The sequence below is a fragment of the Nitrosovibrio sp. Nv17 genome, from assembly GCF_900119085.1.
Lineage (GTDB): Bacteria > Pseudomonadota > Gammaproteobacteria > Burkholderiales > Nitrosomonadaceae > Nitrosospira.
In genome coordinates, this window is record NZ_FPIQ01000007.1 from 56,093 (window position 1) to 113,763 (window position 57,671).

At 61.2% G+C, this 57,671-nt stretch carries 48 protein-coding genes and 3 pseudogenes (2 of these 51 running past the window's edge); 20 read left to right on the plus strand and 31 right to left on the minus strand.

The window, feature by feature from the left end; genetic code table 11:
- Positions 1–145: pseudogene (gene istA / locus BT108_RS05875) on the minus strand (IS21 family transposase); it reaches 792 nt to the left of the window's first position.
- A gap of 110 nt (positions 146–255) precedes the next feature.
- Between istA and BT108_RS14130 the strand changes: the two are divergent.
- Positions 256–849, plus strand: a pseudogene (locus BT108_RS14130) (tyrosine-type recombinase/integrase).
- Between the two features lie 180 nt (positions 850–1,029).
- Here BT108_RS14130 and brxL read toward each other — a convergent pair.
- The 14 genes and pseudogenes from brxL to BT108_RS05950 form a co-directional block, all read right to left on the minus strand.
- A complete protein-coding gene (gene brxL / locus BT108_RS05885) occupies positions 1,030–3,126 on the minus strand; it encodes a BREX system Lon protease-like protein BrxL (protein ID WP_072293616.1) in 2,097 nt (698 codons plus the stop codon).
- 4 nt (positions 3,127–3,130) lie between these two features.
- Complete coding sequence (locus tag BT108_RS05890; RefSeq protein WP_072293617.1) at positions 3,131–5,656, minus strand: PglZ domain-containing protein; 2,526 nt, start codon at positions 5,654–5,656, stop codon at positions 3,131–3,133.
- Positions 5,653–7,461: a DUF262 domain-containing protein gene (locus BT108_RS05895; protein WP_072293618.1), complete on the minus strand. Its 1,809-nt coding sequence runs from the start codon at positions 7,459–7,461 to the stop codon at positions 5,653–5,655. The genes BT108_RS05890 and BT108_RS05895 overlap by 4 nt, the downstream gene beginning before the upstream one ends.
- Positions 7,458–11,336: a BREX-1 system adenine-specific DNA-methyltransferase PglX gene (pglX, locus tag BT108_RS13520; RefSeq protein WP_143142413.1), complete on the minus strand. Its 3,879-nt coding sequence runs from the start codon at positions 11,334–11,336 to the stop codon at positions 7,458–7,460. Before pglX ends, BT108_RS05895 begins: the two co-directional genes overlap by 4 nt.
- Positions 11,337–11,346: 10 nt before the next feature.
- Positions 11,347–14,061, minus strand: coding sequence for an ATP-binding domain-containing protein (locus BT108_RS05910; RefSeq protein WP_072293619.1), 2,715 nt, complete (start codon positions 14,059–14,061; stop codon positions 11,347–11,349).
- A 2-nt stretch (positions 14,062–14,063) separates the two neighbouring features.
- Positions 14,064–17,768, minus strand: a complete 3,705-nt coding sequence (gene brxC, locus BT108_RS05915) for a BREX system P-loop protein BrxC (protein WP_218184829.1) — start codon at positions 17,766–17,768, stop codon at positions 14,064–14,066.
- On the minus strand, positions 17,734–18,309 hold the full coding sequence (locus tag BT108_RS05920) for a BREX protein BrxB domain-containing protein (protein ID WP_072293621.1): 576 nt from the start codon (positions 18,307–18,309) through the stop codon (positions 17,734–17,736). The genes brxC and BT108_RS05920 overlap by 35 nt, the downstream gene beginning before the upstream one ends.
- Positions 18,290–19,078: a BrxA family protein gene (locus BT108_RS05925; protein ID WP_072293672.1), complete on the minus strand. Its 789-nt coding sequence runs from the start codon at positions 19,076–19,078 to the stop codon at positions 18,290–18,292. The genes BT108_RS05920 and BT108_RS05925 overlap by 20 nt, the downstream gene beginning before the upstream one ends.
- A gap of 2 nt (positions 19,079–19,080) precedes the next feature.
- Positions 19,081–19,581, minus strand: coding sequence for a BrxE family protein (locus BT108_RS05930; RefSeq protein WP_072293622.1), 501 nt, complete (start codon positions 19,579–19,581; stop codon positions 19,081–19,083).
- Between the two features lie 33 nt (positions 19,582–19,614).
- A pseudogene (locus tag BT108_RS05935) lies at positions 19,615–19,785 on the minus strand (helix-turn-helix domain-containing protein); the annotation flags it as partial.
- On the minus strand, positions 19,773–19,883 hold the full coding sequence (locus tag BT108_RS14300) for a transposase (protein WP_369816950.1): 111 nt from the start codon (positions 19,881–19,883) through the stop codon (positions 19,773–19,775). The pseudogene BT108_RS05935 and the gene BT108_RS14300, both read right to left, overlap by 13 nt.
- 282 nt (positions 19,884–20,165) lie before the next feature.
- Positions 20,166–20,966: a glutamate racemase gene (gene murI / locus BT108_RS05940; protein WP_072293624.1), complete on the minus strand. Its 801-nt coding sequence runs from the start codon at positions 20,964–20,966 to the stop codon at positions 20,166–20,168.
- A 75-nt stretch (positions 20,967–21,041) separates the two neighbouring features.
- Complete coding sequence (gene trbK / locus BT108_RS05945) at positions 21,042–21,233, minus strand: entry exclusion lipoprotein TrbK (RefSeq protein ID WP_072293625.1); 192 nt, start codon at positions 21,231–21,233, stop codon at positions 21,042–21,044.
- A gap of 540 nt (positions 21,234–21,773) precedes the next feature.
- Positions 21,774–22,235, minus strand: coding sequence for a glycine zipper 2TM domain-containing protein (locus BT108_RS05950; RefSeq protein WP_072293626.1), 462 nt, complete (start codon positions 22,233–22,235; stop codon positions 21,774–21,776).
- 142 nt (positions 22,236–22,377) lie between these two features.
- Between BT108_RS05950 and BT108_RS13805 the strand changes: the two genes are divergently transcribed.
- On the plus strand, positions 22,378–22,554 hold the full coding sequence (locus tag BT108_RS13805) for a hypothetical protein (protein ID WP_255369634.1): 177 nt from the start codon (positions 22,378–22,380) through the stop codon (positions 22,552–22,554).
- A 27-nt stretch (positions 22,555–22,581) separates the two neighbouring features.
- Here the strand turns inward: BT108_RS13805 and BT108_RS05960 are convergent, their stop codons facing one another.
- Together BT108_RS05960 and BT108_RS05965 are read right to left on the minus strand one after the other, a co-directional pair.
- On the minus strand, positions 22,582–24,033 hold the full coding sequence (locus tag BT108_RS05960) for an SEL1-like repeat protein (protein ID WP_304528465.1): 1,452 nt from the start codon (positions 24,031–24,033) through the stop codon (positions 22,582–22,584).
- Between the two features lie 8 nt (positions 24,034–24,041).
- Complete coding sequence (locus BT108_RS05965) at positions 24,042–24,536, minus strand: hypothetical protein (protein ID WP_143142414.1); 495 nt, start codon at positions 24,534–24,536, stop codon at positions 24,042–24,044.
- Positions 24,537–24,625: 89 nt separating this feature from the next.
- Here BT108_RS05965 and BT108_RS05970 point away from each other — a divergent pair, with 89 nt between their 5' ends.
- Together BT108_RS05970 and BT108_RS05975 are read left to right on the plus strand one after the other, a co-directional pair.
- Entirely contained in the window at positions 24,626–25,387 is a 762-nt protein-coding gene (locus tag BT108_RS05970) for a polyamine aminopropyltransferase (RefSeq protein ID WP_072293628.1), read from the plus strand.
- 141 nt (positions 25,388–25,528) lie between these two features.
- Positions 25,529–25,717, plus strand: a complete 189-nt coding sequence (locus BT108_RS05975; RefSeq protein ID WP_072293675.1) for a DUF3460 family protein — start codon at positions 25,529–25,531, stop codon at positions 25,715–25,717.
- Positions 25,718–25,745: 28 nt separating this feature from the next.
- Here the strand turns inward: BT108_RS05975 and BT108_RS05980 are convergent, their stop codons facing one another.
- The 7 genes from BT108_RS05980 to miaA all read right to left on the minus strand — a co-directional run bounded on the left by BT108_RS05980 (position 25,746) and on the right by miaA (position 35,514).
- Positions 25,746–26,945 (minus strand): acetyl-CoA C-acyltransferase, encoded by a 1,200-nt coding sequence (locus BT108_RS05980; RefSeq protein WP_072293629.1) that lies wholly within the window; start codon positions 26,943–26,945, stop codon positions 25,746–25,748.
- A 9-nt stretch (positions 26,946–26,954) separates the two neighbouring features.
- On the minus strand, positions 26,955–29,522 hold the full coding sequence (locus BT108_RS05985) for a 3-hydroxyacyl-CoA dehydrogenase/enoyl-CoA hydratase family protein (RefSeq protein ID WP_072293630.1): 2,568 nt from the start codon (positions 29,520–29,522) through the stop codon (positions 26,955–26,957).
- Positions 29,519–29,935, minus strand: coding sequence for an acyl-CoA thioesterase (locus BT108_RS05990; protein WP_072293631.1), 417 nt, complete (start codon positions 29,933–29,935; stop codon positions 29,519–29,521). The genes BT108_RS05985 and BT108_RS05990 overlap by 4 nt, the downstream gene beginning before the upstream one ends.
- The gene (locus BT108_RS05995) at positions 29,932–31,752 is read right to left on the minus strand and encodes an AMP-dependent synthetase/ligase (RefSeq protein ID WP_072293632.1); all 1,821 of its coding nucleotides are present in this window, start codon (positions 31,750–31,752) and stop codon (positions 29,932–29,934) included. Before BT108_RS05995 ends, BT108_RS05990 begins: the two co-directional genes overlap by 4 nt.
- A 45-nt stretch (positions 31,753–31,797) precedes the next feature.
- Positions 31,798–34,140: an acyl-CoA dehydrogenase gene (locus BT108_RS06000; RefSeq protein WP_072293676.1), complete on the minus strand. Its 2,343-nt coding sequence runs from the start codon at positions 34,138–34,140 to the stop codon at positions 31,798–31,800.
- A gap of 65 nt (positions 34,141–34,205) precedes the next feature.
- A complete protein-coding gene (locus BT108_RS06005; RefSeq protein WP_072293633.1) occupies positions 34,206–34,571 on the minus strand; it encodes a BON domain-containing protein in 366 nt (121 codons plus the stop codon).
- A complete protein-coding gene (gene miaA / locus BT108_RS06010) occupies positions 34,555–35,514 on the minus strand; it encodes a tRNA (adenosine(37)-N6)-dimethylallyltransferase MiaA (RefSeq protein ID WP_218184830.1) in 960 nt (319 codons plus the stop codon). The genes BT108_RS06005 and miaA overlap by 17 nt, the downstream gene beginning before the upstream one ends.
- A gap of 197 nt (positions 35,515–35,711) precedes the next feature.
- Here miaA and BT108_RS06015 point away from each other — a divergent pair, with 197 nt between their 5' ends.
- From BT108_RS06015 to BT108_RS06065, 11 genes are all read left to right on the plus strand, one after another.
- Positions 35,712–36,854, plus strand: coding sequence for a 3-deoxy-7-phosphoheptulonate synthase (locus BT108_RS06015; RefSeq protein WP_072293635.1), 1,143 nt, complete (start codon positions 35,712–35,714; stop codon positions 36,852–36,854).
- A 172-nt stretch (positions 36,855–37,026) separates the two neighbouring features.
- Entirely contained in the window at positions 37,027–37,971 is a 945-nt protein-coding gene (gene ispH, locus BT108_RS06020; protein WP_072293636.1) for a 4-hydroxy-3-methylbut-2-enyl diphosphate reductase, read from the plus strand.
- A gap of 146 nt (positions 37,972–38,117) precedes the next feature.
- On the plus strand, positions 38,118–38,642 hold the full coding sequence (locus BT108_RS06025) for a KdsC family phosphatase (protein ID WP_072293637.1): 525 nt from the start codon (positions 38,118–38,120) through the stop codon (positions 38,640–38,642).
- Positions 38,639–39,214, plus strand: coding sequence for an LPS export ABC transporter periplasmic protein LptC (gene lptC, locus BT108_RS06030; RefSeq protein ID WP_072293638.1), 576 nt, complete (start codon positions 38,639–38,641; stop codon positions 39,212–39,214). The genes BT108_RS06025 and lptC overlap by 4 nt, the downstream gene beginning before the upstream one ends.
- Before the next feature lie 25 nt (positions 39,215–39,239).
- Positions 39,240–39,773 carry a lipopolysaccharide transport periplasmic protein LptA gene (gene lptA, locus BT108_RS06035; RefSeq protein ID WP_083566258.1) on the plus strand — a complete coding sequence of 178 codons (534 nt, stop codon included), beginning with the start codon at positions 39,240–39,242 and terminating at the stop codon, positions 39,771–39,773.
- Positions 39,774–39,823: 50 nt separating this feature from the next.
- Positions 39,824–40,546, plus strand: a complete 723-nt coding sequence (gene lptB / locus BT108_RS06040; RefSeq protein ID WP_072293639.1) for an LPS export ABC transporter ATP-binding protein — start codon at positions 39,824–39,826, stop codon at positions 40,544–40,546.
- 60 nt (positions 40,547–40,606) lie between these two features.
- Positions 40,607–42,073, plus strand: coding sequence for an RNA polymerase factor sigma-54 (locus tag BT108_RS06045; RefSeq protein WP_072293640.1), 1,467 nt, complete (start codon positions 40,607–40,609; stop codon positions 42,071–42,073).
- 18 nt (positions 42,074–42,091) lie between these two features.
- Entirely contained in the window at positions 42,092–42,424 is a 333-nt protein-coding gene (hpf, locus tag BT108_RS06050; protein ID WP_072293678.1) for a ribosome hibernation-promoting factor, HPF/YfiA family, read from the plus strand.
- A 53-nt stretch (positions 42,425–42,477) separates the two neighbouring features.
- Positions 42,478–43,473 carry an HPr(Ser) kinase/phosphatase gene (hprK, locus tag BT108_RS06055; protein WP_072293641.1) on the plus strand — a complete coding sequence of 332 codons (996 nt, stop codon included), beginning with the start codon at positions 42,478–42,480 and terminating at the stop codon, positions 43,471–43,473.
- Positions 43,464–44,318, plus strand: coding sequence for an RNase adapter RapZ (rapZ, locus tag BT108_RS06060; RefSeq protein ID WP_072293642.1), 855 nt, complete (start codon positions 43,464–43,466; stop codon positions 44,316–44,318). The genes hprK and rapZ overlap by 10 nt, the downstream gene beginning before the upstream one ends.
- A gap of 70 nt (positions 44,319–44,388) precedes the next feature.
- Positions 44,389–45,015, plus strand: a complete 627-nt coding sequence (locus BT108_RS06065) for a flavin prenyltransferase UbiX (protein ID WP_072293643.1) — start codon at positions 44,389–44,391, stop codon at positions 45,013–45,015.
- A 17-nt stretch (positions 45,016–45,032) separates the two neighbouring features.
- Here the strand turns inward: BT108_RS06065 and BT108_RS06070 are convergent, their stop codons facing one another.
- From BT108_RS06070 to BT108_RS06095, 6 genes are all read right to left on the minus strand, one after another.
- The gene (locus BT108_RS06070) at positions 45,033–45,668 is read right to left on the minus strand and encodes a 5-formyltetrahydrofolate cyclo-ligase (RefSeq protein ID WP_072293644.1); all 636 of its coding nucleotides are present in this window, start codon (positions 45,666–45,668) and stop codon (positions 45,033–45,035) included.
- Complete coding sequence (gene mutY, locus BT108_RS06075) at positions 45,661–46,770, minus strand: A/G-specific adenine glycosylase (protein WP_072293645.1); 1,110 nt, start codon at positions 46,768–46,770, stop codon at positions 45,661–45,663. Before mutY ends, BT108_RS06070 begins: the two co-directional genes overlap by 8 nt.
- Entirely contained in the window at positions 46,767–48,272 is a 1,506-nt protein-coding gene (locus BT108_RS06080; RefSeq protein ID WP_072293646.1) for an AsmA family protein, read from the minus strand. Before BT108_RS06080 ends, mutY begins: the two co-directional genes overlap by 4 nt.
- A gap of 141 nt (positions 48,273–48,413) precedes the next feature.
- Positions 48,414–48,833, minus strand: a complete 420-nt coding sequence (locus BT108_RS06085; RefSeq protein WP_072293647.1) for a putative toxin-antitoxin system toxin component, PIN family — start codon at positions 48,831–48,833, stop codon at positions 48,414–48,416.
- Entirely contained in the window at positions 48,823–49,074 is a 252-nt protein-coding gene (locus BT108_RS06090; RefSeq protein WP_072293648.1) for a type II toxin-antitoxin system Phd/YefM family antitoxin, read from the minus strand. Before BT108_RS06090 ends, BT108_RS06085 begins: the two co-directional genes overlap by 11 nt.
- Positions 49,075–49,383: 309 nt before the next feature.
- Positions 49,384–50,025, minus strand: a complete 642-nt coding sequence (locus BT108_RS06095; RefSeq protein ID WP_072293649.1) for a LysR family substrate-binding domain-containing protein — start codon at positions 50,023–50,025, stop codon at positions 49,384–49,386.
- Between the two features lie 121 nt (positions 50,026–50,146).
- On the opposite strand from BT108_RS06095, the gene BT108_RS06100 reads away from it, so the two are divergent.
- Positions 50,147–50,452: a helix-turn-helix domain-containing protein gene (locus BT108_RS06100; RefSeq protein WP_072293679.1), complete on the plus strand. Its 306-nt coding sequence runs from the start codon at positions 50,147–50,149 to the stop codon at positions 50,450–50,452.
- A 39-nt stretch (positions 50,453–50,491) separates the two neighbouring features.
- Here BT108_RS06100 and BT108_RS06105 read toward each other — a convergent pair whose 3' ends face one another.
- A complete protein-coding gene (locus BT108_RS06105) occupies positions 50,492–51,382 on the minus strand; it encodes a LysR family transcriptional regulator (protein ID WP_072293650.1) in 891 nt (296 codons plus the stop codon).
- Positions 51,383–51,661: 279 nt separating this feature from the next.
- Between BT108_RS06105 and BT108_RS06110 the strand changes: the two genes are divergently transcribed.
- The 4 genes in view from BT108_RS06110 to BT108_RS06125 are tightly spaced (at most 35 nt apart) and all read left to right on the plus strand, a layout consistent with a single transcriptional unit that may run on beyond the window.
- Positions 51,662–52,576, plus strand: a complete 915-nt coding sequence (locus tag BT108_RS06110) for a WYL domain-containing transcriptional regulator (protein WP_072293651.1) — start codon at positions 51,662–51,664, stop codon at positions 52,574–52,576.
- Positions 52,577–52,586: 10 nt separating this feature from the next.
- Positions 52,587–53,054, plus strand: coding sequence for a BREX-3 system P-loop-containing protein BrxF (brxF, locus tag BT108_RS06115; protein ID WP_072293652.1), 468 nt, complete (start codon positions 52,587–52,589; stop codon positions 53,052–53,054).
- A gap of 35 nt (positions 53,055–53,089) precedes the next feature.
- The gene (locus tag BT108_RS06120; RefSeq protein ID WP_218184832.1) at positions 53,090–56,830 is read left to right on the plus strand and encodes a DUF6079 family protein; all 3,741 of its coding nucleotides are present in this window, start codon (positions 53,090–53,092) and stop codon (positions 56,828–56,830) included.
- Between the two features lie 33 nt (positions 56,831–56,863).
- A protein-coding gene (locus BT108_RS06125) for an AAA family ATPase (protein ID WP_072293653.1) crosses the window boundary here: on the plus strand, positions 56,864–57,671 show its beginning. Its footprint extends 1,148 nt past the window's final position; the window shows 808 of its 1,956 coding nt (coding positions 1–808); the start codon lies at positions 56,864–56,866; the stop codon falls past the right edge of the window.

Here is a 57,671-nt window from a genome sequence, read left to right on the forward strand (position 1 = left end):
GTGCCTTGTAACGGGGCACGTCCGGCAAGACCAGGTAGCGAGTCACGGTGTTGCGGGAAATACCCAGGCGCTGCGCAATCTCGCGCACCGACAAACCCTGGCCCTTGAGTACATGTATGGTCATCCACTGATCCTTCTGAAGCATCGTCGGCCTTCGCGCAAAAAAAGCTGACTTTACAGAAAAGTGGCTCAGTTTTACTTCGCACAAAGTGGCTCATTATTACTTTGCGCGCAACAGCGGTCATGGCTTTGCCAATGCGGCACGCCTACCGCGCTGCCGCTCGCGAACGGGCGCTGACGCCGGACGAAATCCGGCAGTTCCTGCGCGCCATGCAGGCCTCCAACATCCGCCACCAGATCAAGATCGAGTTCCAGTTGATCCTGATGACCCTGGTGCGCAAGTCTGAGCTGATGCTGGCGCAGTGGAAGGACGTGCATCTGGACGAAGGCGAATGGCACATCCCGGTCGAGAATTCCAAGACCGGCAAGCCGCACATCGTCTACCTGTCCACCCAGGCGTAGACGCTGTTCAAGGAACTCAAGCCGCTGGCCAGCAGCAGCGACTGGGTGCTGCCGGGGCGTGGCACCCTGGCTAAGCCCTTCGCCAGCAATGCGCTGAACCAGGCGCTGAAGGTGTCATTGCAGGGGCAGGAGATCCCCGCCTTCACTATCCACGATTTGCGGCGCACCGCCTCAACGCTGCTGCACGAACAGGGCTGGCCTTCGGACGTGGTAGAGAAGGCGCTGAACCACACCATCGGCGGCGTGCGCGGTGTCTACAACCGGGCCGCGTACGCCGAGCAGCGGCGGGAGATGTTGCAGCGTGGTCGATCTACATCAACAGACTAGCACCATCAGCTAATTGGTGGTGTGAGTCCGTCTGAGGCGCAGATGGCCTTTTCCTTTTTTGGGTAGGGCCGTTGTTCCTTGAGCCCCATTCCCTTTACAACCTTTATGGATTTACGGATTCATTTTCAAAGGAATAGTTTTGATAACAATGATTTCTCCAGCACAAAAAAATGTCTCACTCTACTGTGAGCGAAAAATATCCACCTTTGTCTCCAGGCATTTGCGCAAACTCAGATCGTTTGCGCCAACCTCGAACCATCCCCCTGGCTTCTGATAGAAGTCGAGGCCGCGTCCAATCTTGATCACCCATCCGTTATCCAGGCGGATTTCACGGTCATGAATGTTCGGATTGAGCTTCACCTCTAGCTCCACATCCAACTCCAGCAGGCTTTGCTTCAACTCATCGAGCTTTTCGGCAATGTCGGCCAGTTGGGTTCTGACGTCATACCCCGTGATCAGGTCGATTTTCTTCACCGTGCCAGCCTTCAGCACCGTCTCGCAGAAGCGCACGAAATTCTGAATTTGATGCTGGAGCCGGATGTAAGGATCTTCAATGACAACGGCTTTCGCGCCTTGTAGATAGGGTCCGATGATCGACTCATAGCTATAGCCGGTGTCTCCATAGAGGATCGTGAAGTGCTGTTCCTTCAGTTCTGCCGGGGCCGGTGCTGTAGCAGTAGGTGTCGGTGTAATCGGAGGTGGAGCGACGGAAGGTACCGCTTCGCCGGTTGGCGAGGGTTGAACGCCTAGCTGCACAGCAGCTACTTCGCCGGGCTGCTGATCCGGCCGAGTCAGTCTGCGACGGGCCGGCTTCTGCGTCGCCGGTGCATCCTTCGACTCCGGGCAGAACACCACCACCTCATCACCACCGGCCTTGAAGTAGGACAGGTTGATCCGGGCGAACTCGTCATCCGGCTTGCGCTTGTTCATCTGCTCCTTGACGCGGCGGCGGCATTCCGTCGCATAGGCCACGTATTCCTCGAACTCCTCGTCCGTTGGCGGCCCGTTCGGATGCAGCACCTTCAAGAATGCGCAGACGGTTTTCTTGATGCCTTTCTCGTCGCGCCCTTCAATCGATTTTCCGAGTCGAATGCGCTTGCTCACTTCCTCATACCGATTCGTGTGCTTGAACTGGTAGTGGAAAGCTTCGGCCAAGTAATCGGTGATGAATCCGTAGTTTCTGGTCAGGAACTCGCTGCTGTTCTTGGGCATCTCCCAACCTGGGATGTACGCAGCGAATCGGTCCATCACTGCCAAGTCAAGCTCTGGCGGCAAGGGCTGAAACAGGTCGTGTTCGTTGGAATTGACCACTTGCTGTACTGACACGTCGATGTTGCCAACAAAGCTCAAGCTGGCATCCGCGATGACTTCGGCTCCGCGCGAGAAGCGCCCATTGGCCATGAAGTCCTTCATGATCTGGATGGTGTCCGGGTCGCGCACCTTGATCCCGCCAACTTCGTCGAACGCAACAGTGTCCCAAAAGCCAACCAGTCCCACCTTGCGACGTGCGTTGTTGTAGAACAGCGTGGCTTTGGTGGCCTGGCCACCCGAGATCAAGGTGGCGTAAGGCGAAAACTCGCTGAAGAAGTAGGACTTGCCCGTGCCGCGTGGCCCCAACTCGATGTAGTTGTAGTTGGGCTCCACCAAAGCGGCCAACCTAGCGATGAAGTGCATCTGCACGCGCTTCGAGAGCTTGCTTGGCTCCAGGCCTACTGAGCGCAATACCGCAGCGATCCACTCATCACGCGTGAAGGCTGATCGGCCTTCTGCGTAGCGTTCAAAATCGAATCGCGTCAGTTGGATCGGTCGCAAGTCCTCAATAGAAAACGCATAATCGTCTTCATCAATGTCGTTGTGCGCCAGGGTGACCTCGGCCCAAATTCCGCCTTCCAGCAGACGATCGTTATCCTGGTAGAACTTCTCGGCAATGGCGATGCGTTGCGAGTTGAAGTTTTCCAGGGAAGCCCAATGGCGCTTCTCCTTCTCGACATAGCGCACATGCACTTTGTCGATGAAGCGGTGCCTGCCTTTTGTGGCCACCTTGGACTGCGCGGCATTGGCCTCATCTGGCCGCACATAGTTCTCCTGCAGCGACGAGAGCACTGCTTCCATGCCGGCGTCCATCTCAGCCTGGTCATTGCTGGCGCAGTACTTGGCAAGCAGGAACTCCAGGACGAACGTCGGGACGTTGGTGCCTTTCTTGATCCGGTGCAGCAAGTCCTTGCGCAGCACCTTGCCATCGAAAGTGGCGTTCAGTTTTTGGTCGAGTTCGTCCATGGGCTTACTCCGTATAGTCCGTTTCAAGCGCCAGATTGCTGTAGGCCGCCAAGGTCGTCGGGTTCAACGCCACAACCTTGAACTTGCCCCTGAAATCCTCATCCATTCGCAATGCAATCTGTTTGCGCTGGTTCGGCATCAGGGTCACCGTTCTCGTCGCAGGGTTCACATCACCACCGGGGCGCGGCTCTCCCACGACATTACCCTTGCTGTCCTGGGCCTCAAGCAAGATTTCCACGCTCATGTCCTGCATGAACATGTCATCGGATATCAAGGCCACTTCAATCACGGGCAGCAGGGTGGTGATGCGCTTGGCGCCGTTCTTGTAGCTCAGCTCCACCAGCACCTTGCGTGGTTCCGCATTGGCACCATGGTCAAGACGAGCAACCAGAACGGGAACGACCGCCTCCGCCAAAGACGCACCACCATGAAAATAAAGATGGCCAGCGCGGTACGGAGCCATGCTGCGTGGCAACGCCACCTCGGTGAAATCGCCGCGAATACCAACCTTGTCTGCGCTGACGACCAGGCTGTGGCTGTCCGCTGTGCCGTTGCCCAGCATCATGCGGTCATGAGCATTCAGCCATTTCCCCTGCGGTTTCACGCACACATCGCCAGCCTCTGCCTGCGCGTTCAGGAAGAAACCGTGATCGGTCACGATGACAGCCTCTTTAAAGCCCATGCCACGCAGCTTGTGCAGTGCCACGCGGATCAGCTTGAGCGTGCCGGGGATCAGCCCCAAGGTTGTCTCGGGATTGTTTTCCAGTTGACTGTCTATTTCCGTAGAGCGCAGCACCAGTAGATCGACGGTCTCGGCGATCTTCGGTTTGCCACGCACAAATTCGCCCAGCGGCATTTCCTCGAAGCGATCGCCATACCGCTTGGCCAGCACACCGATGCGCTGCGCCACGCTTCCCACAGGTTCACCGTCTAACTTGGGCACCAGCGAATCGTTCTCCAGCGCCAGGGCCAGCCCGGTGCGGGCATTGGGCAACAGGCTGGCCATGCCGACCAAGGTGATGGAGGGCAACTGCGCATACGCCACCTGTAACTCAACAGGGCCATCTTCGGTCAGCAGCTTTTCAAGCGCCACGCCCAATTCGTAGCGCAAGGCATCTACCATCAAATACGCCACCTTGCGGCCACGCTCCTTGAGGCGGTCAGCCACAAGGCGATCGAAAACATCGGCGTTGGCCAGTCGACCAGTGGGCGGCCAGCCTGCCGTCTCGATGTGCTTGACGAAGATGCCTTGCACCTTTTCCGCCAGGTGGCGATAGCGCGCACGTGCCTGGTTGATGACCTCGTGCATCAGCCCATGCTGATCGAGAAAATCCCCTGCGGCCTGCTCAAACTCACGCTGCAGACGATCTGCCTCGCGCAAACTGTTCAGATAGAAGTCGATCAACTCCGCCTGCGATCGCGCATGACCAGGCAACTGGCGTTCGAAGTCGTCGCAGGCTTCCACCAAGCTCAGGCCCGAGCGCACCAGTTCCCACTGTGCCTGGCTTTCTCCTTTACCCAGCCAGACAGAGCCCTTGTGTCTGGCCAGCACTCGGCGTGTGGCATCCGTGTCGTCCGTGACGATGCCCTTGATGGCGGCGCGCAGGAACGTCCGCTCCTCAAAGGGAAAGGTATCCCGCTCGCCCAGGTCTTCCAGAGAACCGCACAGCTCAACGAGATTGAGTTCCTTCTCTATGGTCTCTGCCCGGTCGATGTAGGCCGCACGTGCTTTGGGATCATTGCGCAATTGATCGCACACCCCTTCGACGATAGGCCTGGCCTCCGGCGGCGCGTGCGGCACGCCATTCAGGGCATCGGGCAAGGCCAGGGGAAAATCAAAAACGAACTCACTGAACAGCACATAGCGCCACAGTTCGTCCGCCAGTGCGCCCCAAGTCTTGCCACGCGTTTTCACGCTCAATCCTAGGGTCGCTCGCAGGAAGTCGCGTGCCTCCTGTACCCATCCTTCCTGGACCTTCAATGCGTCGATCTGCTTGGCGCTGGGTACCAGAAGAGCGGCCAAAATCTCGCGGCCCGATTCCACCTGCAATGTGGCTCGCAACTGGGGCCAGCTTACGCCGCCGCCAATCGCGTCGATGACTGCAAAAGTCGGCCCGGAGGGCGACGTCGCAAACACCTGGCGGATCTCAGTGGTGTGGTCCGGCCTCGCACGCAAGCACAAGCTCAAGTAATCGTCACCATCATCTTGCGGGAACACCGCACCGCATTCTGCATACAGGGCAAATGGATCTACTTGCTTCTGTTCGTCGGTTTCCGGGCGCTTGGCAGGCACATAGATCAGCACAGCCCCCAGCGGCGCCTTGGGTTGGCCCACATCGCGCAGTGCCAACAAAGCCGCTTCGCGGCTTTCGATGCTGCTCTCGGACGCATCCACCACCCGCACCTTGTCAGCCGCCAGATCTAAACACTGCTCACGGTAGCGCTTGTCGGCGTCGTACACGACCAAGGCGCCAGCTTTCATCAGACGTGGCCGCAGTACGCCTTCTCGGATAAATTCTGCAATCGTCATTTGTCCTCCCGCAGGCTCAGGATGGACATCACCTCCTTGAGCATCTCGTCTGTGCGCGCCGTAATGGCGGCCTCGTTCCAATCATCTCGGCTGGCCAAGTCGGCATTCAGGTACAAGCCGTTGCGGTAACCGATGAAGTCGCCCTGCTCGTTCTTGCGATCCCGCTTTTTCAAGAATTCCATCGTGCCGAGCTTGGAGTTGTAGCCACTCAGTGTCAGATTGCCGAGCTGGTGAGCACAGCGCTCGCGAATGGCAGCCGCAGTGCCTGTCTGATCCCCTTCGAGCATCGTCACCCAGCCCGGCCCCAAGTTTTCGGTCTTCGGCAGGATGTGTTCAACAGTGAATACGGGGCGATCATTGGCGTCATGCGCCCACAGGTCGCGTTTGGTCTCGCGGGTTTGGTGTGTCTCTTCCAGCTTGCAAAGCATGAACCGCGTGGCGTCGTAATTCTCTAGGTACACGTCGCCCTTGAGGCGCGACTCGCAAACATCCTGCGGGGCTGCCCGTGCCAGCAACCAATCACTGGCTTGCTGGATGAAGCCGTCCAGCGTCGTGACCTCGCCACTGCGAATCCGCGTCAGCAAGTAGCCGACCAGTTCCATGAACATCGGGTCGAGTTCGCGGGTGGGCGGCATATCGGTGAGGTTGCGCCAAAAGAACCACTTGGTGAGCAAAGTGGCCAGACGGCTCACTACATCACCCTCAGTCCATTTCTTGCTCTGCGCCACCTGGCTGGCCCACAGCAAGAATGCGTAAGCCGGCGCGGCTCCCAGGCGCTGCAGGTCTTGCAAGGCCGCGGCGGTAGCGTCGCCCCATTCCGCGCGTGCAACCATGGGATTGAGCAGCGCCGAGTAGGTCTTGCCCTTGGCCTGAAGCGCGCCGAACAGCCAGACCGGACGCTTGCGCAGCAGGGTGTCGTAGATGGAGATAAGGTTCGAGCGCGTGGCGCGTGTGCAGCCTTTGACCTCGACCCGCTTGAGGTACTTGAACATGTTGTACAGCTGGCGCAGGAAGCGCTCCTGCACTGCTGGGTCGGGCAACAGGTCAATCAGGTCTTTCCATTCGTCAAACGCCCGATCAATGCCATAGTCCGGGCGTTTATCCAACTCGGCTAGCAGGTTGTTCTTGATGATGTCGATGGCCGAGAGCGGGATGCCCCGGTTGTTGATCGTCTCGAAAAGCACAAAGGCATCCGAGTGGCTAGGCACCTCGATCTTGACCAGGATTGCCGCCTTCAGCTTATCCAGCAGCGCCAATGTTTGCTCGATACTCAGCGGCTGCAGGCGCTCGCGGAAATAGCTATACGCTTTGGCGATACGGCGGTTGCCGAAATAGCTCAGGCCCTTGGGCGCGGAGACTAGCTTCGGGAAGAGGTCACTCAGTACCTTCTGGAAGTCGGCCTTGTTCTGCGCCTGCTCGCTGGGCTCAAAACGCCACTGATTGGTCGACTTGATAAAGAGCCGGTTCTTGAGGTTCACGATCTCGACATTGAAGTCGTCATCCGGGTCTGGATGGGCCTTCAGCCGGTCGTAGAGTGCGCAGAACAGCAGGCTGATGGTGGTGAAACGCTGCTGACCATCGATCAATTCCAAACGTCCTCCCGCCATCGAATCCTTCTGGTTGTTCACGCAGATGATTGAGCCTAGGAAATGTCCCTTGGGGGAATCTTCCAGATCATTGAACAGCGCCTCCCAGTCCCTCGGTTTCCACACGTACTCGCGCTGATACTTTGGGATAAAGAACCGCTGCGCAGCGTCCGGATTGAAGTAGTGGCTGACCGGGTAATCCTGAACACTGCTGATCATTCGTCGCCCCCAGCCTTCTTCTTACGTGCCTTTTTCGGAGCGGCCTCCGGCTCGATGTACAAATCCTCCAGGCCGTGCGCGATGGCGAGCGACTTGTCGGTGTTGCACTTCTCGCGCACGCGCTCGGGCCAGTAGTTCATGGCCAGGTGTGCCCAGTCGTAGTCGCCTTTTTGCAGCTTGGCCCAGGTGTCCTTAAGCACCTTCTGCCAGGGCTTGTGGCGGAACAGCGGCCACAGCGGCGCGGCGCTGATTTGCACGCCATCGTCGTGGTTGGGTTTATAGGTGGGCGTGAGCTTGAGTAGGGTGTCGCGCAGCTCGATCAGCTCCAGCTCAAAGGCTTGCAATGCCTCGAACTGTTTTTCGTCGTCGCGAGTGCGTGCCGAACCCTTGTTGCGCAACGCCGTCACATCAGCACCGACTTGTTTGAGCTTGGGTTCGACGAAGTCATTGATCGCCGTGTACAGCGTCTGGCTACTGAGGCTGGGGTAATAGACCCACAGCGTATAACTGCCGGATGTCGTGCTCAGCGGCCAGTAAATAGGGGCCTTACGCTTGCTCTTTGTATATCGCCCGAAATGATCAGAGAAGAACTTGTTTTGGCCATTTACATATTGGCGTAACGAATCAGCACTCAATGCCTCAAGAAGTTCTTCTTCTATGGTATCGGAATGCTCTTTCCAGATGATCCTTATGGCTTCACGAATACGGGCGACCATGTCGTGACTGTTTCCCTCGTCATCAACCAGAATCCCTAGATTGGCAATTTCCTGGGGATAATAAAAATGCGCACTCCAATCAAGAAGTGCCCCTGGAGGATGCGATGGCAAGGGAGCAAATAGTTCCTTGGGAGACAGCGCAGACTTTTCGCCTGTGGCAAATCGGATTTCCCACCTACCAAAAACGCATCCCACCAGATATGAAATTATTTGGGTGGCAATGTCATTCTGAGCCCCAGAAATTCCCCGACCCTCATCTTCTTCCTCGTTTTCACTTCCATCATCAGCCTCGTCTTCATCATTGCCATCAAGCGATTCCGCCAAGACTATTTTTTCTAGTTCCTTTGAGTCCACCTGGTAGGCTGAATCTACTAGCGCATCAATTTTTTCGAGTGAAGCCTGAATTGCTCGATTTGCTGAGTCACGGAGTGACGACAACGATTCAGCCATCTCAGCTATCGATTTCTTTATGATGGGACTTACAAATAGTGCATCCCCTTCGGTGCGCTTGGAGAGCTCCATAATCTCGGAGATTGATCGCACTGCAGCATTATCAATATCTATAATCGTTTGCTTATCGAACTCTGCGAGCGGACAAGATTCGACAAGCCCAGTGTCATATTGCTTTGCATTCGCCTGAAGGTTTATTAGTGCCCTGAAAAGACGGGCATTCATTAATCCAACAACGAAGGAAGGAGAGTGCTCCTCCAGTGGAAGGATAGCTGGCCCTTTCTCTCCAATTACGAAATCTGCCGGGAGAACGCGAACCCCGAAGTCCTTACACCTTCGTGAGTACGTTCCACCCGGCTTGTAGTAATGCACTGAAGCTTGCCTTGCTTGTGCGACTTGTCCGTTTACCTGTCGATTAACTTCGCAGACCTGTGAACCGTCTTTCTCCCAATTGAGCAGAAGGGGGAGATCCGAATAGAAGACTGCATAGGAGCCGCCTTTAGATAACGAAACCCACTGCTTTCCTCTGCCAATTTTTTCAGGTGCGACTTCATGGCGAAGGCGAAGAAATCGAAAGTCACTGAAAGATTTCATACCTTGCTTGGCGAGAAGAACCTGATCTCCCATGCGAGTTGGTTTTGAGAAAAGGCGAAGCGCTGAAGCCGGCAGGTTATAAAGGATTTTTGATCGCGGAATGGTGCTATAAACCGCTCTGTCCACAACATAGCAGTGCGGAGAATTAGCGATATCGGAGGTGGCAACAGCTAAGTCGGCGGATTTGTCATCGTAAGATTTCCTATCGATCACGGCGAAGGCACTAGCTGGCCCCACTTGAGTGCAATTCAATGTATAGGCTGCAGACTGAACTGTCGCATCATCCATCACAGGCCAGCCCAAGTCCAAAAGGCATTCAATTCTGGGCAGCACCCAGTTTGAGCGAAGACGTTCGAGTTTCTTGGTAATCAAGAGGGAGCGAGACGAAATAGCACCAACCCAGCCATTGCAGAGAGAAACAGCCCTAGAAACAAAACATGCATACAAGTCGACGTAGGCATCGGGATATGCCTTCTTCAACTGTTCAAAGTGGTCTCTGTTAGCCAAACCGAATGGGGGGTTCATTACAACCACATCGAACACTTCACGGCACAGATCAATAAGCCGCAGCCCTTGCAGCGCGTCCTGTGCAAACAGGCGTCCTTGATAAGTCGACCTCGCAGCCTGGGCAAATTCAGTGAGCGCTTCACGCAGACGTGCCTCTGCTTGCTGCCAGCTCTCCTGCTCCTGCTCAGCAAACAGACCAGTGCCTTTGCCCACATAAACCTGACGAATCAAGTTAGGTAACTCGCGTTCGACCTGGAGCAGCACGCCTAACTCCGGCAGGCCTTTGAGCATTTGCAGGGTCTTCTCAAACAACTCGGCGTCACGCTCGTCGAGATTGGCAGCAAACTGCTGGCGCAACTCTCGCTCAGCCGGTGGAGCAATGGCGGCGACAACATGGCCGCGCCCAATCAGTGGGCGGTCTTTGACCTTGACTCCCGCATCGTGCCAGGCACGTTGCGCCCGCAGCCACAGCGCCAGCGAGGCGATCTGAGCGGCGCGCGGGTCGATGTCCACGCCGTAGATGTTGTGCTCGATGACCAGGCGCGGCACATCGCGTAGGAACGCTGCCTCGTCCTCGTAGGTCTGGCTCAGTGGCTTGAGCACTGCCTGGGGCTGGGTCGAAACATCGAGCGAGCCCGGGCCGTGCTGTTGTTCCCAGGCCCATGCCTCACGGTATATCTCGGCGAACAGATCGAAGGCATACAGACCAAAGTGCATGGAGCCGCAGGCCGGGTCCAGCAACTTGAGGGTGCGCGGGTCACGCAGCTTGGTGGCGGCTTGGGGCGTTTCGTCTGGCTTGACCAGCAGGTACTGGCAGCGGTCACGCAAACCCGTTTGTCCGCCGGTCGCGTTGAACCAGAGACGCCCGAGGGTGTTGTCCACCAGAAACTCGACCACGTAGCGCGGCGTGAAGAACTGGTTGCGCACCGCCAGCTCGCGGCTGTTGCGCGGCGCCTGGCTGGCATCGCGCATGGCCTTGCGCTCTTCCTTGGAGTTGAAGTACTGGTAGATCCAGCCAATGGTTTCGTCCTCGCTCCACAGCGGGGCGATGTCGGCATCGTTGATCAGGTTCAGCACTTGCAGCAGCGCCGCCTCGCGCGGGAACAGGCGGCTCTGCGGTGAGTAGCGGTCGAACAGGCCTGGCAGGTCTTGGGCGAGTTCATCAAACACGCTGAACAGGTACACGCGGTAGGCATCGCCGGTTTCGCCCAGGCCGGTGCCGGCCAGGCGTGCGTAAAGCTGAAAGCCCTTGGCCTGGAAACCGTTGCCGACTGATTCGACCAACAGACCCCGCGCCTCCGCCATGCGCAAGGCCGCCAAGCGGTTGAGCACCGTGAAGGCCTGCTCGCGCACGATGCGATCCAGCCCCTGCGTGGCGCTCATGTCGCCACTGGCGGTGTAGTGCGCCAGAGTGTCGCGGAGGATGCGGGCGGTTTCACGCTGGGCGTCGTTGATGTGGCGCAAGCTGGCCAGGTCAGCCACGGTGCCCGCGTTCGGGTCCATGCCGTAATCGTTCTGGAGCTGGCGGGTGAATTCCTCTTCCAGCACCCGGCGCGCATCGTTGACGAAGCGCTGCAGGCGGTTTCTTGTTGTTTGGTCGAAAGCCATCAATCGATTCCTATTGTTCTGTGCCTGCTTGCTGTGAACCGGGCGCTTGCCAATCCTGGCCAAAGTGAGCGCGCAGGCTCTCGATGGCGGGCGGCAAAGCGCCGTCGCAGGTCACCCCCAGGTAAGTGGCAGCGCGTGTGGTACCCACGTACAGGTATTTGTCGAAAAGCGCTGGATGCAGTGCGGCGAGCTGGTCGATGCCAACGAAGAACACCGCTTCAAATTCCAGGCCCTTGATGTGCTGGATGTCGAACACGCGCACATTGCTTTCCTGGCCCACCGTTCGCCCATCCGATGCGATCACCGGTATGTTGTGCTCGGCCAAGGCGGCATTCAGCGCTTCTGCCACTGCGGGAACGTCGTCTTGGGAATTTACAAAGATTGCGATGGACGGCAGTTGGCCGACGAAACGCTCGATCTCTCGGATGCGATCTGCCAGCCAACTGACCACGATTGCTGTGTCTGCGGCGTGCTCCAGGAGCGCGGGCGCGACGCCGCCACTGTCCACATGGGCGGGCAAGCTGGCATTCTGCTCGGTGCCGCCGACGGCGCGGATCATGGCGCGAGCGAGATCGTTCAGTTGCTTGCTCTGCCGGTAGGATACGGTGATCTCTTTGATGTCGAAGTCGGCAAAGACCCACTTCATTTCGTCAGCAGATCGCGTGCCCCAAGTGGTCAGGCGTTGGTTGAAGTCGCCGCAGGCAAAGAACGAGCGCAGCCGTGAATGCGCCAGGGCAGCCATGCAGGCAAGCTGGATAGGTGAAAAGTCGGTCGCTTCATCCACCAAGACCTGGTTGCGGTAGTGCCCCAGGATGGGCTGGAGTGCCGACCAAGCGGGGCTGTCGATATCCCGCAGGACGTTAGGCCGGCTGATCAGGTCGCCTGCGGCGCGCAGGATGGCGAGCAGCACAATGTCCAGTTCGAGCGGATGGATATCGCGGGCTTCGAAGCCTTCGTTGCGATACCAGTTCTCGGCTTGCTGGCGATCGCGCCGGAACGCGCGGTAGCGTTTCGGAATGCCGTCGAGATAGCGCTTGACCGGATTCACGAATCGGCGTGCGCTACTCTGCACCAGCAGACTCGCACCCACACCGCCACGGTCGGTTTCCGTCAGGCCGCGATCGGCCAGCCACTCGATGATCTTGCCGTTGCGCGACGTCTTGCTGACCGTTCGCTTCGAGGCTGCGGCCCGCGCTTGGGCACGCACGGCTTGCATGTAAGCATTGAGAGCCGCGGCACGACCGGTGCGCGGTGTGGTGCTGTCTTCCTCCTCGTCGGCATCGAGGTCGTCTTGCTCATCGGCGTCGGTGGTCTGGACTTGTTGTAGGCCGTCGATAAAGCGTGCCAACTCATCCAGAAATGCCCGGTTGCGGTTGAGTTGAAGGTTGAGCGCGGCTTTGATCTTGCCGTCTGAAGCTTCCTTCAGGCTGTTGACGAGCGCCTGTACTTTGGGAATTTCGGCTGCCAGCGATCCGAAGGTGGACGCCGACGCGCCATCACTGGCTTGCGTCAGGATACCGTGCAGCCGCTCACCCAGACTCTGGACTTCTGGCACCTTGGCCTCGCGGAGCATGCTGGCCGCTTCATGCAGCTCTTGCACATAGGCGTTGCGCTGCCAAGTATTGAATTCGTCGAACCACTGAATCGGGCGCTCCAGCGCCTCCTCACTCAGACTCGGCAGGCCGTCTTTCAGGACAAAGCTGCCGCCACCCGATGCGGTTCTGAGAACGCCGAAAGCGTTTCTGCCCAGTTCGCGCCGATAGTCCTGCCAGGTTTTGATGCGCTGATCGGACGCTGGAACGTCTTCACGAGCGAAAGCCTCCTTGAGGTACTGCTTGAGCAACTCGGTGGGCGTGAACATCAGCCAACTGTTGGCATGGACGGTGCCCTGGTTGGTAGCCACCATCTCGACCAAGCGCTGCTCACCTTCTTCCAGAAAGGCGGTGTCTAGCTTCTGGCCCAGGCGACGGATTAGGGTCGTCGTCTTACCTGTGCCAGGTGGGCCAAGAATCAGCAAGCGCTTGTCGAGTGGAAGGCGGAAAATCTCATCCTGGTATTGATCCAGAACGGGCTGGTCGCGCAGCCCCATCTTGGTGATGACACTGCGACGCACGCCGTCAATGATGTTGGCCTTGACGGTTTCTTCATCCAGCAGTTGGCCCAAAAGGTCTTCAGTGACCTCTTCTCCAACAACTTCAGTCAACAGCGCCCGCAGCGACTCGATGGTGAGTGGGCCAAAGTGTTCGGCTTCCACTACGGTGCTGCGCGAATCCCAGCCGCTAGCCAGTGCTGAGGGTCGGAGTTGGGCGCGCTCTAGAACTTCGACGATATCGCCATTCGGCAGGGTGAACTCGGCACCCACTGACAGTGAAGCCAGGCGACCGACTGGCGCGCGATAGCTGGCCAGGTTGGGAAAGCCTGTTATCGGCGTAGTGCGGCAGATGTAGTACGTGCGCTCTTCACCTTCCTCGTCCGCGACGACAACACGAGCAATCGCTGGCTCCCTTTCCAGCACGGCATAACTGTCTCGGTTGGCCTGGTTAATTTGGTCGAGGCGCTGCGGGGTGGTGGACGTCATGGTGTTGATGCTCGCCATGACATCGAAGTCGAGGGCTCGCCCATCGTGCAGCTTGCTTTTTGCAGCAGCAGCGATTCTGCCAAGCTGGGTCAGTGCTTCCTCTGCAAGGTGTTCGATGTGTTGCCTGGACTCTTTGGACACTTCCATCGTTAGCTCCCGCCCGTTCCTGGTTGATCACTGAGCACCAAAGACACCTCGATCTCGGAGTAGAGGCCAAGCTGTACCTTGATTTCATTGAGCTGTTGGATCAACGCGTCGATGTCTGCGGCAGAGGTCATCTTCACTGGCACAGCGATTGACTTGCTGAGTTTGGCCGGACCTTTCTCGCCAGTTTTGGCCCTCTCTTCCTCCATGCGCTGGCGCAGGCGTTCCTGGCCTTGACGCTGGATCGACCGCTTCAGATCGTCGAGAGTGCTGTTGATGTCATAGTCGCGTGCCAGCAGTTTCTTGAGTCCGGCCAGATCCTGCTGCGCTGCGAGCGTGAGCCCGTCCAGACGATTCACGGCATTGCCACGCTCCTCCTGGGTGAGTTCTTCCCACTCGGGGATACGTTGCAGGTCTTCTACGCCTTCCTTCAAACGCAGCTTTTGCTGGTCTGAGAGCGTGATGACCGCATCGCGCACGCGGCTCTTCAAATGAGTGAGCTGTGAGTTGAAGTCTGCGGTGTGTTTGTAGAAATCTTCTTTGCCCAGGCGCTCCGACAGGGTTCCCAGGTCTTCGGCAAGTTCGCGGCGCAGCTCGCCTGGCACGCCGGTGTCCGGCAAGACTTCGATGTCGCGGCGATGGGCTTGCAAGTCGCGCAGGGTGACGTCAAGGCCGTTGTCCAGCACTCGTTTCACTTCCAGCGACCACTTGAGGTTGTCGTAAATGGCGGAGGTTTCGGCGCCCAGGCGCTGCGGAGCATCAGAGGCATCGGTGAACAGGACGTCGGCAATGTCCTGGTTCAAGGTGCGAATACGGTCACTGCCTGCCAACCCAAGGCCAACAAGCTTTTCGGCCAAGGAGCCGTAGTCGTGCTGAAAGCGTGGGAAGTGCTTCGTCGCCGCCTTGCTGATCTCTTGTTCCAGCGGAATCACCATGTCACCGATCAGTTCAGAGAGGCGCTCAGCCGCCCTGCCCAGGGTTTCGATGGATGGACGCTCGTCGCGAAGTGAAACACCGATTTGCTTGAACGAGTTGTTGTTTTTCAGGGCGTCGATCGCCTGCTGCCCAGCCGCCGTGACTTCACGCCCAGAGACTTTGAGCTTGATTTCACCGGCCATGAGCATGGCGGCCACGATGTAGCGTGTTGTATCGGGTGACCAACCAAACGGGTCGCTGCCGAAGTCGTCAAGCAGACGCTTTCCATCGACCGTACCGCGCTTATCGATGTAGTCGCGGATGCTGATCATCGCCTTGTGACCGGTCTTGAACGAGGCGCGCCCCGCTACGGTTTGCACCAGTCTAAGCGGGTCCAGCGTGCTGCTGATGGCTGCGGGGTTGGCAATCTTCAGGAATTTCTCGGCGGTGTCGGTCCCGGCACGCACCGGCGCTTCGACATAACGGTCGAAGACTTGGTCTGCGACGTCTGCAAGCAGCTTCTTGGCGGCTTCCAGCAGGTCGGCGTTCAACGCCGATACGGCAGTGGCTTGGCCTCGAAATACGAACGAGCCAGCCTGCAGGGTTTGTTTGATCTTGCTCTGTAGTTGAGTCGCAAGCTTGGCGGCGCGATCAAGCTGGCCTGAGCAGTAGTCCTTGACCTCTTGGTCGGGCTCGTTGCGATGCAGCTCGGCGATGCGCTGGCAGCGGTAGATTTCATTTGCCAGGTCGTCGAGGTCGGCATTGGAGCGGGCCAGCAGACCAATGACATTGCGACCGGCGCGACTACGGGAGTCGTCCAGCATCCGATGCTTGGATGTCTCGTAATCACTGGCAGGCACCAGTTCTACAACAGTCTGGATGGCATTGTTGTCACCAGTCAGGCTGGTGGTGGCGCTGCCAGCCTGGACTTTCAGGCCCGTTGCGACGGCCATAGTCCCGTGAAGGCTGACTCGGGGAAGCGGGTCGAAGGACTCGCGCAGCGCATCGTTGAAAATACGCTTCACATCGACGGTACGCAGCGCAATGGCACCGCGCTCTTGTTCGATGTCACGCAATTTTTCACTGAGAAAGACCAAGCTGCCATCTTTCTCGCTCAGCGGCACATGCACGTCGCCAAGCATTTCCTCGACGGCCTTTTTGACCATGTCGAGTTGCGAAGGCGCGGTAACAGATGGGTGCATCAGGCTGGCGACGTTCTGCACCGAAACAGGCAGATTACCCAGGATCTGCAGTACAGCGACGGACTTGGCGATGTCTTGATGGAGTTGCGAATCCGGGAAGCGAATCTGTACTTTGCCGACCGCCTGGTGGATGGACGTGAAGGCGCGGCGGATATCCTTTTCCAATTCGTCGTACAGGGTGACAGTGGTCGCCAGCCAGCCTACGGGCTGATCGGCCATTGCCTTGGAGCCACCTTCGCCCTTCAAAACGTCCTGGATCACCTTGATCGCCGAGCGCAGACCGATGCCACCGGTCGATTTAGCCAGCGCACCCAGCAGGTGCAGCAAGATGTCAAAGTGCGCCGGCAAGAACGGGTACAGATTGGTGAAACTTTCTTTGCTGAAGTCCGCGTCGTAATACTTGGCGTCTTGCAGTTTGGTGTTGTGTCGCAGCGCTTGGCCGTGGGCATCGAACAGCTTGCCCAGTTCAGTCTCCCCCGTTGGCGATTTGCCGAGCAGGCGGCGGTAGCAAATCTCCTTGATGTCACTCGATTCAAGGTCAATCTGGATCGGGAAACGGTCCTTGAGTTTGTAGAGCTTGTCGGAGTTCAGTGCGGCGCGCGGGTCGTCCTCCGTTAGCGTCTGCTGCGCGGTAGAGATGATCCATGCCTTTCCGTCGCCCAGGCGCTTGAGATTCTTCGCCAGGCCATCGAGGTTGAGAATCAGGTTGTCGCGTGAGGCAACGTACTGTCCGACTTCGTCGACGATGAAGATGGTGTTCTGCTTGCCGCTCTTTTCGCGAACGATGTCGATCATCTCCTGCACGCGCTGATCTTCGAACTGGAAGAACCCCTCGGTGCTGGACGAGAAGGACTTGGCTTCCGGGAAGAGTGCGGGATACATCTCGTGGGCGATTTTTGGGATCAGCCCGTCGATAGCCAATGGGTTGTTCTGCACGCGCGTCCAGGTTGCGCCTGGCAGCGCTTGGGCGATGCGATCGTGCAACTCGGGCGTTCGACCATCTTTCTCGACCATCCGCTCGAATGCGGTGACCTTGAGGTTGCGCGAGTAGCCAGCCCACTGCAGTACCTTGAAATAAAGAACGGTGGAGACATCCTCCATCGTGGCGCCGGCGAGCATTTCGCTGGCAAGGTCAAGCATGACCACCGCGGCCGGGAAACGCTTCGCGACAGTGGTGAGGAGCGCTCTTGTCTGCGGCTTGTGAAGACGGTCTTGCAGGTGGTTGATGAACGGCGTGCCGTCGATGGTGCGCTGATCATCGAACGCCAGGCCGAGGTACTTGGTGAACGAGCTCTTGCCCGAACCGTAGAAGCCAGAGACCCAAACACCCACTTCGTTTTCGCCACCGGATTCCATCGCGAGTTGCATGCGATCGAGGAGCTTGCGGAACTGCTCCTCGATGCTTTCGGTGACCACGTACTCGGAGATCTCGGCCTTGAGGCGACCTTCTTGCGAGGCGCCATAGGTGATAACCTTCTCGATGGTCCGGTAAATGTCCTTGCTTGGATCGAAGAGTGAGCGAATCGTCATAGATTTGTCCCAGGATTCTTTTGTCTGTTCAGCCGCCAACGTGTACGGAGCGGTAATTTCCATCTTCCGGATAGAAGCCGAGAAATTTCAGGCGCGTTTTGCCGGTTCGCACGCCGGGGTAAAGAAAAATCGTCGGTAGGTGAAACTTGCCTTGAAGCTGGCTTTCGATAGCACCAATCCGCATGAACGGATGCAGTGCTTCTAGGTCAGTGACCAGCAAGAGCGTGTTCTGCTGTCCCTCCAGAGGCTGCAAGGCAGCCTCAAGCCGATTGAGCAAGCCGTTCTCTGTTGTCAGGATGTCCGCTAATGCCTTGTTGGTACGCGGCCAGTCCAGTGGTGCGGACTTGTCTTCCATCACGCAAAGTGTCCAGAATGGATCTTCTTTGAGCAAAGCCCAGATTTGCTCGACGATGGAGAAGGTATGCACGTCCCAGCCTTCCTGGTGCAGCTTGGCCACCCAGGCAGGCGTTTGTCGTTTCACTTCGAGAATTTGCTCTGGCGGGAAGACCAGGTAGTAGATCGGCTCGAAGCTCGCATGGCCGAGTTCCCGCCCATGCCGAATGCGCTCGCGCAATTCGTCAAAATCAGCTTTGATTGAGGACATCGCAGAGCGCCTCCATATCTGTTTTTTTCCAGCTGATGCGGATCACATCGCCAGCGGCCTGGACGATGAGCAACCCTTTCAGCGAGAGTCGTTTGATTTCCTCTAGCACGTCTTCGCGCGCCAGACCAAATAGTTTCCAGTCGTCGTGGATCAGCAGCGCGTTGTCGCTGATGCCGGAAAAATGCAGTTCGTAAACCAAGTAGGTGGCCACAGCTGGAGAAATACGGAACGGCAGGATGCGGCGACTCGTTCTCCGGCCTTGTTCGAGCATCCCATAGTCTGCACAGCAACCGGTCAGGTATCCCGAAACGTTCTGAATCATCGATTCTGACCAGTGTTTGGTCGTCAAGCCATTGCCGATGGCACGTTCAACAAAGATGCGGGCATCGGCATTAGTGATCTGTGTGTATCCCCCTGCGTACTGAATCCAATAAACCTGACGGATGAAGTCTCCAAGTATCAAATTAGCTCGACTCGTAAAAACGAGCATGAGCTGCGTCAGGTCTGCAGTAGGAATCGTTTTGGCTAGTCGTTTGAGGTGTGCCGCCGGGGCGCCGGCTGCCACCAAGTAGCGAGGAGCAAAGCATTCAACGACGATGTTGCGCAACCGACGTGCGGTGACATTCGGGAATCGTCCCGACTCCAGTGCGACCTGATGTAGCTGATTTATCGTCATGCTAGACGACCATAGATCGAGCAGCGTTTTTGTCTCATCAACCAAGCCGAGCCCTGCCCCTAGTTGGCTCGTATAGAGCTTGTTGTAAGCCACGATCACCCCAGCAGATATGGATAGGTTTTGGCGTCCTGTGTGAACGCCGACAGATAGGTTGCTGCGATGGCCTTCAGCGTATCGGTGGAATAGAGATCTTTGACGCTTCCGACCGCAGTTGGGCCCACTCTAAGCATGCATCCGGTGCCGGTCAAACGCGCCAACACATCAAGTGCTGCACCCTTGCTTTGCGGTGTCTGGCTGGAGAGTTCGTCTCCCTCATTACTTTGAACAGCTGCGTGCAGGTCTTGCTCGATTTCTTCGGGCAAACGGAACAGGTGGTAGCTCCCCACACTTAGATGCTCGTCATGCAGCCGCCTAGCTGCTTCTAACACCCCATGGTACTGAGCAAGGTGAGACGTCTTGGAAAAAGCAGGCTCCAGGAAAGGCTTGCTTGATGCGTCATAGAACGCTGTAGGCCACCATTCGCACTGAGTACGCTCACCGAGGAAACCAATAAGCAAGCGCATATGTAAGAGAGTCAATAGGTAAGAGTCAGTCATCTCATTTCTCGTTATTCATTTGTTAAGTACCCCTCATCTGTAGACATGGGGGGGTTGGTTTGAGACAAATACAAACTGATGCTTAATCCAACTATCAATGTCAGTGCGTGAAAACCTCCATGTGTCTCCGACTTTGAACGCAGGCATTTTTTTGGCCGCCGCGAGCCTGTAAATTGTTCGCTCGGTAACCTTCAAGTACTCCGCGACCTGCTTGAGCCTGCGCTACTCGCTGACGCCCAACTCTGCGACTTCTTCTTCCATGTGTAGAACGTGGCCTCCGACACGCCAAGCTGCCTGCACATACGACCACTGTCTTGCCGCTGTCGGTCAACCGCAGCGTGTAAACAATCTGCTCTTCCGTAAATCTCGACTTCTTCATCGCTTCTCCTTGCCTCTGCAGGGCTTCGGGAAGCAATCCTACCTCCAGTTCTAACCTGTATCAATTTTCCGGGGGAACGTCACTGATCCAGCAACTGAGAAGAAGCCAGGCACAAAGTTCTCCGCCCTAGCATTACAGGATCTGCAGGTTTGAAGCACTCGGATCGAAAGGATGCTGGCTCGAGGAAAAGCCCGCTTGGCCGGCGCTAGGATACCGCAGTCACGTCGACCAGCCCTATGTCGGTCGCCACCAATCCTTGATCGAAGAATTTGGATGCATTGGCAGCAAAACGCTCGGGATCGTCGGTTGCAAGTATCTTCACTTGGCCCTTTGTTCCCGTCATGCCTGAAAGCTGCAGGGCAGCCACTTCCCCGCTGTTGATGAGCGTGACCGATGGCCCCAAGATTTCCCTGAAGAGAGCTTCAAAAACAGGAAAATGCGTGCACCCCAGAATCAGCGTATCCGGCACTTCGGCTGTGTCGAATATGGGATCGAGATACTGGCGGATGGTCGCGGCGGCGATCGGGCCTGAGGACCAGCCTTCTTCCGCAAGCGCCACCAGCATCTGACAAGCCTGGGAGGATACCCTCACGCGAGGATCGATCTTTTTCAGTTCCTTTTCATATATGCCACTTCGAATCGTGCCGGGGGTGGCGATGACGCCGACATGCCCATTCCTGGTTTCCCGGACTGCCGCGGCTGCGGCCGGCCCAATCATGCCGATCACGGGCAGCGGAGCCGCCAGCGCGCGTACCGCATCCAGCGCATGCGTCGAGGCGGTATTGCAGGCGATCACGATGGCTTTGGGGTTGTAGTTCAGCAGAAATCTGCACAGATTCCGGCTGTAGCGCTGCACGGTTTCAGGGCTCTTGGTTCCGTAGGGCAGGCGCGCCGTATCGCCCAGATATACATAGGATTCCTGAGGGTACCGCCTTCTCAGCGCCTGGAGGACGCTCAATCCTCCGATACCGGAGTCGAATACAGCTACGGGAGAGAATGTTTCCACATTGCATTGCTTGGGCCAGACGGCAGCACGGCCTGACCCGAAGATTAACGATGACGCCCCGATTCGGCGTGGATGCTATTTTTCCGCCAGAGACTGGCACTTATCAATGAATGCCTGCCGTTCGGCTTCACTGGTGAAATTCGGCAGTATTGCCTGCATGCCTGCGCCGGAACAGTTCGTCGAATTGACCTCGGGCGGGCCGTCGCCGCCGCAACTCGTCAAGATGGCACTCAGGGAAATGATTACTGCAGCGTGTCTGGCCTTCATTCAATTTTCCTCTTTAAAAAACATCAATATGATGAAAGTTCCCGCAGATATGCGACGATGCATGATCGCTGGCCCGATTTAGCGGTACCCCAGGTGCCTTTGGAGAAACATCCCCTACTGCACTCATGGCGGTCGAGTCGCTTGCCACCCTTCCCACTGGCCACCCGTCTATGGAATTCCTTCGAGAGGTGCTGGTCAAGGCATGGCTCCGCAGGCGTCCATTATACCGGCGAGTACAGGGTACAGGGCTGCCGATGCACTCCATTGGCCGCCCTGCCGATTCCCGGTGCTCAGCCGTTGTCAGGATGAAAGAGCGCCTGCGCACCTCTTTGGCCGATCGGAGAAAGCGGCACGGATTTTCGGCCAAATGGATGGGAAATGAAATGCACCCCATCGCATGGCGTTCTCCGAGAGACGATGGGTTGCGCTGCGCTCCGCCCATCCGGACTCCTACTGCGCGGCTCGCGCCTCGTCCCAGCTGAAATCCGTCACCGTCGCGAGCATGAAGCAAGTATTAGCAGGCTTTGGGAATTACCCGGATTATTTGCAGCTCTTGACGTCCTCGGTGACGGTATCGCCGTTCTTGAGCACGATGGTCTGCCTGATTGTCTTGCATTCCTGGCCCTGCTGCGTCGCCTGCGTCGGGGAGACCACCTCGGCCTTGCCCTGCACGCCGTTGTCCGGGTTGCTGAAGGTCTGTGTCTGGTTCGTCTCGAAGGCCGCCTGCGATGCTTGTGACATCCTGTTCCTGTCACCTTCTTCCAGGTAGCCGGCGATGGTGGTGCCGAGGTAGTAGCCTGCGAGGCTTCCGGCCACGGCGCCCGCCAGTCGGCCTGCCGTGCTGCTGCCGCCAAGCTGGTAGCCGAGGTAGCTGCCCGTCACGCTGCCGATCACGCCGCCGACGCGGCGAGAATCCCCGGTCTGACAGCCCGACAGGAATGCGATCAGCAGGGCGGCCACCGATCCTCTGACCCATGTTCTCGTGAATATTGTGCGGTTCATGAGGGTTCCTTTATGCGAGAGGGTTCCAAAAGCGGGATGATACATGGAAATGCGGTTGACAGGTTTTCGTGCCGGAAGGTAAAGTCGCCTGCGGCGATTGCCGCCGTTTCCGTTCCATTTCGACCCTGCCATGCGGATGAAAATGAAGAAAATGATCTGTACCGGGCTGGTGCTGGCGCTGTTGCCGGCGCTGTCCGGTTGCTGGTACGTGGCGGCGGGCGGGGTCGGAGCGTACGGCGGCTACAAGATGAAGGAGAAGGGTTACACGCTGCGTAATCCCGTCGTCAAGGAAAAGGGCGACAAGGAAGCGTCCGACTAGCACTTGGCTTGGCAAGCAGCTCGGGCCTCATTCCCGGAGGGCCTGCTTCCATTCCCCTGCCCGCCGGTGCGCCTCGGCCACCTGCTCCTGCGTCAGGAGTTTCTTCATGACTTCGCTGTTCAGCCGGGCGTCCTCGTAGCCCGCTGCGCTGGCCAGGTCGAACCATTTTTCCGCCTCGACCGGATCCCGCTCCACGCCGTTGCCGGCGTAGTGCATCACGCCCAGGTTGGTCAGGGCGCCCGGGTGTTCCTGCTTCGCCGCCTTGAGATACCAGGACAGGGCCTGCTCGTAGTTCTGGGCCACGCCGGTGCCGCTGTCATACTTGACCCCCAGGCTGTACTGAGCCTTGGCGTAGCCCTGCTCGGCTGCCTTGAGATACCACGCGAAGGCTGCCTGCTCGTCCCGGTGCACGCCGCGTCCCTCGTCGTAGCGCACGCCGAGGTTGTACTGGGCGTCCGCATCGCCCTGTTCGGCCGCCTTGCTGTACCATGATATCGCCTTGTGGTCGTCCTGGGCCACGCCGGTACCGGTCGCGTACATCACGCCCAGGTTGAACTGCGCGGGTGCGTACCCGGCTTCCGCTGCCTTGCGGTACCAGGCCAGCGCTTCCTCGTTGCTGCGTGCGACGCCCCGGCCCCTGGCGTACAGGACGGCAAGCTTGAACTGCGCGCCGAGGTGCTTCTGCTCGGCAGCCTTGAGATACCAGAACGCCGCGCGCCGCTCATCCTGGGCCGTGCCTTGTGCGTTCGCGTACGCCCGGCCCAGGCTGTACTGGGCGTCGGCGTTGCCCTGCTCCGCCGCCTTGCGGTACCAGGAGGCGGCCTCCAGATCGTTCTGCACCACGCCCCGGCCCTTGGCATACAGCACGCCAAGCGCATACTGCGCCTCCGCCAGGCCTTGCTCCGCCGCCTTGAGATACCAGGATGCGGCGGTCCCGTCGTCCTGCTCCACGCCCTGGCCCTTGAGATACATGAATCCCAGGATGGACTGCGCGGGAGGGTATCCCGTCTCGGCGGCCTTGCGGTACCATACGAGCGCCTCCCGGTAGTCCTGTTCCACGCCCTGGCCCTTGGCGTGCATGACGCCCAGATTGTAGAGCGCGACGGGGTGGCTGCGTTCGGCGGCCTTGCGGTACCACGCGAGCGCCTGCCGGTCGTCCTGCTCCACGCCCTGGCCCTTGAGGTGCATGAGTCCCAGCGCGACCTGGGCGGCCGCATCTCCCTGCTCGGCGGCCATGCGGTACCAGACGGCCGCCTGCGCCGGGTCCTGGGGCACGCCGCGGCCTCTGGCGTACATGACGCCCAGGTTGAACTGCGCGTCCGCATTGCCCTGCTGCGCCGCTTTCCTGAAGGATTCCGCCGCCCTGGCGTGGTCGCCGTCGATCGCCGCCCGCATGCCGTCCTCGAAATCAGCGGCGGATACGCGCGGCACCAGGAACACCGCCAGCAGGCACGCCATCAGCAAGCGCTGCAGCATCATCCCCGTCCTCACTTCTGTCCGGCCTGGTTCGAAGCGGCGGCGCACGCGGCCAGGCTTTCCCATGCGATGCCGCCTTCGTACTCGTTTCCCTTCACGGTGGCGAGCACCGAGTCGTCGTCGATTCTCTTGAGCATCAGGAGAAAGGAATAGCTGGGCCCGGTGTAGGGATGCGCCGCGTAGTCGAGGACCTTGACCACCGGTTTCTCCTGCACCCCCACGGCATCGGGATTGGTGGGCATGTTGCGCGGGTAGGTGCCCGGCAGCGCCCCCAGGGGAAAGGCGTATACTTCCGTGGCGTCGATGTCCGGGTACGAGCGCACCTCATATCCCAGCCCGCTGATGACCCAGCGGCTGTCGGCCTGGAGCCTGCCGATGGTACAGTCGGCCAGTGCCGCCCGGTTTCCCCCGAACCGGTCCGCATGACGCTGGGGCTTGTGCTGGAAAGTGCCGGAATTGGCACACGCCGATAGAAGGAGGGTTAGAATCGCGATCGGTATTTTCATGGTACTGGATAGGAGGGCCGGCGTCCGCATCGGTTCCCCGATCCGGGGCTGTGCCGATAGTCAGGCATGATACTCAAGGATGCGCATACGTGCAGAATTTTTCCAGGCGGCGTGCCGTTTCGCCGGATGAGCCGGATATCGAGCTGAGCGAGCAGGCGGGCGTGCGTGCACTGCACATGGGGGGTGGCTTTCTGGTGCAGAGCGCCATGCGGCTGTCCGCGCCCAACGACCTGGAATTGGTCTATACCCGCTGCATGATGGGCTTCATGCTGTTTCATCCCGATCCCGGGCAGATCCTGATGCTTGGCCTGGGGGGCGGATCGCTGGCCAAGTTCGCCTATCATCGGCTGCCGCAGTCGAAGATCACCGCAGTGGAGATCAGCCCCCGGGTGGTGGCGGTGGCGCGCAGCCACTTTTTCCTGCCGGAAGACGACGATCGCCTGCAGGTGGTCGTCGCGGAAGGCGGCGACTATGTCGCCCGCCATCCCGCCAGCGCGGACGTGCTGATGGTAGACGGTTTCGACGGCGGCAGCCAGATGCCTGCGCTGTGCAGCCAGGCGTTCTACGACCATGCCCGCGAGGCGCTCGGGAAGCGCGGTGTCATGGTGGTGAATCTGCTCAGCCGGGACAGGCGGCTGCAGGAGTACCTGGAGCGCATGGAGCGCAGCTTCGGCGGGCGCGTGTCGACCATGATGGCGGAGGTGCATGGCAACCTCGTCGCCTTTGCCTTCAAGCGCGATCCCGGCAGGCGGGCATGGGAGAGACTCGGGGAGCGCGCAGCCCGCCTGGAGGCGGAGTTCTCACTCCCGTTTCCGGAGTACGCGCGCAGGCTGCGCCGGAAAGGACCCTGAGCCCGCGCCAGCCATCATGTCCACGGCTTTTGGGCGGTTCGCTGCGGGCGCTTTACCCGCCGTGCATGAAATGGTACAGTGGCGGCCATGAGGACCCGGCCGCTCCGGCCAGGCGGGAAGGATGAAAGGGGGCATCAGATCATGACCAAGCTGTACGAATCCGATCATACCCGCTTCATGCGCGAACTGTTCGAGAAGAATCCCCAGCTGGCGGATGCCCAGAGGGAGGCCCGCGCCATCTGGTGGGACAAGAAGCTGGACAGGGACGAGCGCAAGCGCTTCAAGGAATCGGCCGTACCGCAGAAAGCCTACGTCTACTTCGGCAAGTAGGGCTTTCCTCCAGGTTTCACAACAGGCGTCACAGCGCCTCGAACACTCCCGCGGCACCCATTCCGGTACCCACGCACATCGTCACCATCCCGTACTTCCGGTGATGCCGGCGCAGGCCGTGCAGCAGCGTGGCCACGCGGATGGCGCCGGTTGCCCCCAGGGGATGGCCCAGGGCGATCGCGCCCCCCAGCGGATTGACGCGGGTGCGATCCAGTCCCAGGTCGTTGATCACCGCGAGGCTTTGCGCCGCGAACGCCTCGTTCAGTTCGATCCACTCCATGTCGTCCAGGCTCAGGCCGGTCTGTTGCAGTACCTTGGGGATCGCCTTGACGGGGCCGATACCCATGATTTCCGGCGGGACGCCGGCGACCGCGTACCCCACGAAGCGCCCGATGGGGGTGAGGCCGAAGCGCTTCAGTGCCGTTTCGCTGGCCACGATCACCGCACCCGCACCGTCGGACATCTGCGAGCTGTTGCCCGCCGTGACCGAGCCGCCGGCGGCGAACACGGGTTTCAGGGTGGCCAGTGTCCCCGGGTTGGTGCCGGGGCGCGGTCCTTCGTCGGCATCGCGCAGGACGGAGACGCTGCGCACCTCATGCGCGGCCAGGTCCGGCCGCTTCTCCACCACGGGATAGGGGGCGATCTCCTGGCGGAATTCGCCACGCTCGGCCGCCGCCAGCGCCCGGGTGTGGCTCGTGACCGCGAACTCGTCCTGCGCCTCGCGGCTGACGTGCCAGCGCTGCGCCACCTTTTCCCCGGTGATGCCCATGCCATAGGCGATGGCGACATTCTCGTCGCGCGCGAAGATGGCCGGGTCCAGCGACATCTTGTTGCCGGTCATGGGAACCATGCTCATGCTTTCGGTTCCCGCGCCGATCATGACATCCGCTTCTCCCAGGCGGATGCGGTCGGCGGCGATCGCCACCGCCTGCAGTCCCGAGGCGCAGAAGCGGTTGATGGTCATGCCGGGCACGCTGTCCGGCAGGCCGGCCAGCAGCAGCCCGATGCGCGCCACGTTCATGCCCTGCTCCGCCTCCGGCATGGCGCATCCGGCGACGACGTCGTCGACGGCGGCCGGGTCAAGCCCCTCGCATTGCGCCATCGCCGCCTTCAGCACGTGCGCCAGCATGTCGTCCGGGCGCACCGTCCTGAACATGCCGCGGGGGGCCTTCCCCACGGGGGTGCGCACCGCGGCGACGATGTAGGCGTCCTGGGTCTGCTTGGTCATGGTGGTCTCCTAGTTTCTGAGCGGCTTTCCCGTCTTCAGGGTATGCGCCACGCGCGCCTGGGTCTTTTCGGTGGCCAGCAGTTCGATGAACGCGATCCGTTCCAGTTCCAGGAACCAGTCCTCGTCGACCAGGCTGCCCGGTGTCAGGTCGCCGCCGCACATGACGTGCGCGATCTTGCCGGCGATCAGGTAGTCGTGCTCGGAGATGAAGCGGCCTTCCAGCATGTTGACGAGCATGCCCTTCAGGGTGGCGATACCGGTGGAGCCTGCCACCGGAATGCCCACGGTGCGCAGCGGCGGTCGGTAGCCGGCCTGGTCCAGCGCTGCGGCCTGCGCCAGAGCGGCGTGGAGCAGTTCGAAGCGGTTCATCACCACCGGATCGGCGCGGCGCAGGTAGCCCAGTTCCTTCGCATGCTCGGCGCTCTTTCCCAGTTGCGCGGTGGCCACGCTCTGGAAATACCGTTTCAGCAGCGGGAAGGGATCGCCCTCCACCGCTTCCTGGGCGGCGCGCAATGCCAGCTCCTTGCATCCGCCCCCCGCCGGCAGCAGGCCCACGCCGGCTTCCACCAGGCCGATGTAGCTTTCCATCGTCGCCACGGCGCGATCGCAGTGCATCACGAATTCGCAGCCGCCGCCCAGCGCCAGTCCGTCCACGGCGGCCACGGTGGGGATCGACGAATACCTGAGCTCCTGAGAGACCTGCTGGAACTGGGCCACCATGGCCTCCACCTCAGCCAGTTTGCCCGCCATCAGGGCGTCGGCGAGGTTGAGGCTGCGCGCCGCCTTGAGCACCACGGACTGCGCTTTCTTCCTGAGCTTCTTCGCCAGGACGTCGAGGGTGGAGGGCGGCTCGCCGCCTTTCGGCCGCTCCGTGGCCTTCTGCAGGTTGGCGCCCGCCGAGAAAGGCGGCTCGGTCTGCCAGATCACCAGCCCGCGCCAGTTGCGTTCCGCCTCTTCGATGGCGGCCTGCATGCCGTCGAGCACGTCGCTGCCGATGGTGTGCATCTTGCTCTTGAAGCTGAGCACGGCGATACCGTCCCCCTTTCCGCGATCGCCTCCGCCGACGTGCCACATGCGTACCGCGTCGGTCTCGAGGATGGTGCTGCCGTACTGCGTCGCCTCCCCCAGGAGCCGATCCGGGAAAAGCTGGCACCGGTACACCGCCAGCCGCGAGCGCGGCTGGAAGGCATCCGCGGCCGGAGCGTAGGAGCCCTGCGCCCGGTGCACCCCCGCGGTTTCGTCTGCGGCGACGTCCCTCTGCTTCGCCTGCCCCACCCGCCACACCCACTCGGGTAGCGGCGTGGCGTCCATGCTCCTGCCGGCGGCGATGTCCTCGCCGATCCATGCGGCGACCTCGTTCCAGCCCGCACCCTGCCAGGTTTCGAACGGCCCCTGGTTCCATCCGAACCCCCAGCGCATGGCGAAGTCCAGGTCGCGCGCGTTGCCGGCGATCGTTGCGAGGTGTACTGCGCAGTAGTGGAACAGGTCGCGGAACACGGCCCACAGGAACTGGGCCTGGGGATGCGGAAGGGTGCGCAGCGCCGCGAGCGTCTGCGCCGGGTCCTTACGCCGAAGCACCTCCCCGACGGTGTCGTCGACCGGCGCGCCCGATGGCCGGTACGCCTGCGTGGCGGGATCGAGCACGAATATCTCCCCGTCCTTCTTCTCGTAGACGCCGCGCCGGCTTTTCTGCCCCAGCGCTCCCTGTTCGATCAGTGTCCGTAGCCAGCCGGGCACCACGAAGTAGCGGTGCCAGGGATCGTCCGGCAGGGCGTCGCGCATGGTCTCGATCACGTGCGCGAGGATGTCCAGGCCCACCACGTCGGCCGTGCGGAACGTCGCGCTCTTGGGGCGCCCGATCAGGGGGCCGGTCAGCGCGTCGACGAGGTCGAACCCAAGACCGAGACGGTGCGCGTGGTGCGCGCTGGCGAGGGTGGAGAAGACACCGATGCGGTTGGCGATGAAATTGGGCGTATCCTTCGCGCGCACCACCCCCTTGCCGAGGCGGGTCACCAGGAACTGTTCCAGGGCGTCGAGCAGCACCGGATCGCTTGCCGCGCAGGGGATCAACTCCACCAGGTGCATGTAGCGCGGCGGATTGAAGAAGTGGATGCCGCAGAAGCGGGGGCGCAGGCTGTCGGGGATGGCGCGGGCCAGGTTTTCGATGGAAAGGCCGGAAGTATTGCTGGCGAAGAGGGTGCGTTCTCCCAGATGAGGGGCCACTTGCGCGTACAGTTCGGTTTTCCAGTCCATGCGCTCGGAGATGGCCTCGATCACGAGGTCGCAGTCGCGCAGCCGCTCCAGATGCTGGGCATAGTTGGCGGGCTGGATGAAGGCCGCCCTGGCCGGAAGGGAGAGTGCGGCGGGCTCCCGCTTCTTCAGCCCCTCGATCGCTTTGACAACAGGGCTGCTCGGATCGGATCCTTCGGCGGGGAGTTCGAACAGCAGCGTTTCCACGTCGGCGTTGACCAGATGCGCGGCGATCTGCGCTCCCATGACGCCGGCGCCAAGAACGGCGGCCTTGCGCACCCTGAATGTATCGTGAGCCAATGCTGTCTCCTGTTCGATCTGGATCATTCCCCGGGAACTGCCCGCGGCCTGCGGTGTTCGTCGACTGCCACGTAGGTCAGCACGGCTTCCGTGACCTTGATGCAGATTTCCTCTCCGCCCTGCCGCAGCCCGCGCTGGGCGTAGACGACGACGTCCACCGTGATCGAGCTGCGCCCGACCTTGACGATGTCGGCATAGAAGCTCACCACATCGCCAACGAACACCGGCTGCTTGAACACGAACGAATTGACCGCCACGGTGACCACGCGTCCGCGGGCGCGGCGTATCGCCGGAAGGCTGCCCGCGATGTCCACCTGCGCCATGATCCAGCCGCCGAACACGTCCCCCGCATAATTGGTATCGGTGGGCATGGGCACCAGGCGCAGGATCGGCTCGCGCCCTTCCGGCAGCAAGTCGCAAGACCGGGGTGAATCGCTCATGCCGGCACCTTCTGGTACAGCCAGTCCACTTCGGCCTGGTAGCGTTCCAGCACCCGGTTTCGGCGCAGTTTCAGGGTGGGGGTGAGCAGGCCGTTGTCGATCGTCCACGGCTCCGGCGACAGCGCCACACGGTAAACCTTGGCGTATCCTGGGAAGCCGCTGATCTGGCGTGCGATTCGCTGCAGGAGCATTTCCTCCAGATTCCGGTCGTGCGCCAGCCGGCGCCAGTCGGCGTCCAGGCCGCGCTGCTTGGCTGCCTCTTCCCACTGCGCGGAATCCAGGACCGCCAGCACACCCAGGTACGAGCGCCCCTCGCCGACCAGCATCGCCTGTTCGAACAACGGATCGCGCAGGATCGCCGCTTCCATGTCGGCAGGCGGGATCTTTTCCCCGGTGGACATGACGATGATTTCCTTGAGGCGGCCAGTGATGGTGATGGTGCCGCGTGCGTCGATACGGGCGATATCCCCGGAATTGAGCCACCCATCGGGTGCCAGCACGGCCCGGGTGGCTTCCGGATTGTTCCAGTAGCCCAGCATCACGTTGGGGCCGCGTATCAGCAGCGCGTCGTGCTCGCCCAGCCTGACCTCCACACCCGGGATCGGCCGTCCCACGGTGCCCGGCACGTTGTCGTCGAAGGTATTGCTGCTGACCACGGGACTGCTTTCGGTCATGCCATAGCCCTGTAGGAGCGGCAAGCCCAGGCCGATGAACACGCGGGAAATCTCGGCCGACAGGGCCGCGCCGCCGCTCATCGCGCCACGCAGCCGCCCTCCCAGCCGGGCCATCACCTTCCTCGCTACCAGTGCTTCCAGCAGCGGCCACAGCAGGTGCGCGGGCCGCCAGCCACCGCGGCCCTGGCGGCGTTCGAAGCGTCCGAAGCCGATCTCGACCGTCAGCTCGAACAGCAGGCGGCCGATGCCCGGTCCGCTCGCGAGATTGTCGCGCACACCCGCATACACCCGCTCGTAGATTCGGGGAACCGAGACCAGGATGGTGGGGCGGACGGTCAGCAGGTCCTCGGCAAGCTGCTGGATCGAGCGGGCATAGGCGACTGTGGCGCCGCACATCATGGGGACGTAGTAGCCGGCCGTGCGTTCGAAGGCGTGCGACAGGGGCAGGAATGACAGCAGCAGATCCTGCCGGGACAGCGGCGCGACCCACGTGCAGCCGAAGGCATTGGTGAGGATGTTGTGGTGGCTCAGCATTACTCCCTTGGGGCGTCCGGACGTACCGGAGGTATAAATGATGGTTGCCAGCTGGTGCGGATCGTTGTCGACCTGTGGCAGCTCTACGGCCCGTTCCGGCAGCCATGCGTGCATCGCCCGCACGCGGTCGTCGCCGGTCTCGCCGGGACTGCTCTGTATCGTCACCACGCGCACCAGGCCGTCGAGGGGAATGCCGCTTCCAGCAAGCGCGCGCCACTGGGCAAGCTCCTCCAGCAGCAGCACTCTGGCCCCGGCATCGGACAGCACGTAGGCCGCATTCTCCGGGCGGTCGGCGGTATAGAGCGGCACGACCACCAGTCCCATCCTCAGGGCAGCGTGCTCGAACATCACCCATTCGGGGCAGTTTCTCAGCATCACCGCCACCCTGTCGCCGCGGGCGAGGCCTTCCCGCGAAAGCGCCGCCTGCCAGCGCGAGATACCCTCGTCCGTCTGCTTCCAGGTGAGATCGCGCCACCTCCCGCTCGAGCGCTCGTAGTCGCGGTAAGCGACGCCATCCGGCGAACGTCGCATCCGCTCCCTGAACAGGCCGTCCAGCGTGCCGGCGGTCTCCACCGGAATGATGTCCGTTTGTTCCCGCTGCCTGCTCATGGATTGCTCCTGCCCCCGGGTTCGAGAAGATCCGGCACGATGGGCTCAGCCCGCCGTTCCGGGTGCGGCCGTTCCGGCATCCGCTTGCGTTTCGTTGCCGAAGTCCGGCGCGAAGTCGTCCACCATGACGACACGGCGGCGCAGCGTCTCCATTTTTCCCATCAGCTCCAGCTCCTGGGTTGTGATAACCCGCTGCTTCAGGGCGGCTGCGATCTTCTCTTCCCGCTGGGCCGGAACCCGCCCCGCCTTGACTGCCGCGCGCAGTTTGGTCTCCACCGCTTCGCTGACGACCGCACACTGCAGCGCCTGCTCCAGGATACCCAGTGGCTCGTCGGCCGACTGCGGCAGATAGATGCCGGCAGTCAGGCGGTCTCGCGCCTCTCCCGGCGCCAACATCAGCCCGGCCACCTGATGGTCGAGCCGGTCGGAGGGGGGGGAGAACGGTTTTCCCCAGGGAAAGACGAGGAATCGGAGCAGCCGTGCCGTGATGGCTCCCACGGGGAAATTGCTCAGCAGGCCGTCGAAGGCCTCCTGCATGCGATAGAACGCATCCCGAACCGACCAATGCAGCAGTGGCAGGTCGGCGGCGGGCCGTCCGTCGTTCTCGAAGCGCTTCAGGGCCGCGGAGCACAGGTAGAGCATGCTCAGGATGTCTCCCAGGCGGGCCGAGAGGCGCTCCCTGCGTTTCAGGGTCCCCCCCAGGATGAGCAGGGACAGGTCGGCGAGCAGGGCGAAGGCGGCGGAGAAGCGGGTCAGCTGGCTGTAGTAGCCATGGGCTTCCGGGGCCACGTTGCCGGGAGCCCGGGCGAGGTGGCCGCCGGTCAATCCGTGCAGCAGGGAGCGCAAGCCGTTACCGATGCTGAAGACGAGATGTCCCGTCAGTGCGCGGTCGAACTCCACCGAGGCGCGTACCGGATCGCTGTCGGCGGCAGCGTGGATTTCCTTGAGCACGTAGGGATGGCAGCGTATCGCGCCCTGGCCGAAGATGATCATGTTGCGGGTCAGGATGTTGGCGCCCTCCACCGTGATGCTGACGGGGATCTGCTGGTACGTGCGCGCCAGGTAGTTGTTCGGTCCCATGCAGATGCCCTTGCCGCCGTGGATGTCCATCGCATCGTTGACGGCCTGGCGCCCGCGTTCGGTCAGATGGTACTTGACGATGGCCGAGATTACCGCGGGTTTCTCGCCCAGATCCACCGCACCCGCCGTCATCACGCGCGCCGCATCCATCATGTAGGTATTGCCGCCGATGCGCGCCAGAGCTTCTTCCACGCCCTCGAAGCGACCGATCGGCACCCCGAATTGCGCTCGTACCCTGCCGTAGGCACCGCTGCTGCGTGCTGCCAGCTTGGCTGCGCCGGTGCTGGTGGCGGGCAGGGAAATCGCGCGACCGGCAGCCAGACAGTTCATCAGCATGCGCCAGCCGCAGCCGACGCCGCTGCGTCCGCCGATCACCCACTCCATCGGTACGAACACCTCCTTGCCGGAATTGGGGCCGTTCTGGAACGCAGCGTCGAGCGGGAAATGGCGGCGCCCGATCTTGACACCCGGCGTGTCGGTGGGAATCAGCGCCAGGGTGATGCCGAGATCCTCCTTGTCTCCCAGCAGCCCCTCCGGGTCCCGGAGCCGGAACGCGAGTCCCAGCAGGGTGGCCACCGGACCCAGGGTGATGTAGCGCTTTTCCCAGGTGACCCGCATGCCCAGGACGTCGCGCTGGCCGTCGTATTCGCCACGGCAGACGATGCCGAGGTCCGGGATTGCGCCCGCGTCCGAGCCCGCATCCGGTCCAGTGAGGGCGAAGCAGGGTATTTCCTGCCCTTTCGCCAGGCGCGGCAGGTAGTGATTCTTCTGTTCGTCCGTACCGTAGTGCAACAGCAGTTCGGCCGGCCCCAGGGAATTCGGCACCATCACCGACACCGCCGCCGTGCCGCTGCGCGAACCGAGCTTCATCACGACCTCGGAGTGTGCCAGCGCCGAGAAGCCGTGGCCGCCATACTGCCTGGGGATGATCATGCCGAAAAAGCCGTTGTCCCGGATGAACTGCCATGCGTACGGGGGCAGATCGTGCAGTTCGCGCGTGATGTGCCATTCGTCCAGCATGGCACACAGCTGTTCCACCGGCCCGGCCAGAAATGATCTTTCTTCCACGCTCAGCGCCGGCTTGGGGTAGGCCAGCAGCTTGTTCCAGTCGGGCGAGCCGCTGAAAAGGCTGCCGTCCCACCATACGGATCCGGCATCCAGCGCCTCCTGCTCGGTCTGCGAGATGCTCGGCAGGATTTTGCGGAATACTTTCAGCAGATGGTTCGATACCAGCATGCGCCGCAGCGGGGCCAGGAAGAATACCGTACCGGCGACGGCGGCCAGGAGCAGCAGCGCCGAGGTGATCAAGGCAGACGCTCCGCCCGGATCGCGATCCATCGCAAGGTCATGTCATGCATGCGGCCATCCGGATATCAGTCGTCCTCGACCGTGCCGCCGCTGCCCAGCGTCAGCTTGTTCTCCACCTTCCTGGCGCCTTCCGCCATCCAGGCGAGCATGACGACGCGATCCATCTGTTCCTGGCTGTTCACGTAGCCGCTGAGCAGGATTTCGCCGTTACTGGCCTCGATTTTCACGTTCAGGTTGCTGACGCTCGGGTCGGCACGCAACGCCGCGTGTATACTGCTCGCGAGCGAGGTATCGTCGATGGCTGCGCCTTCGGGAGGGGTTATCCAGGATTCATGCACTTTCTCTTCCGGCTTGGTGCATCCGGTAGCGGCGATGGCGCTCATCAGCGCCATCGCCAGGATCAGTTTTCTGCATCTACACCCATCGTTCATGCTTTTCCTCCCAGTTGAAGGTTGATCGAAACCTGACGGCCAGGCCCGCGTTGCGCAGATATTCCCGCACCTGCGACGGCAAATCCTCCTCCAGGCAGTCGAACGTCTGCACGTTCTTCATCGGGCGCAGCCAGGTCAGTTGGCGCTTGGCCAGTTGTCTCGTGGCGACTATGGCCATGTCGCGCATGGCTTCCAGGCCGACTTCATCGTCCAGGTACATCCGTACCTGCCGATACCCGACGCAGCGCATGGAAGGGCTGGCGTCATTCAGACGAAATTTATCACGGATTGTGCGGACTTCGTCGACCAATCCTCGTTCCAGCATCCGGTCGAAGCGTTGCGCGATGCGTCGATGCAGCATGTGGCGGTCGCCCGGGTTCAGAATCATGCGGATCGGATGGTAGGGGAAGCGGGCATGCCTGGGTTGATCCAGGATTTTCGACATCGGCTTTCCGGTGAGATGGCACACTTCCAGCGCGCGCTGGATGCGCTGGCTGTCCGTGGGCCGAATGCGCGCTGCGCTGGCCGGGTCGAGCCGTTGCAGTTCGGCGTGCAGTGCGGGCCAGCCGTTCGCCTCCGCCCGCTCCTCGATGTGCGTGCGCAGGCCGCCGTCGGCGGCAGGAAGCGGGGACAGGCCCTCCAGCAGCGCACGGAAGTAGAGCATGGTGCCGCCGACCAGCAGCGGTATGTTGCCTCGTCCAGTGATTTCCCGCATCGCGATCCGCGCGTGCTCCGTGAACCGGGCTGCCGAGTAGTGCTCGTGCGGGTCGATCAGATCGACGAGGTGGTGGGGGACCGCCGCCATGGAGCGTGCATCGGGCTTGGCGGTGCCGATGTCCATGTGGCGATAGACCTGCGCCGAGTCCACGCTCACGATCTCCACCGGCAGGTAGCCGGCAATGTCGAGCGCGATACCGCTTTTTCCGGTGGCGGTAGGCCCCATGAGGAAAATTGCGGGCGGGCGGACAGCCGAATCGTGCCCGGGGGACGGCACGTTCCCGGCATTCATGACCACGCGGGACGGACGTCGCGCCGATGCGGATCAGGGCCCGGGCGGCGCGTTCGATTGCGTGGCAAGCACCGGTTTTTTCGGTTAGAATCCGATTTTCCGCGCCGGCTTCCCGATCCCGATACGACCCCATGATTCTCGTCCTGAGTCCGAACACCCGGACCGACAGCGCCGAATACAGGCAATTGATGGCGCATCTGGCCGGCCTGACCGGTATCGCCACGCGCGTGCACAACGAGGTGGGCATCGAGCAGACGCTCACGGAAGTCTATCTGATCGGCAATACCAAGGCTCTGCCGGTGGAGGAAATGCGGAACCTTCCGTGTGTCGAGCAGGTGGTCCGGGTTTCGGAGGAATACCGGGTTCTGGGGCGGCACCACGATGACCACCGGTCGACTCATTTCGATTACAACGGCGTGCGTTTCGGTCAGGATACCCTTCATGTGTTCGCCGGCCTGTGTGCGGTCGATACCCTGGAGCATGTAGAATCGATGATGGCGGCATTGCGCGACAACGGCCAGGTGTGTACGCGCATGGGCGCCTACAAGCCGCGCACCAGTCCGTACTCCTTCCAGGGGCATGGCAAGGCCTGCCTCCCGTACGTGTTCGAGCTTGCCGGAAAGTATGGCATCAAAGTCATCGCCATGGAAGTCACTCACGAGTCCCACGTCGAGGAAATCCGGGATGCCCTGTTCCGCACAGGCAATGCCACCGGTGTGATGCTTCAGATCGGCACGCGCAATACCCAGAATTTCGAGTTGCTGAAGATCGTCGGGCGCCAGCAGGATTTTCCCGTGCTGATCAAGCGCGGTTTCGGCATCACCCTGGACGAGTCGCTGAATGCGGCGGAATACCTCGCCTCCGAAGGGAATCGCAAGGTTGTCTTCGGCCTGCGCGGCATGAAGACCAACATGGGGGATCCGCACCGCAACTTCGTGGATTTTTCCCACGTGCCAGTGGTGAGGCGGCTGACGCGCATGCCGGTCTGCATCGATCCCTCGCATTCGGTCGGGTTGCGGGCGTCGTCGCCGGACGGCATCCTGGATATCCTGCACGTGACGGCCCAGGGCGTGATCGCGGGCGCCAACATGGTACTGGTGGATTTTCATCCGGTGCCGAGCAAGGCGCTGGTGGACGGACCGCAGGCGCTGCTGCTCAAGGAATTGCCGCTTTTCCTGGAAGACATCCGTATCGCGCGGGCCGCGTACGAGCAGCGTGCCGCCCTCGCCAGACGCCACCAGGAGGCGGAGCTGCAGCCCGTATCGCAGCCATAGCGTCTCTCCGGCATCCGTCCTGTGCCATTCGTCGATTCCAGGCCGGCGCGCGCGAACCCTGCATCGGGGATGGCGGATTGAAGGTACACTAGCAAAGGAGCACACATTGGAACAGACACTGTATCGGCGTCCTGATGGAAGGAGCATGAACGATTTACAGGGAGAGCAGCCCATGATCAAGGTATTGCTCGCCAATCCCAGGGGGTTCTGCGCCGGCGTGGATCGCGCCATCGAGATCGTCGAGCGGGCGCTGGCGATGCACGGTGCGCCGATCTATGTGCGCCACGAGGTGGTGCACAACCGCTTCGTGGTCGAGAACCTGGAGAAAAAGGGGGCGGTGTTCGTCGAGAATCTCGACGAGGTTCCAGTCGGCAGCATCCTCATTTTCAGTGCGCACGGCGTTTCCCACGCGGTTCGCCGGGAGGCCGAGGCGCAGCAGTTCAAGGTGTTCGACGCCACCTGTCCGCTGGTGACCAAGGTTCACATCGAGGTCGCCAGGATGCGCGAGCAGGGCAGGGAGATCATCATGATCGGGCATCTGGGCCATCCGGAAGTGGAGGGCACCATGGGCCAGGCGGAAGGGGACGGTCCGCGCATGTACCTGGTGGAAACGGAGCAGGATGTCGAGGCCCTGCAGGTCGAGGATCCGGGTCATCTGGCCTACGTCACCCAAACGACCCTCTCGGTGGACGACGCCACGCGCGTGATCAACGCCCTGAAGAAACGCTTTCCGACGATCGTCGGTCCGAAGAAGGATGACATCTGCTACGCCACCCAGAATCGCCAGGATGCGGTCAAGATGATGGTGAAGCAGTGCGACCTGGTGATCGTGGTGGGCTCCCCCAACAGTTCCAATTCCAATCGCTTGTGCGAGGTGGCGCGCAATGCCGGTGTGGCGGCCTTCATGATCGACCGTGCCGAGCAGCTGCAGGAGGTCTGGCTGGAGGATAAGCATCGCATCGGCATCACCGCCGGTGCCTCCGCGCCGGAGGTGCTGGTGCAGGAGGTCATCGCCCGTCTCAGGCAGATCGGGGCGGAACAGGCCGGCCGGGAGGTGGTGGTGGAGGAGCTCAGCGGCGTGGTGGAGTCAGTCGTGTTTCCCCTGCCCAAGAACTGACGCAGCAGATTCCGTGGGGGCGGGCGATATCGCAGTCTGCAGGCCATTGCCGGCTGCGCGCGCCAGTTGATGTCATCATCATATTTTCGGATGCTTCCGGGGCCGGTGTTCAGGCTGTTCCATGGCGGCCAGCTGCCGCGATATTGATGCAGCATATTTTTGAAAAAGCCCGGAAGATTCGTGTGGTGGCGTTCGACGTGGATGGCGTGCTGACGGATGGAAGCCTCTATCTCACGGATGGCGGCGAGGAGATCAAGGCTTTCAACAGCCTTGACGGCCATGGCATCAAGATGATCAAGGCGACCGGGGTCAAGGTCGCCCTCATCACCGGTCGGCAGTCCCGTTGTGTGGAGCTGAAGGCGCGGGACTGGGGAATCACGCTCCTCTACCAGGGCGCCAAGAAGAAACTGCCTGCGTTCGAGGCCCTGCTGCGCGAGGTGGACCTCGATGCCTCCGCCTGTGCCTACGCGGGGGACGACCTGATCGATCTTCCTGTGCTGCTGCGCTGTGGCCTGAGCATCTGCGTCCCGGCCGCGCCCGCATTGGTGAAGAAGCACGCGCACTACGTCACGCGTGCCGAAGGCGGACGCGGTGCAGCGCGCGAGATCTGCGAGCTGATCATGCAGGCCCAGGATACGCTGGACGCCCACCTGGCGACCTATCTGGAATGATCGTCAGGCTGCAGTCCAGGTATTCCCTCCTGCTGCTCACCCTGCTGGTGGTGCTGCTGTACTGGATAAGCCGCTCGGCGCAACTGCCTTCCCGCATCCAGGACGAGAATGCCCGTTCCGCCTTGCCCGACTATATACTGGAAGACTTTTCGGCAATGCGCACGAACCGCGACGGGGTGACGCGCCATCTGCTGTCCGCGAAGCGGATGGTGCACTATTCGGACGGCGATGTCACCGACCTGGAGTTCCCTGTCTTTTTCGACACGGAGCCTGGAAAGCCGCCGTTGCGCGTGGATGCGAACCGGGCGAGGATGACCGCCGACGGCAAGGATGTCCAGTTGACGGACAACGTCAGGATCCTGCGCAGCGCCAGCGACAAGCGTGGAGAGACCATCATGACCACCGATTTCCTGCACTTTTTCCCTGACGAGGGCATCGCCAGGACAGATCGCCCCGTGGTGATCACCGAGGCCAATGCCGTCGTCAGGGCGATCGGCATGGAGATCGACAACCGCACCCAGGTCACCCGTCTGCTGTCGCAGGTCAAGGTCGTCCATGCCAAGGCGCGCTGATCGGCGCGGCATGGAGCCGGCATCGATGGGCGAACATACCTTCCGGTCGGCCTTGCTGCTTGTCGTCATGGTGGCAGGCGCGCCGTTCATGCCGCAGGCGCGGGCCGAGCGCGCGGATCGCGACAAGCCCATTCATCTCGAAGCGGATCAAGCGACGGTGCAGGATGCCAACAAGCTGGCCACCTTCATCGGGAACGTGGTGTTCACCCAGGGTACGCTCGTCATCCACGCGGACAAGATGATCGTGAAGAAGGACGCCGAGGGGTTCCAGTACGCCACCGCGTTCGGCAATCTCGCCAGCTTCCGGCAGAAGCGTGATGGCAAGGACGATTACATCGAGGGCTGGGGCGAGCGGATGGAGTACGACGGCAAGGTCGACCGGCTGCAGCTCTTCAGGAAGGCCAGGTTGAGGAGAGGGCACGATGAAGTTCACGGGGACTACATTTCCTACGACTCCATCAATGAATTCTTTCAGGTCACGAGCAACAATGGCGCCAACACCCAGACGCATGCCGACGGTCGGGTTCGCGCGGTGATCCAGCCGAAGCAGAAAGAGTAGGGTATGAAGGATGGGGTACCATCGCGACGCCATCCCGAGGGCCGCCGGGCGTGAGTGAATTAAGGGCGGACAACCTGAAAAAACGCTACAAGTCCCGCACGGTGGTGCAGGACGTCTCGCTGTCCGTCCGCAGCGGAGAGGTGGTGGGTTTGCTCGGACCCAACGGTGCCGGAAAGACCACCTGCTTCTACATGATGGTGGGCCTCGTGCCGCTGGATGGTGGTCGCATCCACCTGGACGAGCGCGACCTGACCCTGCTGCCGATCCATCAGCGGGCGCGCCTGGGCCTGAGCTACCTGCCACAGGAAGCATCGATCTTCCGGCGGTTGTCCGTTTCCGACAACATCCGGGCGGTTCTGGAACTGAAGGGCTATTCGGTCGAGGAAATACAGCAGCGCCTGGAGAATCTGCTGCATGACCTGCACATCAGCCACATTCGTACCAGCCAGGGCATCAGCCTGTCGGGTGGGGAGCGCCGGCGTGTGGAAATCGCGCGGGCGCTAGCCACGCAGCCGCGGTTCATCCTGCTGGATGAGCCGTTCGCCGGGGTGGATCCTATCGCCGTGCTGGACATCCAGAAGATCATCGGCTTTCTAAGAGAGCGCGGCATCGGCGTACTCATCACCGATCACAACGTGAGGGAAACGCTGGGAATCTGCGATCGGGCCTACATCATCAGCGACGGTACCGTGCTGGCCAGCGGTAACCCCGACGAAATCATCTATAATGAGGACGTGAGAAAGGTATATCTGGGAGAACATTTCAGGTTGTGAAAGTATAGATTCACTGAACCGCCTCATGGTGATCCGGTTGGGCTGCTGTTTTTTCATATCATGAAACCCACTCTTCAGTTCAAACTCTCCCAGCACCTGGCGCTCACTCCCCAACTGCAGCAGTCCATACGGCTGCTCCAGCTTTCCACCGTCGAGCTGGGGCAGGAGATCGAACGCATCGTGCAGGAAAATCCCCTGCTTGAACTGGATGATGGGCCGGGGCAGAGTCTGGCGGAGTATGCATCGGATGCACAGGACGGCCTCCCGGAATCGCTGGGTCCAGGAGGCGCCGACACCGCCGCGGCGGAGATGCCCGATGCCGCGAACGGTCTCGACGTAGACGCCCGCTTTTCCGAGGAATCGGGGTGGTCGGTCGAAGACGGCCGCTCCCACGAGGCGCGCGACGAAGACGATGAGCGCGACTTTTCCCAGCAGGCTGCGGAGTCGCTCAGCCTGCGCGAGCACCTCAACATGCAGCTCAGCCTGAGCCAGATCAGCGAGCGCGACAGGCGCATCGCGGGCCTGCTGATCGACAGCCTGGACGAGGATGGCTACCTCGTTCAGGATCTCGGGGAGCTTGTCGCCCTGCTGCCGTCGGAACTGGAGATCGACATCGACGCGCTGCACATCGCGCTCGGCTATCTGCAGCACCTCGATCCGCCCGGGGTGGGCGCGCGCAACCTGAGCGAGTGCCTGGCCCTGCAGTTGCGTGCGCTGCCGGGGGACACGCCGTTTCTCGACCGCGCCCTGCTGCTGGTGGAGCATCATCTGGACAGCCTGGCGTCGCGGGATTTCGCCGCCATCAAGAGGCTGCTGTGTTGCGACGACGAATGCCTGCGCTCCATCCAGCAGCTCGTCGTTCGCCTGAATCCCAGGCCTGGCATGGCATTCAGCTCCTCGGTGGCCCGCTACGTCATTCCGGACGTGGTCGTGACGAAGGTTCGCGGCACGTGGGTGGCCAGCCTGAATCCCGAAGCGATGCCGCGCCTGCGGATCAACCATCTTTACGCCGATATTCTCAAGCGCAGCCAGGATGATTCCACGCGGCAGCTGGTGAACCGGCTGCACGAGGCGAAATGGTTCATCAAGAATATACAGCAGCGCTTCGATACCATCCTGAAGGTCTCCTCCGCCATCGTCGAACGCCAGCGCCAGTTTTTCGAGCACGGTGCGGTCGCCATGCGTCCCCTGGTGCTGAGGGAGATCGCGGAGGTGCTCGATCTGCATGAGTCCACCATTTCGCGGGTAACCACCCAGAAGTTCATGCGCACCCCTCGGGGCATATTCGAACTGAAGTATTTCTTCGGCAGCCACGTAGCGACCGAAGCGGGCGGCGCCTGCTCGGCGACCGCGATCCGGGCGCTGATCAAGCAGATGATCAGTACGGAAAATGCCAGAAAGCCGCTGAGCGACAGCCAGATCTCGGAGATCCTGGGACAGCAGGGCATCGTCGTGGCTCGCCGTACCGTCGCAAAGTACCGGGAGTCGATCCAGATTCCCCCCGTCAATCTTCGCAAATCGTTCTAACTCAACCCAGGAGACATGATGAATCTCAACCTTACCGGTCACCACGTGGAAGTCACCCCTGCCTTGCGCGACTACGTTACCACGAAAATGAGCAGGATCACGCGTCACTTCGATCACATCATTGACGTCAGCGTCATCCTGTCGGTAGAGAAGCTCAAGCAGAAAGCCGAGGCCAACGTACACGTGAAAGGTAGGGATATCTTCGTCGAAACCGACAGCGCCGACATGTACGCGTCGATAGACAACCTGGTCGACAAGCTCGACCGGCAGATTCTCCGCCACAAGGAAAAAGGCGAGAGCCGCCGCAACGGCGGCGCGCTCAGGAGCCAGGAGACGGACCAACTGGATTAGCCGCGTTTCAGCGCAATCCGGGAACCCATTTGCTCACATCGCACCCCAAGTCCATGTCACGCATCGACGTCACCCAGTTGTTCGAAGAAAAGCGGGAAAAATTGTCCCTGGTGTGGGAGGCGGGCAGGGAGGGCGGCGGCCGGCAGATCGACGAGCGCGCCGTCGCCGCCTCGACCCAGGGGATCATCGGCCATCTCAACTTCATCCATCCCAACTGGATACAGGTGCTGAGCGATCCCGAGGCCGACTACCTGGATCGGCTCGATGCGGCCATCCTGCGGCAGAATATGGAGAGGCTTGCGCAAAGCAACCTGTGGTGCATCATCGTGACCGGCGGTGCATCCGTGCCGGATGCAATCAGGACCTTCGCGGACACAATGGGCATTCCCCTGTTCTCCTCGCCCTATCCCAGCCTGGAGGTGATCTGGCTGCTGCGGCCCTATCTCGGGCGCGCGCTGGCGCCTTTCATCAGCCTGCACGGAGTCCTGCTGGACGTCCTGGGGCTGGGCGTCATGATCACCGGTGAGAGCGGCGTGGGCAAGAGCGAACTGGCGCTGGAACTGGTGAGCAGGGGACATGGTCTGGTCGCGGACGACGTGGTGGAGCTGCATCGCATCGCCCCCGAGACTCTGGAGGGGCAATGCCCGCCGATGCTGCGTGATTTTCTCGAGGTGCGCGGACTGGGGATGCTGAACATCCGCACCATCTTCGGCGAGACCGCAGTACGCCGCAAGAAGAACATGAAGCTCATCGTGCATCTGCAAAAGCCCAGCATGGACATCAATTCCATGGAGCGGTTGCCGCTCGGGGACGTCACCGAGAGCATACTGGACGTCAGCGTCCGCAAAGTCATCATCCCCGTCGCCGCCGGACGCAACCTGGCCGTGCTGGTGGAGGCGGCGGTGCGCAATTACGTCCTGCAGCTACGGGGGATCGACAGTGCCGGGGAATTCCTGGCACGCCATCAGCGGGAAATGGAAAGCCGCGAAAATACCGGCAATCCGCAGCATCACTCCGATCCGGGGAATCCGGAAAACAAGTGCAGCTGATCGTCATCAGCGGTCTTGCCGGTTCCGGCAAGAGCATCGCCCTGACCGCCCTGGAGGACAGCGGCTACTACTGCGTGGACAATCTGCCGGCAAGCCTGCTGCTGGAAGTCACGCTCTACCTCAAGAGGTCGGCGCACGACCGGGTGGCGGTCAGCATCGATGCCCGCAGCCGCGAGACCCTGCCCTTGCTGCCGCAACAGCTGGCCGACCTGAGGCGCCAGGGCATCGACGTGCACCTGCTGTTCCTGGAAGCCAAGACGTACACCCTGGTCAAGCGCTTTTCCGAGACCCGCCGCCGCCATCCGCTGAGCGACGACCATTCGACGCTGCCGGAATCCATCCAGATGGAACGCGAGATGCTGCGCGAAGTGCGCAACCTCGCCAGCCGCATCGACACCAGCGACCTGAGCGCGAGCGCGCTGCGCGCATGGGTGCGGGATTTCATCGGCCTCAATCCGGCGAACCTCACGCTCCTGTTCCAGTCCTTCGGCTTCAAGCACGGAATTCCGCTGGACTCCGACATGGTATACGATGTCCGCTGCCTTCCCAATCCGCACTACGAGATGCGCCTGCGGCCGCTCACCGGGCGGGATGGGCCGGTGATCGAATACCTGGACGAGAATGCCGACGTCAATCGCATGTTCGGCGACATCCGGGCGTTCATCGAAGGATGGTTGCCATGCTTCATCCGCGACAGCCGCAGCTACCTGACCGTCGCCATCGGCTGCACCGGCGGGCGCCATCGCTCGGTCTACTTCGTGGAGCGGCTGGCGCGCCATTTCGCGGCGAATACCCAGATTCTCGTGCGCCACCGGGAGCTGGACCATCCTGAATCCGCGGACTGAGGAGACCGGCGATGCTCCCCTTGCGCGACGATCCCGTAACCCGGCGCGTTTCCCTGTCCTCGACCGAGACATGAGCACAACGAAAACCATCACCCTGGCCTTCACCGGCGCCTCCGGCATGCCCTACGGCGTGCGCCTGCTGGAGCTGCTGCTGGCCGGCGGCCATCGCGTCTATCTGTTGTATTCCCAGGCGGCGCAGATCGTGGCGCAGCAGGAAATGCAGCTGACGCTGCCGTCGCGTCCCCGTGAAACGGAAGAATTGTTTTCCCGCCGCTATGGCGCCGCCGCGGGCCAGCTGCGCGTGTTCGGACGGGAGGAATGGTTCGCACCGGTGGCCTCCGGCTCCAGCCCGGCCGATGCCATGGTCGTCTGTCCCTGCACCATGGGGACGCTCGCCGCCATCGCCTCGGGGCTCAGCCAGAAGCTGATCGAGCGCGCCGCCGACGTCACGCTCAAGGAAAATCGCAAGCTCATCCTGGTGCCGCGCGAGACCCCCTTCTCCGCGCTGCATCTGGAGAACATGCTCCGGCTCGCGCGCAGCGGTGCCATCATCCTGCCCGCCAATCCCGGCTTCTACCACCATCCCGCGAACGTGCAGGACGTGGTGGACTTCATCGTGGCGCGCGTGCTGGACCACCTGGACGTGGCGCACGACCTGATGCCGCGCTGGGGGACGGAGTCCGAATCCGGCGACTGACATACTGCCACCTTCCGCTATCTTGCGGCCTGCCCTCGTGCGCAGTCTGCGGCCGCAAGCGCAACCAGGCCTTCCGGCGTGACCTGGCGGATCCCGGCCTCGGTCACGACGTAATCCATGGCAATGTCATGTGATTGGGGGTGGACACTGTCCAGCTTCTGAATCTCGAAGGCCACCCCGATCGCCAGCGGCCGCCGCCCTGCAACGGCGGAGGCGGCCAGGGTGCGGTCGAAATAGCCGCCCCCGTAGCCGAGCCGGAAGCCCAGCCGGTCGAAGCCCACCATGGGCAGCAGCAGCGCGTCGACTTCCACCGCCTCGGCGTCGTCGGGTACCGGGATACCGTAGGCCCCCGGCTTCATGGCCGCACTTGCCCGCCATTCGCGAAAGCGCAGGGCTCCTCCTTTCCGCACGACTTCCGGCAGCGCCAGGATGGTCCCGCCTGCGCGGAAGTGCTCCATCGCCGGCCGCGGATCGTATTCCCCGCGATGAGGCCAGTAGCCGCCCACCACGCGATGCTTCCCCATGGGGAAGCCCTCCCGCAGCAGGCGCGTGATCGCTGTGCTCCAGCACAGGCGCTCGGTTTCCGGCACCGATTCCCTCAACGCCAGCAGTTCCTCGCGCCGCTGCTTCCTCCAGTCCTGCCAGTCATCCATGCGATTGCTCCGCCTGCGCGCGTCCCGGCGGCCCGAGTCGCAGGAGCAGCGTCCGGGCCGGCGCCGGAATGGCCGCGGCCAGCGCATCGTCCAGCGTCATCCAGCGGGCTTCGTCCCGCATCGCCGCCGGGGGCGCGGAAACGACCCGCAGTGGCTGCGGATGAATGCGCAGCTTGAAGTGCGTGAAGACATGGTCCAGCGGCGCCCCCTGCCCCATGTGCCCCAAGGGCGACACCTCCAGGCCGAAGTGCCGGATGCAGTAGGCGGCAGCGTCGCCATCCACCGGCATCTCGGGAAAGCACCACAATCCGCCCCAGATCCCTGTGGCCGGTCGCTTCCGCAGCAGCACCTTGTCCTGCATCCTCAGCATCAGCATGGCGGTTTCCCGCTCCGGCAATGCCCTGCGGGGCCGGGGAGCGGGGATCTGCGCCACGCGCTCCTCCCGCAGGGCCATGCAGTCCTGCCGCAGCGGGCACGCAGCGCAGCGCGGCCGGGCGCGGGTGCAGACGGTCGCGCCCAGATCCATCAGCGCCTGGGTATAGACCGCCATCGCCTCCGGGCCGGCATCCGCCGGCAGCAGCGCCTCGGCCTGCCGCCACAGCAGCGCCTCGTTTCCTTTCTCGCCGGGATAGCCCTCCAGCCCAAGGTGGCGCGCGAGCACGCGCTTGACGTTGCCGTCGAGTATGGCGCGGCGCTCACCGTAGGCGAACGCCGCGATGGCGGCAGCGGTGGAGCGCCCGATGCCGGGAAGCTGCTGCAGGGCTTCGGCGCTGCGCGGAAAGACGCCGCTGTGGTCCGTGGCGACCACCTGGGCCGCGCGATGCAGGTTCCTGCCGCGCGAGTAGTATCCCAGCCCGCTCCACAGTGCCAGGACCTCGTCGATGCCGGTCGCGGCCAGGCTCGCGACGTCGGGAAAGCGTTCCAGGAACCGCAGGTAATAGGGGATGACGGTGCCGACCTGCGTCTGCTGCAGCATGACCTCGGACAGCCATATGGCATACGGGTCGCGCACGCCCTGCCATGGCAGGTTGCGACGGCCGTGGAGCTTCTGCCAGCGTATCAGCCTGGCGGAAAAGGTGGGGAGGTCCGGCGCCGGCGTCATGGCGCGGCTTGCAGTTCCAGCTTCACGTTGGAAGACCTGAAACCGGCGCTCGTCAGCGTGCCGATGCGGATCGAGCCGCGCATCCGGGAATTTCGCAGCAGAGGCGTGTCCAGCAATGCTTCCAGGGATGGGTTCTCCGCGCTTCCCGTCCGTCCCGGCGGAGTTCGCGGATCGGGCAGGAAACGGTCGATGTCCAGCCGGTCGATCTGCGCGTCGATTTCCAGGTCCGGTTCCGAAAAGCCCGTGGCCGTGAGCCGGGCGATGGCGTTGCTTCCCATGGCCTTGCCTGCAAGATGGATCTGCATCCGCTGCCGTTCGTTTTCCAGGATGGCGTTGCCCTGGAGCTCGCCGTCGAGACCGCCGGGCACGTCCGGCCCCTCCGCATGAATCCTGGCGGAGAGGTCGGGAAGCTCCAGGCGGCGGGCATCCACGCTGCCGCGCAGCGGCGAGGCCAGCGTCGCCACGATGCGGCGCTCCCCGAACCGGGATTCGAGCCCGAGAGTCAGCGCATCGCTGCGGAAATCGCCGGGTGTGCCGCTCAGATCGGAGAGGGTAATCTCAGCATTTCCATTGTCCGGCGGATTCGCGGAATCGGCGGCTTTCACGTTCGCCTTCAACAGTCCGCTGGCGAGCCCGCCGTCGACCAGGCTCAGGTGCGGTATCTCCAGCCTGACGTCGACGTGGCGGCTGCCCTGCGCACCGGTGATGTCCAGCGCCATCCCGTCCGCCGCGAATCCGCCGCTCGACGAATGAAGGCCGGCGTGGCCGCTGGCGCGCATCGTGATGGGATCGGCGCCGCCCATGCTTCCCGTGGCTTCCAGTTCGAGGCCGTCGACCCTGTAGGATGCATCGGCGCCGGCCGCCAGCCCGAATCCCAGGCGAACGTCCACCACATCGGGCCGGCCGGATCGTACAGCCTGGAACGACAGACTGACGGCATGCCGGGCCGCCTCCGCCTCGGAGGAGCCGGAGCGGCGTTCGATCCGCGCATCCAGACGACCTAGCGTATATTCCCGTTCGCTCGGCTCGTCGCGCAGGACGAGAGTCGCTCCTTCCACCCGCGCGTCGTCGAGGTCGAGTTCGAAGGGCGGCGGCTCATCACCCGACGCGAGCAGATCGTCCACGTTCGTGCGGCCGTCGCGAAAGCGCACCAGCCGTGCCTGCAGGCCGCGGATGGCGATGCCATCCACCACGACCTTCCCGCGAAGCAACGGCACCAGGGCAAGGGATGCATGGATGCGTTCCACCCTCGCGAACTCCACGTCATCCTCATGCTCGCTCAGCGAGACGGCATGCATGGCCACCCCGGGGCGGGGGAAAAAGGACAACGCGATGTGGCCCCCGATCCCGAGGTTGCGCCGCTGCTTCTCCTTGACCAGTTGGATGACCAATGGCTTGTAGGCGTTGGGATCGACGATGAACGCGAGGAGGATCGCCAGGCAGGCGAGCAGGAATGCAGCGGCTGCGGATGCGATCAGCGCGTATCGGAGATACGGATTCATGGCCGGGGCGGGATGGCATGGACGAAGAGAGCGGCGTCCGATACAGATTGATTTAAAAGATAATCAATTCCAAAGCTGCCTTGGGTAGGGGGTGCATCGTGAGCCGATTCGTGCGTGCACCCGAATCGTTCCGGCATCCTCTCAATCGACCGGGCAGCTCAGGAACGCTGCCGGGGTCAGTATCTCGATCCCATGGAAAGGATGCAGTTCCAGGAGGTCGTGATCTCCCGTCAGGATTGTCTGCGCTTCGCCGCTCAACGCCACGTCGAGGAATTTGTCGTCCTTCGGATCTCTGCACGCGGCGATCCTCTGAGTGACGGAAATCACCCGAACGATGCCACCGAGCAGACGCAGGAAATGCTGCCGGTCCTCGCGCGAGACATAGCGGTCGAATCTGGTCCGGAAAAGTGCGTCGCTCAACTCCGTCAGCGTTTCCTCTGACATCAGGGGAATGCCCCATGAGAGTCCGTGATCCACAGCCCTGGCTGCCGTATCGCCTGGCATGAGCAGGCGGTTGATCCAGAGATTGGTGTCGATCACCAGCTTGCGATCAGCCCTCACTGCTCAGCAAATCTTTCAGCACCTCTGCCGTCATGCCGGCTTCCCGCGCCTTGGCGCCGGCGCGATCGCTGAAACGCCGGAACTCGGCCACGTTCAGATTGACCAGGCGCTCGTATTCGTCCATCGACATCACCACGGCCACGTCCCGTTTCTGACGTTGAATGATGACGGGCTCGCGCCGGACGGCCTCGATGATCTCTGCCAAGCCCTGCCTGGCTTCACTCGCTGTTACGGTACGCATATATCACCTTTGTAAATTTTGTACGTATTGTACATTATTTATGGTTGCGGCCAACGCGCTGGCACGCCGTCTGCAGGGTGACGTGCGGAAAGTCTTTTGAAAATCCAAGTGGAGCGGGTGAAGGGAATCGATCCAATCATTCAACCCATTGATTAATAACGGGTTTCCCCAGTTCGGATGTCCGGTTTGGGCCATAAATGATACCAGTTTTGCCCTCCTGATGGATAGATGCATCCACTGCTGTCTTAGGGCAGCCACGGGCAGCCACTGAGTTGTGTGCCCAGTGACTTGTTCCTAAGCGAAGTGGTATCAGGCGCCCTGAGCTTGTGCTACATGCAGCGCTCTGCGTTCGAACCGTTCGGAAACAGGGTTCGCTTGCCCCTGGGGCCTATGCAGGTGCGTCACGATTTCGTGGGAACCGTCGTCCAGTGGTCGCATGCTGACTCCCCATCCATGGGCGTGCTTGATACGCGATTGTGCGGATACCCCAACACCGTAGCCGGCAGAAACCCATAGCGCCATCATCTCGAAGGAAGTGACGTACTGAAGATTCTGCTGGTCAGCCGCCTGGAGCGAGAGCAGCCGACGATCCAGCGAAGAACACGCCTCATCCCTCCAGCGAAAGATCGGGTAGTTCTGGAGGTCGGTGATGGTGAGCGATGCCTGATCAAGCAAGGGAAACCGCAGCGGCATCGCAACGGCCATGTGCTCAATCCACAAGGACTGGGTTTCCAGGGCTGGATCACTCGCTCCTTGAAGCGACATTCCCACGTCGTAGCGGCCTTCACGAAGTCCATCAAGCAGCTCGTCACCTGCCACCTCAGAGAACGCGATGCTGACCTCTGGTTCTTCCGCTCGTTGCAGCGCGAGCAGCGCCGAGAGCTGAGATGACGATACGCCTGGCGCTATCGCAAGCCTAAGCTGGGCGGGTTGGCTGGTGATGTTGTCCACGGAGAACCTACAGAAGCGACGAAGCAGGTCAAGGGCAAACCAGCATCATAGTAAAGAGAGAAGTTTAACGTCTATATATTTAACGTGGTTAATTTAAGAGGATTATTTGACGCTTCTGTTGATGCAGAAGCTTACTATTCAGCCAGGTCGTCCACCTGGCACACCCACATATGAATCCGAACCAGCATTAGCTTTCGGGCGGGCCGTGCGTGCCGCTCGCGTCGCGCAAGGGGTCGCTCAAGACGACTTTGCGTATCAGGCGGGAATATCGCGTTCGCACATGGGCAAGATCGAACGCGGGGAGCATGTGCCGACGCTGCCTTTGATATTGAAAATTGCTGCCGCACTCGGGATAAGCGCCAGCGAATTGATGGCAGCGACTGAAAAGAACCTCAGCGCTGGCAGTGAGCCGCAAGATTCACCATAGCGGCCGCGAACTTCAATTACGGCACTTGTTGCCGCCGGATCAGTCGTCCGAGTGTGCGCGTAGGCGTGCGATGAACCGCTCCACCGATGCCGGCAAGCCTTCGCCGGCAGGTCGTAGCAAGTAGGTCGTGATGACTGCGGAATCCATGGCCAGAGGGCGGATCACCACGTCGGGGCGCAGGCACGCCGCGATCCTGGTTTCGGTGATGAAGCCTACCCCGTAGCCGGCACCGACCAGGGTGAGCATCATGTCCAATGACGACACGTGCTCGGCGACGTCGGGTGGACGCTCCAAAGGCCGCAGCAGCCGCGCCAGTTCACGATGGTAGCCTTCGCATGCCTGCGGGTCACATAAGACCAGTGGGTAGATCGCAAGCTGATGCAGCGGAACAGCCTTGTGTGAAAGTAAAGGATGCCGGGCGGGCACGGCTACCACCAGCGGATCGTGCCAGAGTGGCTCGGTAACGATGTCGTCGCCGACTTCCGCCGTGTGCGCAAACCCGATCGAGAAGTCACCTGAGCGCAAACCACGCAACTGATCGGCCAACGGCACTTCGGACAGGCGAATCTCGATCTCCGGCTCTTCCTCGCGGCAGCGGGCCAGGAGGGCCGACAGCCTGGGATCGATTGCGCCGTCGGACACGGCGATGCGAAGGCTTCCGCTCAAGCCCGCAGCGACCGCCCGGACGTTCTCCTGAGCCTGTTTGAGGACGGCGAACACCCTGCGCACATCTTGCAGGAACGTTGCACCCGCTTCGGTCAGTACCGTGCCTCGGCGGTTGCGCTCGAAGAGCACCACGCCCAGGTCATCCTCAAGCTCTTTGATGGCGCGGGACAAGGGTGGCTGTTCGATATGCAGGCGCTCTGCGGCCCGTGTGAAGTGCAGCTCTTCTGCGAGAGCCACAAAGCAGCGAAGGTGTCGCAGTTCCATGGGCCGTGCTCCTGTTCCGTATCAGCGATCTATTCGCACCAGCTCTCGTCCGCAGTGACCTGCTGGATGCACGTCCAGTCCACGTCACTCCTGGCGCGCTGCGCTGGACTGAAGCGCCTGCCAGTCCACGCAGGATCACTCATTTGCATCTCAAAAATGGTTATCATAATGCAGCTAACTAGTGAATCAACTTAGATTTATAGACGTCTTTCCACGCAGACCATATACTTTCTGCAGAAATTTACACGAGCATTCGCTAACCCGAATGAGCCAGTCAGGATGCCCCACCAACAGCTTGCCGATCTCACCCAGCCACAGCGTGACCGTCTCGCGTTCGTGGAATTGCGTCTGCGCTTCATTGGGGAGATGCGCCGCCAGGACTTGGTCGCGCGTTTTGGTATCCAGTCCGCTGCCGCGTCCAGGGACCTGGCGCTGTACAAGGACTTGGCTCCGGGCAATATCGACTACGACGGCAAAGGCAAGTTCTACGTCCTGGGTTCGAGCTTCCAGCCGATCTTCGATTTCCCACCCGAGCGAGTGTTGTCGTGGCTGACCCAGGGGTTTGGCGACGGTGAACCGATGCACATCAAGGCGTGGGTGGCCAGCGAGAGCCCGTCCCGGCTCACTCACCCTGACCTAACAATCTTGGCGAGCGTCACTCGGGCCATTCATTACGAGTGCCCGCTCGGCATCGAGTACCACTCCATCTCCAGCGGTCGCACCGCGCGGGAGATCGTCCCGTTCGCGCTGATCGACAACGGCCTGCGCTGGCACGTCCGCGCCTTCGACCGCAAATCGCAGGAGTTCCGCGATTTCGTCCTCACCCGGATCAAGCGCCCTGTGGTGCGCAAGGGGCAGCCCGTAGAGTCCCACGAGATGAGCGGTCAAGACATCCAGTGGACCCGGATTGTCGAGCTGGAGCTGGTTCCTCATCCCGACCAGCCACGGCCAGAAATCACCGAAATGGACTACGGCATGCAGGGTGGTGCACTGCACATGAAGCTGCGCGCCGCCACGGCGGGCTACATCCTGCGCAAATGGAGTGTGGACTGCTCCCCCGACCATCGCCTGCGCGGCCCGGAGTACCGGCTTTGGTTGAAGGACCATCTGGCGATCTACGGCGTGCGCAATGCGGTGCTGGCGCCGGGTTACCGCTCCCCTGATCAACAACGGCTCGAAGCCGAGATGGACTGATGGGATAAGCATGCTCGCAAAACTCGAACGACTCATCAGCGAAATTGGCGACCTCAACAGCAAGTTGATCCTGCTGGTCGGCTCCAGCCGCAGTGGCAAAACCCAACTGCTGCGCCAGCTCGGCAACAAGCTCAACATCGAGCCACTCAACGTCGGCCTGGAACTGGGGCGCCGATTGGCCGCCACGCCGAACAACAAGCGCGGCTTCTCGGCAGGCGAACTGCTGCGTGAGATTGCGCTGCTTGAAACATTCGGGGAACGAGGCGAAGCCCCGCTGCTGCTCGACAATCTTGAGTTGCTGTTCGAGCCCAGCCTACAGATCAACCCGCTTGACCTCGTCAGGCGGCTGGCTCACTCCAGGCGCGTCGTGGCCGTTTGGCCTGGCGAGTTGCGCGGTGATCGGCTGATTTATGCCGACATGAGCCATCCAGAACATCGTGACTACAGCCAGGACGGCGTGGTCGTACTCGAAATTTGACCGAATTAACGAAAACTGCGGGAAGAGAAAAGCATATGGGCACGAACATGAAATACGGAGATCTGATCCAATTCGAGCAGATCGAATCAGTGATCCAACTGCTCGATGCCGGGCGCCCGGACGAGGCCAAGAAGCTCGTCGCGACCTACGTCATCTCCGATGACATGGCCGAGCGAATCTCCAAGCTCATGGTTCCCCAGCTCAGTTTCGAGGATTCGGTCGATCACAAAGGCGTGCTGATCGTCGGCAACTACGGCACCGGTAAGTCGCACTTGATGTCGGTGCTGTCGCTGGTGGCAGAAGACGCCGCTTATGCGCCGATGATTCGCCACCCCAAGGTCGCCGAGGCGGTTGCCTCCATCGCAGGAAAATTCAAGGTTCTTCGCATCGAGGTGGGCGGCCTGGAAATGCCGCTACGCCAGGTCATCACCCAGCAGCTTGAGCGCTTCCTCGGCAAGCTGGGCGTCAGCTACAGCTTCCCGGCGGCAGATCAGGAACTCAACAACAAAGAGTCTCTTGAAGAAATGATGGCCGCCTTCCATGAGGTCTACCCAGACCAAGGCCTGTTGCTGGTGGTTGACGAGTTCCTGGAATACCTGCAGTCGCGCAAGGACAACGAACTGATTCGCGACTTGGCCATCCTGCGGCAGATCGGTGAAATCACTAAACATCTCAAGTTCCGCTTTGTCGCTGGCGTGCAGGAAGCCATCTTCGACAGCGTGCGCTTCCAACATGTGGCCGACAGCATGCGCCGGGTCAACGAGCGTTTCACCCAAATCCTGATCGACCGCCAGGATGTCAGCTTCGTCGTCTCCGCGCGTCTTCTCAAGAAGACCGCTGACCAGCAAAACAAAATCCGCGAATACCTCACGCCGTTCGCCAAGTTCTACGGCTCCATGAACGAGCGGATGGACGAGTACGTGCGGCTGTTCCCGGTTCACCCGGACTACCTGAAGACCTTCGAGCAGATCCACTTCACCGAGAAGCGTGGCGCGCTCAAGACCATCGAGGCCGCCATGCTGGCCATCCTCGATCAGGAAGTGCCCGCCGACAAGCCGCTGTTCATCAGCTACGAAAGCTTCTGGAACACGATCAAGGCCAACTCGGTCTTGCGCGCCGACCCCAACATCAAGGAGGTGATGCGCGTCTCCGAAGTGCTGGAGTCACGCGTGCAGCAAGCCTTCACACGGCCAACCTACAAGGCCATGGCGCTGCGCGTCATCAACGCACTGGCCGTGCACCGCTTGACCACCGGCGGCGACATCCACGTGCCCATTGGCCCCACGGCCGCCGAACTGCGCGATGCCCTGTGCCTGTTCCAGCCAGGCGTGGAGGACATGCCCGGCGATCCGGCCGAGAACCTGCTGTCGATGGTGCAAACCGTGATGCGGGAGGTGCTCAAGACCGTCAACGGTCAGTTCATCTCCAAGGCACCTGACACCGAGCAGTACTACCTCGACCTCAAGAAGGACATCGATTACGACGCGCAGATCGAAAAGCGTGCCGAAGCCCTGTCCGACGACGCTCTGGACCGCGCCTATTACAGCGCCATCAAAGCACTGATGGAGTGCAGCGACGACCTGCGCTACCCCGGCTTCCAAATCTGGCAGTACCAGATCGAGTGGCAGGAGCGCCGCGTCGAGCGCATGGGCTACCTGTTCTTTGGTGCCCCGAATGACCGGCCCACGGCACAGCCCGAACGCGACTTCTACATCTACTTCATCCAGCCCTTCGACCGGCCGAAGTTCAGCGACGCCAACCTGGCGGACGAGGTGTTCTTCCGACTGAAGTCCCCCGACGAAGACTACAAGCGCTACCTGTCCCAATACGCGGCGGCATTGGACTTGGCGTCCACCGCCAGCGGTGGCGCGAAGGCCGTTTATCTGTCCAAAGCCCAGGACTCGCTGCGGTCCATGAGCAAGTGGCTGCAAGAAAAGCAGATGACCGCATTCGAGGTCACCTATCAGGGCAAGACCAAGACGCTGCAGGATTGGGCCAAGGGCGTGTCCCTGCGCGAACGGGCACGCTTGGGGCCGGAGGAGCGCATCAACTTCCGTGACGTGGTGAACATCGTCTCTGGCCTGGCACTGGGCCAGCGCTTTGCCGACATCGCGCCCGAATACCCCACGTTCTCGGTGCTGGTCACCGAGGCCAACCGCAAGCAATTGGTGGGCAATGCGCTGCGCGCACTGGCAGGCGGAACGCGCACCAAGGATGCCGCAGCCGTTCTCGATGCTCTGGAGCTGCTCGATGGCGACCGCGTTGACCCCGCCAACTCCCGCTACGCGCAAGAGGTGCTGAACCGCCTCAAGGCCAAAGGCCACGGTCAGGTGCTCAACCGCAATGAACTGCTGTCGGGCTCGTCCGACATCGAATATTTTGCGCCGCTCAAGTACCGGCTGGAACCCGATCTGCTGGTCACCGTGCTGGGCGGCCTGGTCTATTCCGGCGAACTTGTGCTGTCGATCACCGGCGACAAGATCGACTCCGGCAAGCTGGCCCAGTTGGCTGAACGCTCGCTGGAGGAACTCAAGCAGTTCAAGCACGTCGAGGCACCCAAGGAGGTCAACCTCACCGTGCTGCGCACCTTGTTCGAGCTGCTCGATCTGCCGTCCGGCCTGGCTCAGAAGGCCAGCCAAGGCGACACCGAACCCGTCGTCAAGCTGCAAGAGAAGGTCAGCGCGCTGGTGCCGCGCGTGCTCAAGGCCGGCTCCGACCTGCAGCAAGGCAAGCTCGGCTTCTGGGGCCAGAACCTGCTGCGCGAAGAAGAAGCCAAAGACTGGTACGCCCGACTGGATTCGCTGAAAAAGTTCACCGAATCGCTGACGCCGTACAACACCGTCGGCAAGCTCAAGAACCTGCGCGTCACGCCGGACGATCTGGACAGCCAGAAGAAGAATCTGGAAATCCTCGCCGCCGTCGAGCGCCTGCTCGAACTGGTGGCCGATCTGGGCAGCACAGCCTCTTACCTCTCCCAGGCCGAAATGGTGCTGCCCACCGATCACCCGTGGGTGAAGCAAGCCGAGGCAGCCCGCAAAACCCTGCAAGACAAGCTGAGCCAGGACCGCACCGCCGAGCACGCTTCTGAATACCGGCAAACGCTGGGCCAGCTCAAGAAGGACTACATCACCGCCTACATCGCCAGCCACAGCAAGGCACGGCTGGGCGTGGCCGAAGACAAGACCCGCAATGCCCTGCGCCGTGACGAGCGCCTGCTGGCGCTGCGCGTATTGGCCGGCGTGTCGTTGATGCCCACCAGCCAGCTCACCGCCTTCGAAGAGTCCCTCAACGGCCTGAAGAGCTGCTCCTCGCTGGATGAGCCAACGCTGGTCACGGCTGCCGTCTGCCCGCACTGCCAGTTCCGCCCCTCCGCCGAGCAACTGGAACTGCTGCCCGCCGCCAACCGACTGCACAAGCTGGACGATGACCTGGACGAATTGCTGGCCAACTGGCAGCAAACCCTGCTGGAGAACCTGGAAGACCCGTTCACCCAGGAGAGCCTGGGCCTGTTGCCTGCAGCAAGCAAAAAACTGATCGACGCCTTCCTGGCCTCACGCACGCTACCAGCCCCCTTGACCCAGGAGTTCGCTAACGCCGTGCAAGAGGCGCTGTCGGGACTGGAAAAGATCGAGGTCAAGAGCGACGAGATCAAGCAGGCGTTGCTGCAAGGTGGTTCGCCCGCCACCCCGGACGACCTGCGCAAGCGCTTCGACGCGCTCATCAGCGACCGCAGCAAAGGCAAAGATGCCAGCAAGCTGCGGTTTGTTGTGGAGTGAAGGCAACTCAGGACTATATAGAGGGCGACAGATATGAAGCTAATAAAAATCCAAGCTATCAACTTCCGATCTGTTGAAGACAGCGGCGAATTCCAGATCGGCGATCTGACATGCCTTGTCGGAAAGAATGAGGCGGGAAAGACCGCGATATTACATGCCATCCAAGGTATTGCCCCTTCTGATGGTGATTATGCATACGACAAGACGCGGGACTACCCGCGCCGATATTTAAGCAAATTCCAGGAGCGTCATCCCAATGGGGAATCTCCGGTTGCCAAAAGCTGGTGGCAACTGGAGGGTGATGACATCGAAGCCCTGGAAGATCTTCTAGGAGCAGATGTTCTAGAAAAAACCGAAGTGATCATCACCAGTTATATCGGTCGCGGAAATACCTGGAGCATTCCGCTTAACGAAGAGGAGTGCATTCGCAAGCTTCAGGCGCGCCACGGTCTGAATGCCAAAGAAAAAGGTGACATCAAGCAGGCCAAGACAATAAAGGATGCCTTGGCAGTACTTAAAGCGCTGACCGAGCGGTCAGAAGCACAGACTGCATTCATGCAAGCCATTGAGAAATTCCGTGACGGAAATCCGGTGCTTGCCGCTATTGATCTTCTCAACAAGCAAAAGCTGACTTTTTTCTATACTTCTCACTTTGAACGGATGTCAGGTGAAATATCCCTGAATCAACTTGCTGCGGACAAGAAAAGTGGAAAGATCAGCTCTGGAGACAAGATATTTCTCGACTTTCTAGAGTATGCGGGTACGACCATAGAAGAACTCCGTGATGCTGCAAAGCACGAAGAACTGGTAGCCCAGTGCGAAGGGGCATCCAACGACATCA

What these genes read in the sequence shown, in the direction of transcription:
- pglX (WP_143142413.1), bottom strand. Translation starts at nt 11,336, where the DNA reads ATGGCTTTCGACCAAACAACAAGAAACCGCCTGCAGCGCTTCGTCAAC.
- brxL (WP_072293616.1), bottom strand. Translation starts at nt 3,126, where the DNA reads ATGGACGAACTCGACCAAAAACTGAACGCCACTTTCGATGGCAAGGTG.
- BT108_RS05890 (WP_072293617.1), bottom strand. Translation starts at nt 5,656, where the DNA reads ATGACGATTGCAGAATTTATCCGAGAAGGCGTACTGCGGCCACGTCTG.
- lptA (WP_083566258.1), top strand. Translation starts at nt 39,240, where the DNA reads ATGGGCGAACATACCTTCCGGTCGGCCTTGCTGCTTGTCGTCATGGTG.
- BT108_RS05995 (WP_072293632.1), bottom strand. Translation starts at nt 31,752, where the DNA reads ATGAGCAGGCAGCGGGAACAAACGGACATCATTCCGGTGGAGACCGCC.
- BT108_RS05910 (WP_072293619.1), bottom strand. Translation starts at nt 14,061, where the DNA reads ATGGAAGTGTCCAAAGAGTCCAGGCAACACATCGAACACCTTGCAGAG.
- BT108_RS06080 (WP_072293646.1), bottom strand. Translation starts at nt 48,272, where the DNA reads ATGAATCCGTATCTCCGATACGCGCTGATCGCATCCGCAGCCGCTGCA.
- BT108_RS05985 (WP_072293630.1), bottom strand. Translation starts at nt 29,522, where the DNA reads ATGATCCAGATCGAACAGGAGACAGCATTGGCTCACGATACATTCAGG.
- BT108_RS06100 (WP_072293679.1), top strand. Translation starts at nt 50,147, where the DNA reads ATGCAGAAGCTTACTATTCAGCCAGGTCGTCCACCTGGCACACCCACA.
- hpf (WP_072293678.1), top strand. Translation starts at nt 42,092, where the DNA reads ATGAATCTCAACCTTACCGGTCACCACGTGGAAGTCACCCCTGCCTTG.
- BT108_RS06045 (WP_072293640.1), top strand. Translation starts at nt 40,607, where the DNA reads ATGAAACCCACTCTTCAGTTCAAACTCTCCCAGCACCTGGCGCTCACT.
- BT108_RS13805 (WP_255369634.1), top strand. Translation starts at nt 22,378, where the DNA reads ATGAAGAAAATGATCTGTACCGGGCTGGTGCTGGCGCTGTTGCCGGCG.
- BT108_RS05930 (WP_072293622.1), bottom strand. Translation starts at nt 19,581, where the DNA reads ATGACTGACTCTTACCTATTGACTCTCTTACATATGCGCTTGCTTATT.
- BT108_RS06120 (WP_218184832.1), top strand. Translation starts at nt 53,090, where the DNA reads ATGGGCACGAACATGAAATACGGAGATCTGATCCAATTCGAGCAGATC.
- BT108_RS05965 (WP_143142414.1), bottom strand. Translation starts at nt 24,536, where the DNA reads ATGAAAATACCGATCGCGATTCTAACCCTCCTTCTATCGGCGTGTGCC.
- ispH (WP_072293636.1), top strand. Translation starts at nt 37,027, where the DNA reads ATGATCAAGGTATTGCTCGCCAATCCCAGGGGGTTCTGCGCCGGCGTG.
- BT108_RS14300 (WP_369816950.1), bottom strand. Translation starts at nt 19,883, where the DNA reads ATGTGCAGGCAGCTTGGCGTGTCGGAGGCCACGTTCTACACATGGAAG.
- BT108_RS05975 (WP_072293675.1), top strand. Translation starts at nt 25,529, where the DNA reads ATGACCAAGCTGTACGAATCCGATCATACCCGCTTCATGCGCGAACTG.
- BT108_RS05960 (WP_304528465.1), bottom strand. Translation starts at nt 24,033, where the DNA reads ATGATGCTGCAGCGCTTGCTGATGGCGTGCCTGCTGGCGGTGTTCCTG.
- hprK (WP_072293641.1), top strand. Translation starts at nt 42,478, where the DNA reads ATGTCACGCATCGACGTCACCCAGTTGTTCGAAGAAAAGCGGGAAAAA.
- BT108_RS05980 (WP_072293629.1), bottom strand. Translation starts at nt 26,945, where the DNA reads ATGACCAAGCAGACCCAGGACGCCTACATCGTCGCCGCGGTGCGCACC.
- BT108_RS06090 (WP_072293648.1), bottom strand. Translation starts at nt 49,074, where the DNA reads ATGCGTACCGTAACAGCGAGTGAAGCCAGGCAGGGCTTGGCAGAGATC.
- BT108_RS05950 (WP_072293626.1), bottom strand. Translation starts at nt 22,235, where the DNA reads ATGAACCGCACAATATTCACGAGAACATGGGTCAGAGGATCGGTGGCC.
- BT108_RS06065 (WP_072293643.1), top strand. Translation starts at nt 44,389, where the DNA reads ATGAGCACAACGAAAACCATCACCCTGGCCTTCACCGGCGCCTCCGGC.
- BT108_RS06070 (WP_072293644.1), bottom strand. Translation starts at nt 45,668, where the DNA reads ATGGATGACTGGCAGGACTGGAGGAAGCAGCGGCGCGAGGAACTGCTG.
- brxF (WP_072293652.1), top strand. Translation starts at nt 52,587, where the DNA reads ATGCTCGCAAAACTCGAACGACTCATCAGCGAAATTGGCGACCTCAAC.
- lptC (WP_072293638.1), top strand. Translation starts at nt 38,639, where the DNA reads ATGATCGTCAGGCTGCAGTCCAGGTATTCCCTCCTGCTGCTCACCCTG.
- BT108_RS06025 (WP_072293637.1), top strand. Translation starts at nt 38,118, where the DNA reads ATGCAGCATATTTTTGAAAAAGCCCGGAAGATTCGTGTGGTGGCGTTC.
- miaA (WP_218184830.1), bottom strand. Translation starts at nt 35,514, where the DNA reads ATGGGGCCTACCGCCACCGGAAAAAGCGGTATCGCGCTCGACATTGCC.
- BT108_RS06105 (WP_072293650.1), bottom strand. Translation starts at nt 51,382, where the DNA reads ATGGAACTGCGACACCTTCGCTGCTTTGTGGCTCTCGCAGAAGAGCTG.
- mutY (WP_072293645.1), bottom strand. Translation starts at nt 46,770, where the DNA reads ATGACGCCGGCGCCGGACCTCCCCACCTTTTCCGCCAGGCTGATACGC.
- brxC (WP_218184829.1), bottom strand. Translation starts at nt 17,768, where the DNA reads ATGGAAATTACCGCTCCGTACACGTTGGCGGCTGAACAGACAAAAGAA.
- trbK (WP_072293625.1), bottom strand. Translation starts at nt 21,233, where the DNA reads ATGAAGGCCAGACACGCTGCAGTAATCATTTCCCTGAGTGCCATCTTG.
- BT108_RS06015 (WP_072293635.1), top strand. Translation starts at nt 35,712, where the DNA reads ATGATTCTCGTCCTGAGTCCGAACACCCGGACCGACAGCGCCGAATAC.
- BT108_RS05895 (WP_072293618.1), bottom strand. Translation starts at nt 7,461, where the DNA reads ATGATCAGCAGTGTTCAGGATTACCCGGTCAGCCACTACTTCAATCCG.
- BT108_RS05920 (WP_072293621.1), bottom strand. Translation starts at nt 18,309, where the DNA reads ATGTCCTCAATCAAAGCTGATTTTGACGAATTGCGCGAGCGCATTCGG.
- BT108_RS05990 (WP_072293631.1), bottom strand. Translation starts at nt 29,935, where the DNA reads ATGAGCGATTCACCCCGGTCTTGCGACTTGCTGCCGGAAGGGCGCGAG.
- BT108_RS06110 (WP_072293651.1), top strand. Translation starts at nt 51,662, where the DNA reads ATGCCCCACCAACAGCTTGCCGATCTCACCCAGCCACAGCGTGACCGT.
- BT108_RS06005 (WP_072293633.1), bottom strand. Translation starts at nt 34,571, where the DNA reads ATGAACGATGGGTGTAGATGCAGAAAACTGATCCTGGCGATGGCGCTG.